Raw genomic sequence first — 53,619 nt, 5'->3', positions numbered from 1 at the left:
TCAATGAACGGCGCGAACAGTTGAAGGCGGGGATCACCGCGTCCACCGCGCGCCGCCGCGCCAAGCTGGTCAAGAAGAGCCAGACGACCGACCAGATGCGGTCCTTCTTGTCCAGCCTGAAGGTGTTGCAGGACGACCAGCTGAAGGAGGCCCAGCTGAAGCTGGCGCAGGCGGGCATCCGGTCGAAGGATTTGGCGGTCGCCGTCATCTTCGGCCGCATGGTGCTGCCGATCGTCATCGGCGGTCTGGCCGCGCTGCTGCTCTACGGTGTCGGCATTTATCCCGACTGGGGCGGCGCGAAGCGTTTCATGGCCTTCGCCGTGGCTCTGCTGCTGGCCTACAAGGCGCCCGACATCTTCATCGACAACAAGATCCAGAAGCGCTCCGCCGCGATCCGCAAGGGGTTGCCCGACGCGCTCGACCTGCTCGTCATCTGCGCCGAGGCTGGCCTGACCGTCGATGCCGCCTTCAGCCGCGTCGCCAAGGAATTGGGCAAGGCCTATCCGGAACTGGGCGACGAGTTCCAGCTGACAGCGATCGAACTCAGCTTCCTGACCGAACGGCGTATGGCCTTCGAAAATCTCGCCAACCGCGTGAAGCTGGATGCGATCAAGGGCGTGGTCACGACCATGATCCAGACCGAGAAATACGGCACACCGCTCGCTTCGGCCCTGCGCGTGCTGTCCGCTGAATTCCGCCATGAACGCATGATGCGCGCCGAGGAAAAGGCCGCGCGTCTGCCCGCCATCATGACGGTGCCGCTCATCCTTTTCATTCTGCCGACACTGTTCGTCGTGATCCTTGGCCCTGCGGCCTGCTCGATCAGCACGGCGTTCTGAGACAGGCTAAAAAGGGGAGGAAGGGGACGTCCGAGAGGGCGTCCCCTTTTCTTGTCCGGTCTATTCGTTTCTCGACAGCGCTCGAAACGAACGGAGTGCCGGACTAGTCGCCCAGGATAACATCGACCCCGGCCCGCGCGTGGATCGCCGTGCCGTCATAGATGGGCAGCACGTTCGCCTTCACATCCACGATCATTTCCAGTTCGGTGCAGGCAAGGATCGCCGCCTGCACATTCTCCTTGGCGATGTCCGTCAGTTCCGACCGCATATAGCGTTCGGATTCGCGGCTGACCTTGCCGATCGTCAGTTCCTCATAAACGATGCGGTCGATCCGCTCGGCGAGTTCCAGGTCCGCAGGCAGCAGCGAAATGCCGTGGCCGACCAGCCGTTGCCGGTAGAATTTCTCGGTCATGACGTTGCGGGTGCCTATCAGGGCAGCCCTTTGCACGCCGTCGGCCTTCATCTTGCGGCCCACCGCATCGGCGATGTGGATGATCGGCGTGTCCACCCCGCCCTGCACCTCTTCATAGACGCGGTGCATGCTGTTGGCACAGATCAGCAGCGCCTTTGCCCCCGCCTGCTCCAGCCGCCGGGCGGACGCGGTCAGCACCTGCGCGGCATGCGCCCACTCCTCCTCCGTGGTGGAGCGGCCGATGTCGGCGAAGTCGAGACTTTCGATCAGCAGGGGCGCGCTGTGCTGCCCGCCCTTCGCGCGGTACACCGCCTGATTGATGATCTGATAATAACGTGCCGTCGATGTCCAGCTGAGACCGCCGATCAGGCCGAGCTTCTGCATGGTGCGCCTTACCCCAATTGCCGTCCGGGAGTGCCCCGGCGTCTGTCCGCTTCAGCGTTACGGACGGGCCTCCGCGTCGGCAAGCCCCTTCCCGCGCGCGCCACCGCATAAGCGCAACGCGATTCCCGTTCCCGCCGCTCCGCCAAGCCCGCCGACAACGGCCAGGCCCATATTTTCCAGCAGGAAAGCGAAGGCTGCGGTGGCCCAACCAACCATTCCGATGCTGATAGCGAGCAATGCCATATTTCCGCCCCCACGCCTCAACAGCGCGAAGGCTGCGGCGGCACAGGCGCCACTTCCCGCCAGCGCCACCACGCCGAGAGCCAGCAAATGGCGCGTCGCGACATCGGCGCTCCCCTCATCAACCAGGCCGAAGGCGAAGGGATTGAGCCAGGCCGCGGCGGCGGCGGAAATCATTGCCGCTCCCGCAAACCCGGCGAAAATCGTCAGCAGCACCGTCAACCGGCTTTCCGGCCATTCCCGTCCGAGCAACAGGCCAAACGCCCCGCCGATCAGCAGCGCGCCGATAATCTCCGGCGCGTTGAGCACGTCCATGTCGTAGACGGCGGCTGCGGACAGGATCACCGTCCCTGCCAGAGCCGTCTGGCGCCGCCGCCTGCCAGCCACGGTGCCCAGCGGCCACAGCGCGAAAACGAACAGCGCCGCCGCTACGGTCTGAGCAAGGATGATCGCGTCAAAGCTCGGGCTCACGGGCGTTTCGCTGCCTGTTGCGATTTTTCAGCCCGGCGCGTCGCGACATAGCCGCCGCAAAAGGAAGCGCTGGCAAGAATGAGGGCAATCAGGCTCAGATAGCGCGCCCAACTGCTGCTCACTTCCGCCGCAACCACCAGCGTTCCGGCGATGCCAGCAGGGGTGAGCAGGAATAGCGGGACGACTCGGCTGCTCAGGTCGTCCATCGACAGGCGCCATGCGGCAATCGCACCAATCGTGCAGGCAAGAAGGAAATAGAAGAGGAGAAGCCCGCTCATTCCTGCCTTTTGAAGGTCATGTTGAGGCCGATCGAAACGGAGATTCGCACGGCGGGGCCGCCGCTACTGCTCGCCCCAAAACGAAGACCTCCTCCCCCGCGCAAGGCACGGGAGAGGAACAGTCCCTTACTGCAATCGGTCGCTGACGACCTTACCGCCCTGCGTCAGGCGGATGGCATTGCCTATTTCCTCGTCCAGCACCGGCGCGTTCTGGTCCTTGTTCCAGAAGGCGGAGAGGAAATTATAAAGGTTGCGCGCGAACAGGGCCGAAGCATCGGCGGCAAGCCGCGAAGGCACATTCTTGTGCCCGACGATCTTCACGCCATGGCGCTCGACCACCTGGCCCAGCACCGCGCCTTCGACATTGCCGCCCTGCTCGACGGCGAGGTCGACGATCACGCTGCCCGGCTTCATCGTCGCGATCTGCGCGTCGGTGATGAGGCGCGGCGCGGCCCGGCCCGGTATCAGCGCGGTGGTGATGACGATGTCCTGCTTGGCGATGTGGCTGGACACCAGTTCGGCCTGCGCTTTCTGGTAATCCTCGGACATTTCGGTGGCATAGCCGCCCTTGCCCTCGCCCTCGATGCCCGCAACGCTTTCGACGAAAACCGCCTTCGCGCCGAGGCTTTCGATCTGCTCCTTGGTAGCGGAGCGCACGTCGGTCGCCGACACCTGCGCGCCCAGCCGCTTGGCCGTCGCGATCGCCTGAAGCCCGGCAACGCCCACGCCCATGACGAACGCCTTGGCCGGGGAGATCGTGCCCGCCGCCGTCATCATCATCGGGAAAGCGCGGCCATATTCGGCCGCAGCGTCCAGCACCGCCTTGTAGCCAGCAAGGTTCGATTGCGAGGAAAGTATGTCCATCGACTGCGCGCGGGTGATGCGCGGCATGAATTCCATCGCCAGCGCTTCATAGCCCGCCGCTGCGTAGGCATCGACACGCGCGCGCTCGACGAAGGGATTGAGACCCGCGACTATCCACGCGCCGGGCTTCGCACCTGTAATGGTCGCGACGTCCGGCCCCTGAACGCCCAGGATAATGTCCGCGCCCGCCACCGTCGCGGCGCGATCGGCAATCGTTGCGCCCATCGCGGCATAGTCGGCGTCAGCGATGGCGGCGGTCAGGCCCGCGCCTGCTTCCACCGCGACATCGGCGCCCAGCGCCTTGAACTTCTTGACGGTTTCCGGCGTACCGGCCACGCGGCGCTCACCTTCGGCAAGCTCCTTGATGATTGCGATCTTCATCGACATCCCCCTCGCCGCTCCAGTCTTAGCTGGAGATCAGCAGGACGACGATCGCAGCCAGCACCACGCACGCGGTGGTGCCCCACTTCACGAGGGACACGAACCCCGAATAGGTCTGGGTCGCGCTCTCCATATTTCCTTCTGACGCCATTTCCATTCCCTTAGTCGCCTGTGTTTTTAAGCGCGCCCCTCTTATCGACAAGGTTCTCCCCCCTCAACCTCGAAACAACGCAAGAAAAACTTTCCGGTTAAGGGCGCCTTTACCCCCTTGGGCTAGGCTGCTGCCACGGAACAAGAAGAGGGGTAAGATGGCGCGCGACGGCGTTCCCATGCTGATGCTGATCGATGAAGAGCCTGCCCAGCGCAGGCTTGTGTCGGCGCTCGCCGCACGAGCCGGGTGGCGCACGATCTTCGCCAGCGACGGTGACATGGCGATCGCCATGCTCGGCACGCAGGACGGCATGCGGCTCGATGCGGTGCTGCTCGACCAGTGGATCCCGGGTCCGGAAGCCACCGGCCTCGTCCGCGAATTGCGCAGCCGCCGCCCTGCCCTGCCCATATTGATCCTGACCGCGCATAACAGTGTAGCGGTTGCCGTCGATGCAATGCGCGCTGGTGCGACAGACTATCTGGCCAAGCCGGTCGCGCCCGAAAGGTTGCTCGCCGCGCTCAACGCCACCCTGTCGCAGGAGCATGGCAAGGGCGAACTGCGCCCGCTCACCGAAAAAATCTCCGCCGCCCTGTCGTTCGAGGATGTGGTCGGCGCCGCGCCGCAATTCCGCGCTGCCCTCGCCATTGCGGCAAAGGCCGCGCGCGCCCGCGTGCCCGTCCTGATCGAAGGCGAAAGCGGCGTCGGCAAGGACGTCATCGCCCGCGCCATTCACGCGGCCTCGCCCCGCCACAAGCAGGCGATGATCACGGTCAATTGCGGGGCCATCCCGGCCAACCTGGTCGAATCCGACCTGTTCGGCCACGAACGCGGCGCCTTCACCGGCGCCTTCGAGCGTCAGGTCGGCAAGTTCGTCGCCGCCGACATGGGCACGATTTTCCTCGATGAAGTCAGCGAAATGCCGCTCGACGCGCAAGTGAAGCTGCTGCGCGTCCTTCAGGATGGTGAAGTGCAGCCCCTCGGCGCGCGGCGGCCGGTCCATGTCGATGTGCGAATCATCGCCGCCACCAACAAGCGGCTGGTCGATGAAATCGAAGCGGGCCGCTTCCGCGAGGACCTCTATTATCGTCTGAACGTCGTGCAGCTGACCATCCCGCCGCTGCGGGAGCGGATCGGCGACGTGCCCGCGCTCTGCCGTCATCTTCTGGCCCGCATCGCCACCCAGCCGGGGCTGCGTGGCCTGGGCCTGACCGACGATGCGCTCGCGCTGCTGATGCAGCATGAATGGCCGGGCAATGTGCGCCAGCTTCAGAACGCGCTCTTCCGCGCCGCCGTCCTGTGCGAAGGCGACGCCCTGACGCCGCAGGATTTTCCACAGATCGCCGCCCACATCCGGACGCGCGCCAGTGGCGAGCCGCTCCATCCCCGCCTGCGCACCGTGCCGCAGACGCACCGGGAAGCGGCCGGCATCACCCTGTTCGAAGGTGACGGCCATGTCCGCCAGCTTGCGGAAATCGAAGCGGACGTCATCCGCCTCGCCATCGGCCATTATCGCGGCCGCATGACGGAGGTCGCCCGCCGCCTCGGCATCGGCCGTTCGACCCTTTACCGCAAGCTTGCCGAACTCGGGATCGACAGCGCCGCCTGAACCGCGCCCGTCGCGGCGCAGCGCTCATCCGCCGCTGGGCATCGTTGCGACATTGAAATGTCGGGCCGCCTATGCTTTGGACAGGGCATGAAAAAGTTCAGCCAAGCCGCCCTCCTCTCCGTCCTCCTGCTGGCCGCCTGCGGACGCGCCGAGCCGGTGTCGGATATGCCGAGCCAGGAGGAACTGGCCGCCGCCGCCAATGCCGCCACGGCCAAGGCGCTGGCGGAGAGCAAGGCGGAGGCTGCCGAGAACCGCAATTATGTGAATGACGATCGCGGCTTTTCGGTCAGCTTCCCCGAAGGCTGGGAACAGGATGCCGCCGCAAGCACGCCCGATGGCACGGTCTTTCAAGACCCCGGCGCAGGCGCCGACGTCCGCGTCTTCTGGCAGCGCAACGGAGAGCAGCAGACGCTCCAACAGGTCGTCCAATCGATGAGCAGCGGTTCAGAAGGCGTCGATGGCGACTTTATCGGCGACAATGAATATCGCGGTACGGCCAATGATGGCGAAGGCAATAACGTCGCCGTCCGCCTGCTCCGCCAGCCGGACGGGGGGATCGTTACCGCCACCTTCGTTTACCCGGAGATGCTGAGCGAACAATATCAGCCGATCGCGAAGAAGGTGCTCGATAGCTTGCGTGTTTTTGCGGCGAAGGGGGCGGTGCCTTCAGAGGCGGGGAATGCGGCCAACGCTACGGAGCGATAGAGGCCATATCCGCCCTCCCGCAAGCGGGAGGGGTCGGGGGTGGGCCTGCGCAACGCTGGAGCTTATTCTTCACGGCCAGCCCCCAAGCTCGCTACGCTCGCGCCCACCCCTAACCCTTCAAACGAGTCGCGCGCCTCGTGTGAACGCCTGCGGGAGGGGAAAATGTTGAAGTTGCTCGCAAACTATTCCGTCATGCCAGCGCAGGCTGGCATCTCCCTCGATAGCCCTCAACCCAGCCTAACGAGATCCCAGCTTCCGCTGGGATGACGAGCCACGCGAGATAATCACACTCCACCCATCAACCCACCACCGCCTCAGCCCGAGCAACAAGCGCCCGTGCCTCCTCAACATGCATCCCCTCGATCATGCGCCCCTCAAACCGCTCAGCCCCGCCCGTCGCCGCCTCGATCAGCCGGCGGGCATCAGCCACCGCCTGCGCGTCCGGCCCGAACACCTGATTGGCGACCGGCACTTGGCTCGGGTGGATCAGCGTCTTCCCGTCAAAACCAAGGGCATGCCCGGCGGCGCATTCCGCTTCGAACCCCGCTTCATCGTCCAGCCGGTTGAACACGCCATCGAATACCGCAATCCGCGCCGCCCGCGCGCTCAGGATCACGGACTGCAAGGCGAAGTTCAGCCCTTCCCGACCCGCCGAAGGAGGAATGCCAAGGTCCTGTCGCAGGTCATTGGTGCCCATGAACAGCCCGGCCGTGCCCTCCTCCGCCGCGATCGACGTGGCGGCAAGAACGCCAGCCGCGCTTTCGATCATGGCGATGACCGGCTTTTGGCAGACGCTGAACACGTCGCGCACCTGCTTGCCGCTTTCGACCTTGGGCAGGATGACATAGTTGGCGGCGGAACGCTTAACCGCGATCATTTCCGGGCCGTGCCACGGCGTCCCTTCAGCATTGATCCGCACGGCGCAGAGCCGTTTGCCAAAGCCTTCAGCGGCGGCTTCGACCGCGTTGGCGCGCGCCTCTTCCTTACGGTCATCAGCCACCGCGTCTTCCAGGTCCAGCATGACCATGTCGCAGGAAAGCGTACGCACCTTGGCAATGGCGCGCTTGTTCGACGCCGGCAGGAACAGCAACGATCGGGCGTGGCGCAGCAACATGGCAGTCTCCTGTATGGCCCAACCGCCTTCGTGACGGTTTGACTTTCCCCGTTAACGAATCCGCGTCATAGTCAAGCGCTTCTTAAGGGGGAAAAAGATGCTGACGACCTTCGCGCTAACGGTGACTTTCCTGGTGCTCTTCTATCTGGCCGTCAGCGTCAAGGTGGTGCGCCAAGGCTATCAATATACCATAGAACGCTTCGGCCGTTTCACCGAAGTCGCGCGCCCTGGCCTCAATTTCTACCCCGCCTTCTTCTACGCCGTCGGGCGCAAGATCAACATGATGGAGCAGGTCGTCGATATTCCGGGGCAGGAGATCATCACCAAGGATAACGCCATGGTGTCGGTCGACGGCGTCGTCTTCTTCCAGGTGCTGGACGCCGCAAAGGCCGCCTATGAAGTCTCCGAACTGTATGTCGCGATCATGCAGCTGGCGACGACCAACCTGCGCACCGTGATGGGGTCGATGGACCTTGATGAAACCCTATCGAAGCGCGACGAAATCAACGCGCGCCTGCTGTCGGTCGTCGATCATGCCACCAACGCCTGGGGCATCAAGATCACGCGCGTGGAGCTGAAGGACATCCGCCCGCCAGCCGACATCGTCAACGCCATGGGCCGCCAGATGAAGGCGGAACGCGAAAAGCGCGCGCTGATTCTGGAATCCGAAGGCCTGCGGGCTTCTGAAATCCTGAAAGCCGAGGGCCAGAAGCAAAGCCAGATCCTGGAAGCCGAAGGCCGTCGCGAAGCTGCCTTCCGCGACGCCGAAGCCCGCGAGCGCGAGGCCGAGGCGGAGGCCAAGGCGACGCAGATGGTGTCGGAAGCGATCGCGAACGGCAACGCACAGGCGATCAACTATTTCGTCGCCCAGAAATATGTCGATGCGGTGAGCCAGTTCGCCACCTCGCCCAATGCCAAGACCATCCTGTTCCCGGTAGAGGCAACGCAGCTGATCGGCACGCTGGGCGGCATCGGCGCGCTCGCCAAGGAAGCGCTGGGCGGTGACGGCGCCCCGACCTCGCCCCCCGCCCCGCCCCGCCGCAGCCCCTTCGCGCAGGGTCAGAGCTGATGGACTGGCTCAGCATGCTGGACGATCATTGGGGCTGGCTGGCCTTCGCCGCCCTGCTCGGCGTCGCCGAAGTGATGATCCCCGGCGTGTTCCTGATCTGGGTCGCGCTGGCGGCGGCGGTGACGGGGCTGATCGCGCTACTGTTGCCGGTATCAGTGCCGGTGCAATTGCTGATCTTCGCCCTGCTTTGCCTGGTATCGGTCTGGGGCGGCCGCCGCTGGTATGTCGCCAATCCTGTGAACTCGCAGGACCCATTGCTCAATGACCGCACCGCCCGCCTGATTGGCGAGGTCGTGCTGGTGGTCGAACCGATCGAAGCAGGCCGTGGCCGCGTGAAGGTGGGCGACAGCGTCTGGTCCTGCCGAGGCCCCGACGCGCCGGTGGGTAGCCGCGTGCGCGTGGTGGGAGCCGACGCATCAGTGCTACAGGTGGAGTTGGCCTGAGGCTGGTGGCGGCCATTCCCCCTCCCGCAAGCGGGAGGGGGTTAGGGGGTGGGCTGGCGCAACATCTGCCTTGTTTTGTGGGATAACCCAGAAGCTCGCTCCGCTCGCGCCAACCCCTAGCCCTCCCATAATCGGGAGGGTGATGACTTGAACGGGTGGGAAGCGGACTGTCTGGTTGCGAGCAGGTTTTTCAATTATCAGACGCTGACCAGCCTTCAGAATGGAGGCTGCAAAATCGCCTTCTCGTATTCGGCAACCAAGCGGTCAAATTCCCGCTGCTGCTTCCGTATTTGATTTCTGCGTCGATAAACAGTCACAAGCAACACAACAGCGGATGCCGCGCAAATGAAGGCTAGCGCAGGTGCACCATCTCGAATGGCAAGCGCAGTGTAGCAGACCAAAATCACCGCGAAGATCCACGCGGATATCACGCAGAACGTGGTCAAACGCCAGTACATAGGCGCTTCAGGTCTACCGCTTCGGGGATCGAAAGTGACTTTCTGGGTGAGGCTCCACATAATTCAATCCTGCCACAGATTGCCAAGGTGATGCTAGCTAACTTCGTTTTGCAAAGTCCGCTAACGGGAGTGGAAATCAGAGGAAGGAACGACCACAAATGGTCGTTAGCCGACACTCCCATCCCGTCATGCCAGCGCAAGCTGGCATCTCAGTCGATGGCGCTCGGCCTAGCCTCACGAGATCCCAGCTTTCTCTGGGATGACGGAAGTGCAGTGATTACAAATGGTCCTGCGCAGAGGTTCGCCCATACCCCAACAAAAAGGGCCAGCGTCGCCGCCAGCCCCTCCCGTACCACTGACCTCCGCCCGTTTACCCGACGAAAGCACGCTCGATCACGAAAGCGCCCGGCGCCGCGTTGGAGCCCTCAACAAAACCTTCGCCCTCGAAGAACGCGGCGAACTGCTTGATCATCTCCATGCTGCCGCACATCATCACGCGGTCAGTCTCCGGGTTGAACTTCTTGTCGCCCGAGATGCCTTCGAACAGCGCCCCGCTTTCGACCAGCTTGTCGATGCGCACATTGTTGCGGAACGGCTCGCGCGTGACGGTCGGCACATAATGGAACTGGTTCGCGGCCTGTTCGGAGACAAGCGGGTCTTCCGCCAGCTTGCCGGTCATCTCGTCATGGAAGGCAAGGTCGCTGACCCGGCGGACGGAGTGGACCACGACGACCTCTTCATAAAAATCGTACACGTCCGGATCGCGCGCCAGGCTGAGGAAGGGTGCCAGGCCGGTGCCGGTCGACAGCATGAACAGCCGCTTGCCCGGCAGCAGCGCGTCGGTCACCAGCGTGCCGGTCGGCTTGCGGCCAAGATAGATCTGGTCGCCCGGCTGGATCAGCTGGAGCTTGGACGTCAGCGGCCCGTCCTGCACCTTGATCGACAGGAACTCCAATTCCTCGTCCCAAGCGGGGCTCGCCACGGAATAGGCGCGCAGCAGCGGCTTGCCATTGTCGCCCTGCAACCCGATCATCACGAACTCGCCCGAACGGAAGCGGAAGCTTGCCGGGCGGCTGATGCGGAAGCTGAACAAATGCTCGTTCCAATGCCGCACCGACAGCACGGTTTCGACAGTCAGGGCGCCGGTCGGCTCCAGTACCGGCTTTTCGATCGTCACGTCGCTCAAAACCTTGTCTCCTGCCAAATCCACTTCGCCAACGCCCGGTCAGGACGCCAGTTGCGTGGCTTTCGCAATAAGTGATGGCGGCGCGAATGCCTTTTCGGCCCCGCCAAAGCAAGGTGAAAAAACTTTCATGGCCGATAGCTGACGATCATGCCCGCCAGCTTCAGCCGCATTTTTCAGCCGAACAATCCCTTGGCCAGCCTGCTGAGTTCGCCGATCGGGCTGCCGTCGCCATCGCTGTCGAACAGGCCACCAAGCTTGCCTAGAATCGCCTCGGGGCCACCGAACTGCGCGAACAGTTCCTGCAACTTGTCCGCCGACACGCCATGTTCGGCCGCCGTGGTGGCGAGCGCCGCGACATCGGTTTCGCCAGACGCGATCTTGCCGCCAATCTCGGTCATCAGCGCCTGCATCTGCTCGGCCGAAAGCCCCAGCTTCGCCGCCACTGCTTCCAATCCGCCCACGCTGTTCATCAGTTGGTCAAACATCGCCATAATCCCGTTGAATTGGGCACCAGAATAGCACCGCAAGCCGCCGCCCGAAAGCAAAAGAGCCGGAAGCACTGCCCCCGGCTCTTTTTCAACCTTTGGAAGCGGGCCGCCCGCCGTGTCAGGCCGCCGTCAGCGCAGCCTGCCGCACCGAAGCATCGACATGCTCTTCAAACTGAGCGAAATTGTCCACGAACTGCTTGACCAGCTTGCCGGCCGTCTCATCATAGGCCGCCTGATCGGCCCAGGTCGCACGCGGATCAAGGATGGTCGCATCGACGCCCGGCACCGCGACCGGCACCTCAAACCCGAAATTGGGATCGATCCGGAACTCGACATCATTGAGGCTGCCGTCCAGTGCCGCGTTCAGTAGGGCGCGCGTCACCTTGATCGGCATGCGCTTGCCAACGCCATATTTGCCGCCGGTCCAGCCGGTGTTGACCAGCCAGCAGGTCACGCCGCCCTTGTTGATCCGGTCCTTGAGCAGGTTGCCGTAGATCGAAGGGTGACGCGGCATGAACGGCGCGCCAAAGCAGGTGGAGAAGGTCGCCGAAGGCTCGGTAACGCCGATTTCCGTACCCGCCACGCGCGCGGTGTAGCCCGACAGGAAGTGATACATCGCCTGATCCGGGGTCAACCGCGCGATCGGCGGCAGAACGCCATAGGCGTCCGCGGTCAGGAAGATGATGTTCTTGGGCACCGGCCCCAGATTCTTCTCCGACGCATTCGGGATGAAGTCGATCGGATAGGAGCCACGGCTGTTTTCGGCCAGGCTGTTGTCATCGAGATCGATTTCACGCGTATGCTCGTGGATCACGACATTTTCGAGCACCGTGCCGAAACGCTTGGTGGTCGCGAAGATCTCGGGCTCGGCCTCGGCCGACAGGTTGATCATCTTGGCATAGCAGCCGCCTTCGAAATTGAAGACCGCCGTGTCCGACCAGCCATGCTCGTCATCGCCGATCAGCGTGCGGCTGGCGTCGGCCGACAGCGTCGTCTTGCCGGTGCCCGACAGGCCGAAGAAGACCGCCGTGTCGCCGTTCGAGCCGATATTGGCCGAACAGTGCATGGGCATCACGCCCTTGGTGGGCAGCAGATAGTTGAGGATGCCGAAGACCGACTTCTTCATTTCGCCAGCATATTTGGTGCCGCCGATCAGGATCAGCTTTTCGGTGAAATTGACCGCGATCACCGTTTCGCTGCGCGATCCGTGACGCGCCGGGTCCGCCCGGAAGGAGGGCAGGTCGATGATCGTATATTCAGGCGCAAAGGCGCTCAGCTCTTCGTGGCCAGGGCGCACGAGCAGCGTGCGGATGAAAAGATTGTGCCAGGCGAGTTCGTTGATGACGCGGACGTTCACGCGATGCTCGGGCTGCGAACCGCCGAACAGATCGGCGACGTAGAGCTTGTTCTTCTCGCCCAGCGCCTTGAAAAAATCTTCCTTCAGCGCGGCGAAATGCTCCGGCGTCATGGGAACGTTGGTCTTGCCCCACCATACGGTCGATTCGGTCTCGGCGTCCTTGACGATGAACTTGTCGTTGGCCGAACGGCCGGTGTGCTTGCCGGTCTTCACGACCAGCGGGCCATCCTTCGACAGGATGCCCTCACCATTTGCGATGGCAGCTTCGACGAGCGGCGCAGTGCCGAGATTCCAATATTGTTCAGCGGTCGTTGAAATGCCCTGCTGATCCAGGGTAATTGAGGATTTGGCCTGCACGCCTTAGCTCCTGATGTGATTACTCCGGCTCGCCAACAACGAACGCTTGCGACCGATCCGCTCCCAGCGCCGCTCTCCCTTGTGGGCGGCGACATTCCTGCAGATGGGAGGCCCAATAAGCCTTTGCACCCCCAGCGTCAAATCCCGCCAGCAAGCCATTTGTCCCAGATTAAGGGACAAAAGCCGCATAATCGCCCGCCTACCCCTTTCTTGCGAGCGGGACGGGCATCGTCTAACGCTGGACAGGAAGGCCTGAGCAGGGCGGCCAAGATCATTGGGAAGAAGCATGACTCCAACCATCGCCCTTGTGGATGATGACAAGAATATCCTGACTTCCGTGTCCATCGCGCTACAGGCCGAGGGCTTCATGACGCGCCTCTATTCGGACCCGGAGGCGGCACTGAAGGCGCTGCTCGACAACCCGGCCGATCTTGCCGTGTTCGATATCAAGATGCCGGGCATGGACGGCCTGGAACTGCTCCGGCGCCTGCGCGAGAAAAGCCAGATGCCTGTGATCTTCCTCACATCCAAGACCGATGAGCTGGACGAAGCGCTGGGCCTTGCCATGGGTGCCGACGATTATATCGCCAAGCCCTTTTCCCAACGACTGCTGATCGCCCGCATCCGCGCCATCCTGCGCCGAGCGGAGGTGGGCCGGATGGCCGACGCCAGTGACGAGCCCGCAGCCGACCCGATCATACGCGGACGGCTTGAAATGGACCCCGCCCGCCATCGCGTCAAATGGATGGGCCAGGACGTCACGCTGACCGTTACCGAATTCCTGATCCTCGAAACACTTGCGGCGCGCCCCGGCGTCGTCAAGAATCGCAACCAGTTGATGGATGCGGCGTATCAGGATGACGTCTATGTCGATGACCGCACCATCGACAGCCACATCAAGCGGCTCCGCCGCAAATTCCGTGAGGCCGATCCTGAATTCAACGCAATCGATACGCTCTATGGCGCCGGATACCGATTCTCCGAAGAGTGATCCGCGGGACGGCGGGTTGCGTTGGTCGGGCCGGATCAGCCTGACGCCGCGCATCCTGGCGGTCAACGTGTTCGCGCTGGCCCTGCTGGCGGGCGGCTTCTTCTATCTGGACAGCTATCGCACCCGGATCGTGGACGCGCGCCTCGACCAGTCCGCGCGCGAGCTGAAGCTGCTGGCGATCGGCCTGGAGACGGCGCCGGCCGAACGGCACAATGCGCTGATCGCCGCCTATGCCCGGCAGACGCGTGATCGCGTTCGCCGCTATGGACCGGACGGACGGCTGATCGCCGACAGCTTTGCGATGGATGCTCCTCGTTATCGGCTTACCCTGCCGTCGGAAGAAGGATGGCGCCGCCATGTCGCGCGTTTTCTGGACAAGGCGGTGGACCGCGTCGTCTTTGCCGACCGGCCGCCCAATTTCGAAGAACCTGCGATCGATCGCGCCGATGCCTGGCCGGAGCTGCTGCTCGCGCGCAAGACAGGCCAGCCGCAGGCGATGAACCGCTATGCGCCCGACCGCACCTTCATGATCTCGGCCGCGACGGGCATGAAGGACGGGGGCAGCCTGCTCGCGACCGAAAATGCCCGTGACATCACCCGGACGGTGCGCGCCGAACGGCTGAGGCTGGGCATCGTGATCGCCACGGCCGTGCTGGCTTCGGTGCTGCTGTCGCTTTTCCTCGCCCGGACCATTGTACAGCCGCTGCAGCGCCTCGCCCGCGCAGCGGTACGCGTCCGCCTTGGCCGCGCGCGGGAGGTCACAGTGCCCCGCCTGCCGGAGCGGCGCGACGAAATCGGCATGCTCGCCCGCGCGCTGTCGGACATGAGCCACGCGCTGCGCCAGCGGATCGACGCCACCGACGCCTTTGCGGCCGATGTCAGCCATGAGCTTAAAAACCCCATCGCCTCGCTCCGCTCCGCCCTCGACGCGCTGGAACGGATCGACAAGCCGGAACTGCGCGATCAGCTGATGGCGATTGCCCAGGACGATGTGCGGCGGCTGGACCGGCTCGTCACCGACATTGCCGAAGCCTCCCGCATCGACGCGCAGCTCTCCCGCACGCGGTTCGAGCCGATCGACCTTGGCCTGCTGATCGAGCGCATGGTGGTGGCGCGCGAGGCACGGGGCGTTCCGCGCGGCGTCCGCCTTGCCTTCGCCCGCCCGCGCAAGGATGTCGCCGTCGTCCTTGGTGAAGAGCAGCGCCTGCTCCGCGTGCTCGACAATCTGATCGACAACGCCATCTCCTTCTCACCCGATGGCGGGCTGGTGCAGATCGTCGCGACCGTGGCCGATCATGAAGTCCTCGTCAGCGTCGAGGATGAAGGCCCCGGCGTACCCGAGTCCCAGCGCGAGCATGTCTTCCGCCGCTTTCATAGTGTCCGCCCGGAAATGGAGAGCTTCGGCAAGCATTCAGGTCTCGGCCTCGCCATCGCCCGGTCGATCGTCGAAGGGCATCAGGGCAAGATCAGCATTGCCGACCGTGAGGATAATCAGCAGGGCGCCTGTTTCATGCTGCGCCTTCCCATGGGGGTTGAACGCGACCCCGGTATTGTCTCGGAATAGGACGGCTGCTCGAAGTTTTTGACCTTTGCGTGAATTCTTTGCGTCAATTCGATTCACACGCACCGTCTCTAGGTCTAGGATGCGTTCAGGGACATGGCGGCGCAAGACTCAACCGAAACAATGCATGCGACAAGCGTCGCGATAGATGGGCGGGCCGTGCTGATCTGCGGCGCGAGCGGCGCGGGCAAATCGGATCTCGCCCTGCGCCTGATCGACCGCGGCGCCACGCTCATCAGCGACGATTACACCATCGTGCGATCCAGCGGGGGGCAGCTGGAGGCGTCCGCGCCAGCCACCATCGCCGGAAAGATGGAGGTGCGCGGCGTCGGAGTCGTAGACTTGCCGTCGATCGACGGGGCGCGGCTGGCGTTGATCATCGACCTTTCGCAGGACATTGATCGCATGCCGGGCGACCCAGAAGAATGGCTCGTCGCCGGTGCCCCCCTGCCGGTGGTCAAGGTTTCACCCTTTGAAGCATCGGCGCCGATCAAGGTCGAACTCGCGCTAAAAACGATGGGGCTGGCGTGACCGCACGGACGCCCAAGACCATCCTGCTGGTGTCCGGCCTTTCCGGCGCGGGCAAGACGACGGCGCTCAAGACGCTGGAGGATATGGGCTGGGAAGTCGTGGACAACCTTCCCCTCCTCCTGCTGGAGCGGCTGCTCGACACGCCCGTGCCAGCTGGTCACGAGGAACTGGATGACCGTCCGCTGGCGCTCGGCATCGACGCGCGCACCCGTGGGTTCGACGCGCAGACGATCGTTCAGCGGATAAAGGCCCTGCGAACGCGCCGGGGCCATGACGTCGAGACGCTCTTCCTCGATTGTTCCGACATGGAACTGGAGCGCCGCTTTGCCGAGACACGGCGCCGTCACCCGTTGGCATCGGATCGCCCCGCGACTCACGGGCTCGCACGCGAACGGGAACTGACCGACCCGCTGCGCCGCTGGGCGACGCATGTCATCGACACGACCAGCCTGACCAGCAACGCGCTGCAACAGGAAATCCGCAACCGCTTTTCGCGCGAGGGGCTGTCTGCCCCGGTGCTGACGGTCATATCTTTCGGCTTTTCGCGGGGCGTGCCCCTGAACGCGGATTTGGTCTTCGACATGCGCTTTCTGCGCAATCCGCATTGGGAAGCGGAACTGCGGCCCCGGACCGGACTGGACCCCGATGTCGCCGCCTATATCATCGAAGACCCCGCCTATGAGGAAGCAGTGCACCGGATCGAGGAACTGCTGGCCCTGCTCATTCCCCGCTATGAGGACAGCGGCAAATCCTATGTGACCGTCGCGTTCGGCTGCACCGGAGGACGGCACCGTTCGGTCCATGTCGCCGAACGGGTCGCCAAATACTTGCAAGAGGCGGGCTTTTCGCCCACGGTCTCGCACCGCAATATGGAATCAGCGCCCCAGGATAGTCTGGAGAAGCGCGAGCCGGGAGGCCCGAAAGCTTAAATCATGAAACAATGTGGGCCGGTAAGTAGATGATAGGACTTGTTCTCGTCACTCATGGGTCGCTGGCGACGGAATTCGTCGTCGCGATGGAGCATGTGGTCGGCCCGCAACAGCAGATCGCGACCATCTGCATCGGCCCGGAAGACGATATGGAGGTGCGCCGCGCCGACATTGCATCGGCGGTGGAGCGGGTGAATGACGGTTCGGGCGTCATCCTCCTCACCGACCTGTTCGGCGGCACCCCGTCCAACCTTGCCATATCGCTGCTGAAAGCGGGCGAGATCGAGGTTATCGCGGGCATCAACCTGCCCATGCTCATCCGCCTGGAAAGCGCGCGCAAGGTCATGGACGTGCGTCAAGCCGTCGCCGCCGCGCGCGAAGCAGGCCAAAAATATATCAGCGTCGCATCCGAATTGTTGGGCAGCACTACATGAGCGAAATCAGTCAGGAAGTCCTGATCAGCAACAAGCGCGGCCTCCACGCGCGCGCCAGCGCCAAGTTCGTGACGCTGGCCAGCGGCCTTCCCGCCCAGATCACCGTGCGCAAGGATGGCAGCGAAGTGACCGGCACATCGATCATGGGCCTCATGATGCTGGGCGCGGCGCTGGGCGATTCGATCATCATCAGCGCCACCGGCCCCAGCGCGGAAGAATCGCTGGGAAAGCTAGTCACGCTGGTCGAAGACAAGTTCGGCGAAGAATAGCTCTTCCGCGCTCCGCCCCGGCCCGATAGAGAGGCCGCCTCATTCCAAGGAGGAAAGCAGGCGCAGTGGCACGCGAGATCACCGGATTTTCCAACCCGCTGGTGAAGCGTGTCCGCAGCTTGCGTGAAAAGAAGTTCCGCAAGGCCGAAGGGCTGTTTCTAGCCGAGGGCCTTCGCATCCTCACCGAAGCGCGCGAGGAAGGCGTGCTGCCGGAAATGCTCTTCCACGCCGGGTCCACCCATCCCCTCGCCGCAGACCTGATCGCGGCGATGGAGGCGTCGGGTGGCGACGTCATCGAAACCACGCCGGACATTCTTTCCAAAATCTCGGGCAAGGATAATGCGCAAGCCGTCGTCGGCGTCTATCGCGACCGGCTGACCCCGCTGGAAAAGCTCGACCGGAGCAAGGCCGATATCTGGATCGTCGCCCAGTCGCTCCGCGATCCCGGCAATCTCGGCACCATATTGCGCACCGGCGACGCGGTGGGTGCTGGGGGTCTCATCCTGATCGACGATTGCGTCGACCCCTTCTCAGTCGAGTCCGTCCGCGCAAGCATGGGCGCGCTCTTCACCCAATCGATCACCCAAGCGCGCTGGGGCGAATTCATGCACTGGCTGCGGCAGGGGCCGGGCGAACTCATCGGCACCAGCCTCAAGGCCACGCAGGATTATCAGGAGCCGCGCTATGCCAGCCCCTCCTTCCTGCTCGTCGGCAACGAAGCGCAGGGCCTGCCCGAATCCTATGAGGCCGAGTGCGACCAGCTGGTAAAAATGCCGATGCTGGGCAAAGCGGACAGCCTGAACGCGGCCGTGGCCTGCGCGGTGATGGCCTATGAACTGCTGAACCAGAAACGAGCGAAGAAGACTTAAGACATGGCAAGGGGCGGGGAAGACATGGCTGCGGACGGAATAGGCGCAATGCTGCGCCACAAGCGGGTGCTGGCAGCCAGCCTGATCGGCACGGCGGTCGAGTTTTACGACTTCTACATCTACGCCACCGCCGCCAGCCTCGTGTTCGGCCCCCTCTTCTTTCCCGCCTCCTCCCCTTCGGCGCAGCTTCTCGCCGCCTACGGCTCCCTCGCCCTCGCCTTCTTCGCGCGGCCCCTGGGCGCGGCGGTGTTCGGCCATTATGGCGACCGCATCGGCCGCAAGGCGACGCTCGTCACCTCGCTCATGCTGATGGGCGGATCGACGCTCGCCATCGGCTTCCTGCCCACCTACCAGATGATCGGCTGGTGGGCGCCGCTGATCCTGTGCATCCTGCGCTTCGGTCAGGGCTTCGGCCTTGGCGGCGAATGGGGCGGCGCTGCGCTGCTGGCGGTAGAGAACGCCCCGCCCGGATGGCGCGCCCGCTTCGGCATGTTCCCCCAGCTCGGCGCGCCAGTCGGCTTCCTCGCCGCCAACGGCCTGTTCCTGATCCTGGGCATGTTCCTGACGGACAAGGATTTCTTCGCCTGGGGCTGGCGCCTTCCCTTCCTCGGTAGCGCCGTGCTGGTGTTCCTCGGCCTCTGGGTCCGCCTGAAACTCACCGAAACCCCCGAGTTCGCCGCCGCCCAAGCCGAAGCGCCGCCGCCCGCACTCCCCCTCGCGACGCTCCTCTCGAACCACTTGGGCGCAGCGATCGCGGGCACCTTCGCCGTCGTCGCCTGCTTCGCCGTCTATTATATCGCGACCGCCTTCGCCCTTGGCTATGGCACCACCACCCTCAAGATCGATCGCGAGACCTTCCTGGCGATCCAGCTCGGCGCGATCCTTTTCATGGCTCTCAGCATCATCATCGCCGGATGGTGGGCGGACAAGACCAGCCCCACCCGCGTGCTGGTCGCAGGCTGCATCGGCACCGTCCTGATGGGCATCATCTTCGGCCCCGCCATGGGCACGGGCCAACTGCTGCCGATCTTCCTGATCCTCAGCCTCGCCCTGTTCCTAATGGGCTTCGTCTATGGACCATTGGGGGCCTATCTGCCCCACCTCTTCCCGGTCCAACTGCGCTACACAGGCGCCTCCTTCTCCTTCAACCTCGGCGGCATCATCGGCGGTGCGCTCGCCCCTATCGTTGCAACATGGCTGATCCAGGTGCAGGGGGTGGCGCTCGTCGGCCTCTACATGTCAGCGGCAGCGGCGATCAGCTTGGGCGGGCTGTGGTTCACGAGCCGACAACCAGCCTAGCACTAGGTCGCCCGCCGGACTTGCGCCCCGCCCGCGAACCGGTTATTCCAATCTCTGCGGACCGGGCCCCTCTGGCGCTGCTTCTCCCTAGAAGCGACGTGATGTCGGACCGCATCGGGTGACACCGGTGCAGGTTCCTTATCCCTCCCTGTCATCCGATCGAGCGAAACGCACGAAAGAGGATGGCACATATGAAGCCTTTTACCTTTATTCTCATGCTTCTGGCGCAGCGCGTCGATGACCGGCTGCGGATGGAGCGACTGCGCTCAGCGCCTGATCCCCGCCGCATCGAAAGACTGTTGCAGCGCAGGGATCAACTGAACGCCCGCCTGCGCCGGTCGATAGCGCGCCCCGCGTGGAACGGGAGCTGACGCCATGGATTTCCTATCGCTTGTCTGGCTCGGCACGCCGCTCTGGATGTGGCTGGCCTTCCTTGGCATCGTGATCGCCCTGCTGGCGCTGGACCTCGGCGTCCTGCACCGGCGCGAACGCGAGATTGGCGTGCGCGAGAGTCTTACTCTTTCCGCCTTCTACATCCTTCTCGGCCTTGGGTTCGGTGCCTGGATATGGTGGCAGATAGGCGCGACGGCGGGCCTCAACTACGTCACCGGCTTTGTGGTCGAAAAAAGCCTGGCGATGGACAATGTCTTCGTCATCGCGATGATATTCACCTATTTCGGCATCCCGCGTCTCTATCAGCATCGGGTGCTCTTCTGGGGCATATTGGGCGTCATCCTGTTGCGCGCGGTGATGATCGGCTTCGGCGCGGCGGCGGTGCAGCAATGGGGTTGGCTGCTCTATTTCTTCGCCGCCTTCCTGATCGCGACCGGCATCAAGATGTGGATGACCGCAGAGAAGGACTATGACGTCGGCGCGTCGCCGGTGCTGCGCTGGGTCAAGCGCCGCATGAGGGTGACCGACACTCTGCATGGTCGGCATTTCTGGGTGAGGCAGACCGATCCCCGGACTGGACGGGGGGCTTTGTTCTTCACGCCGCTGTTCCTGGCGCTGGTCATGATCGAATTTGTCGATGTGGTGTTCGCGGTCGATTCGGTGCCGGCGATCTTCGCGATCACCACGGACCCGTTCATCGTCTATACGTCCAACATCTTCGCGATCCTTGGCCTGCGCGCGCTCTATTTCGCCCTGGCCGCGATGGTGGAGCGTTTCCACTATCTCAAATATGCGCTCAGCCTGCTGCTGATCTTCATTGGATCGAAGATATTTGTCGCCGACGCGTTGGGCCTGGCCAAAATCCCGCCGCCGGTCTCGCTGGCCGTCACCTTCGCTATCCTTGCTGGCGGCGTAGGCTGGTCATTGTGGAAGACGCGACCAGAAAAGGCGGCGCTTCCTGCCGAAGTCCAATAGGATCTGACCGGGTCAATCGGCCCCAAAAGCAAACAGGCGGCGCTCTTGCGAGCGCCGCCTGTTCAACTTAGCGACCGTAAAGCCGCGAGGAGGATCAATCCTCGGTGCGGACGTCGCGGCGCTCGGCGATGCGAGCGCGCTTGCCGGTACGGCCACGCAGATAATAGAGCTTCGCACGACGCACGACGCCACGGCGGACGACGGTGATCGAATCGAGGTTCGGCGAGTAGAGCGGGAACACGCGCTCCACGCCTTCACCGAACGAAATCTTGCGCACGGTGAAGTTGCTGCCCATGCCCTTGTTCGAGCGGGCGATGCACACGCCTTCATAATTCTGGACGCGGCTGCGGTCACCTTCGATGACCTTCACGCCGACGCGCAGCGTGTCGCCGGGGCGGAATTCCGGGATATCCTTGGCGAGAGCCGCGATATTTTCGGCCTCGATCTGCTGGATCAAGTTCATAACTCAAGTCCTACTTTTCGCGTTGCGCACCAGAGGGCGGCTGGTCCCGAACGCCGATATGACGTTCCCAAAGGTCCGGCCGCCTTAGCCGTGTATCTTCTTCCGCCCTTTGTTTCCGCCAGGCGGCGATTTTCGCATGATCCCCCGATCGCAACACTTCAGGGATCGCGCGCCCTTCCCACAGAGCGGGCCGGGTATAGTGCGGATATTCGAGAAGTCCGCTTTCGAAGCTCTCTTCATCCCCACTGGAAGCCGCGCCCATTACTCCGGGAAGCAGCCGAATGCAAGCATCGAGCAGCATCAGCGCGCCCATCTCGCCGCCGGACAAAATGATGTCGCCCATGCTGATCTGCTCCACGGCACGCGCCTCGAAAATGCGCTCGTCAAAGCCCTCGAACCGCCCGCACAATATCGTCGCGCCCGGACCCGCCGCCAGTTCGCGCACGCGGGTCTGGGTGATCGGCCTGCCGCGCGGCGTCATGGCGATCACCGGCAGGTCCGGCCCCTGCTCCAGCGCATGATCAACGGCCAGCCCCAATATGTCGGCGCGCAGCACCATCCCCGCGCCACCGCCCGCAGGCGTGTCATCAACGGTGCGATGCTTGTCGGTCGCAAAATCGCGGATGTGGATCGGATCGCACGACCATTTCCCTTCCGCCAGAGCGCGCCCAGCCAGCGAAACGCCCAGCGGCCCCGGAAACATCTCCGGATAAAGCGTCAATATCTGCGTCCGAAAACTCACGCCTTGCGCTTGCGCAGCCACGCCGCAGACATGCCCCCCAGCAATGACACGGCGCCGCCTGCCATCAGGGCTATGCCGATAGCACGCAGCAGATCGGCAAAGGGCCGCTCCGGGTTCATCAAAGCCGGCAGGAGAAACAGCAAGGGAATAGGGATGACCAGCGCCACCGCCGCGCCAATCTTCAACGCGCGCTTCCATGGCATGGTGAACAGGCGCCACCCTGCGGCGATCATCATCAGCAGATAGAGGGCGGTAAGGATTTGGGGCATCAGCGACCGCCGATCATATCGCAAATGCCGCTTCGATCACGGCCCGTCCGTCCGAGATCGTGACCGCATGCATCGGCGCCATGAAGCGTTTGCCGTTGGGCCGTTCGACCTCGATGATATCGCCAGCGCCGAAATTCTCGACCGCGACGATATTGCCCAGCCCCTCACTCTCGCTGGAGAAACAGGGCAGGCCGATGAGGTCGGCATGATAATATTCGCCCTCCTCCAATGCAGGCAGGGCAGAGCGGGGAACGGTGAGTTCCGTCCCGCGCAGGGCTTCGGCCGCGCTTCGGTCATTGACCTCGGCGAAACGCGCAACCGCGCCATTGGAACCGGCGCGCACCGACTTCAACGTCAGCGCGCCGCCCGCAGCGTCAAAGCTCTTGTAGGATTTGAGCGTTTCCACGCCTTCCCCAAAGAGCTTCAGACGAACCTCGCCCGCCACCCCATGCGCGCCAATGATGACGGCGAGAGTAAGGGCGCGCGAAGAGGCTAGCCCCTCCCCTTCAGGGGAGGGGTTGGGGTGGGGGGTTCCGGGCGCGGAGCCATGGCCAGCCCCCACCCCCGGCCCCTCCCCTGAAGGGGAGGGGTGATTACCCATTTAGCCTTCAGCCTGTTCTTCAGAAGCGGCTTCGGGAGCAGCTTCCTCAGCGGCAGGCGCTTCTTCGACGGCCGGAGCTTCTTCAACCGCAGGAGCCGCGGCGGCTTCAGCGGCGGCAGCCTTTGCGGCTTCGGCAGCTTCAGCGGCTTCCGCAGCCTTGGTCGCGCGATCTTCGGCGCGATCCTTGGCCTTCTGGCCCGGCTCAGCCTTCTTCGGGTTGTTGCGGACAGCGCGTTCCTTCACGCCAGCGGCATCCAGGAAGCGGGCAACGCGGTCGGTCGGCTGCGCGCCAGCGGCAACCCAGTGCTTCGCACGCTCAACGTCGATAACAACGCGCTTCTCGTCGCCCTTGGGCAGGACGGGGTTGTAGCTGCCGATGCGCTCGATGAACTTGCCGTCACGCGGGGCGCGGCTGTCGGCCACGACGATGCGGTAATAAGGACGCTTCTTGGAACCACCGCGCGAAAGACGAATGGACGTTGCCATGTTGTTTTTAACCTTTCCGTACTGAACTACTTGTTTCTCAATTCGCCATCCCAGCGGAAGCTGGGATCTCTCTGCCCTTGGAGAGAAGTGAGATCCCAGCTTGCGCTGGGATGACGCACTACTTCACTTCTTCATGAAATTCTGAAAGCCCGGCGGCAGGTTGGGCATATTGCCCCCGCCCCCAAGGCCACCCAATCCACCAAGACCGCCAAGGTCCGGCGCGCCACCCGCGCCGCCCATCAGCTTGTCCATGCCGCCGCCGGTGAACATCTTGGCCAGGCCCTTCAATCCGCCCATCTTGCGGATTTTCTTCATCGCCGTTTCCATCTCCTGATGCATTTTCAGGAGCTTGTTGACTTCCTGCACAGTGCGGCCGGAACCCTTGGCGATGCGAATCTTGCGCTTGGCGTTGATCAGGGCGGGCTTTTCCCGCTCCTTGAGCGTCATCGACCCGATCATCGCGTCCAGATGGATCAGCGTCTTGTCGTTGGCGCCGCTTGCCGCCATCGCCGCCTGCGCCTTCTTGAGGCCCGGCAGCATGCCCGCCAGCGCGCCAAGCCCGCCCATGCGGCGCATCTGGTTAAGCTGGCTGCGCAGGTCGTTCATGTCGAACTGACCCTTCGCCATCTTCTTGGCGAGCTTGTCGGCTTCCTCGGCGTCGATGCTCTCAGCCGCACGCTCGACCAGCGACACGACATCGCCCATGCCCAATATGCGCTGCGCCACGCGCGCAGGGTGGAAAGGCTCGATCGCGTCGAGCTTCTCGCCCGTGCCCGCAAACTTGATCGGACGGCCCGTGACCGCGCGCATCGACAGCGCGGCACCACCACGCGCATCGCCGTCCATACGGGTCAGCACCACGCCGGTCAGCGGCACCTGTTGGGTAAAGCTGGTCGCGACATTCACCGCGTCCTGCCCGGTCAGCGAGTCGACCACCAGAAGGATTTCCGCCGGGTTCGAGACTTCGGCCACCGCCTTCATCTCGTCCATCAGCGCCTGATCGACATGCAGACGGCCCGCCGTGTCGAGCATCACCACGTCGAAGCCCTGGAGCTTCGCGGCCTGCAACGCGCGCTTGGCGATATCGACCGGCTGCTGACCCGCCACGATCGGCAGGGTCGCGACATCGGTCTGCGTGCCCAGCACCGCCAGCTGTTCCTGCGCCGCCGGACGCTGGACGTCGAGCGACGCCATCAGCACCTTCTTGCGCTCTTTTTCCTTCAGGCGCTTGGCGATCTTGGCGGTGGAGGTGGTCTTGCCCGACCCCTGCAGGCCGACCATCATGATGACGGCGGGCGGACTGACATCGATCAGCAGATCGGACGTTTCGGAACCAAGCGTCTCGGTCAGCGTGTCGGAGACGATCTTGACGACCATCTGCCCCGGCGTAACCGACCGCAGCACGTCGCTGCCCACGGCCCGCTCGGTCGCCTGATCAACGAACTGGCGCACCACCGGCAGCGCAACGTCGGCTTCCAACAGCGCGATTCGCACCTCGCGCATCGCGGCGCGGACATCGTCCTCCGTAAGCGCACCGCGCCCACGCAGCTTGTCGAATACCCCGCTCAGACGATCGCTTAGCGAATCGAACATTGTCACCTCATTTGGGCCGAAAAGCCCGGAAAACAGCACCACCCCGCCAAACGACAAAACCGCCGGCGGGCGAAAACTCGCCGGCCAGCGTCCATCCGGTGCTCCCTTGTGAGCGCCATGGATCTGTCAGGGTATCGAACGGCGAACCGCCCAATTGCGATGTGGCCCTTAGCGGAATGGGGGGAGGGATGCAATGACGCGAACCACATTCTCTACCCGTCACCCCGGACTTGATCCGGGGTCCCGCTTGGTCCCGCGCAAGGAAGCGGGATCCCGGGTCACGCCCGGGATGACGTATGAAGGGCAACTCTGGCCTTTTCCCCCCACACCCCCTACATGCGCGACCATTATGGGCCGATTTTCCAAAATGCACGGGCTGGGCAATGACTTCGTCGTGATCGACGCGCGCAAGGGGGCGGTCGAAATGACCCCCACCCGCGCCCAAGCCATAGCCGACCGCCACGCAGGCATAGGCTGCGACCAGCTCATCCTCATCGGCCAGTCCGATCGCGCGGACGTATCCATGCGCATCTTCAACAGCGACGGCAGCGAAGTCGAAGCCTGCGGCAACGCTACCCGCTGCGTGCCACTGTTCGTCGGCCGGGACGTGCTGATCGAAACCAAGGCGGGACTGCTGGAAGCCAAGGCGATCGATGGCGGCGCAACCGTCGATATGGGCGCGCCCCGGCTCGACTGGGACGCCATCCCGCTCGCCTACGCTATGGACACGCTGACCATGCCGGTCAGCTGGGAAGACCTCCCCGCCCCAGCCGCCGTCAATGTCGGCAACCCGCATGTCGTCTTCTTCGTGGATGATCTGGACGGTGTGAACTTCGACCGATTAGGCCCGCTGATCGAGACCGATCCGCTCTTCCCAGCCCGCGTCAACGTCAACTTCGCGCAGGTCATCGACGACAATCATATCCGTCTTGTCGTCTGGGAACGCGGCGCTGGTCTCACCCGCGCCTGCGGCACCGGCGCCTGCGCCACGGCCGTTGCAGCCGTGCGGCGCAAGCTCGTCAGCGGCCTCACCCGCGTGACCCTGCCCGGCGGTGATCTCGTCATCGATTGGCAGCCCGGCGGCCACATCATGATGACCGGCCCCGCCACCCACGTCTTCGATGGCGAGGCCAACTGGACCCGCTTTTAGAGCATGAGCGGCCCGCAGATCATCACGCTCGGCTGCCGCCTCAACATCGCGGAAAGCGAAGCCATCCGCGAGATGGCAGGCGGGCAAGATGACCTCATCGTCGTCAACAGCTGCGCGGTAACCGCCGAAGCGGTGCGCCAAACCCGCCAGGCCATCCGCCGCGCCCGCCGCGAACGGCCAGAGGCAAGGATCATGGTCACCGGCTGCGCCGCACAGACCGAACCGGAAACCTTCGCGCAAATGGCGGAGGTCGATGCGGTAATAGGCAACCGCGAGAAACTCGACCCCTCCCACTACCCGTCATCCCAGCGGAAGCTGGGATCTCAGGCCATAGGGCGCGGCGTTGGGCAAGAGACCCCAGCTTCCGCTGGGGTGACGAGTTGGGTGGAGGGTGTCGGAAAAGTCCAAGTCTCCGACATCATGGCCGTCCGCGACACAGCTCCGCACATGGCCAGCGCCTTCGCCGAACATGCCCGCGCCTTCCTTGAAGTCCAGAATGGCTGCGACCATCGCTGCACCTTCTGCATCATCCCCTATGGCCGGGGGAACAGCCGCTCCGTCCCCGCAGGCGCCGTCATCGACAAGGCGCGCGAGCTTGTGGACGCAGGCTATCAGGAAATCGTGCTGACCGGCGTGGATGTCACCAGCTACGGCCCCGACCTTCCCGGATCGCCCTCGCTTGGCCTGCTGGTCGAACGCATATTGAAGGCCGTGCCCGCCCTGCCCCGCCTACGCCTCTCCTCCATCGACAGCGTGGAGATCGACGACCGCCTCTTCGACCTCATCGCGCATGAGCCGCGCATGATGCCGCACCTCCATCTCTCGCTCCAGGCTGGCGACGACATGATCCTCAAGCGCATGAAGCGCCGCCACAGTCACGCCGACGCCGTCCGCATCGTGGAGCGCCTCAAAACCGCCCGCCCCGCCATCAGTATCGGCGCGGACATAATCGCCGGTTTCCCGACCGAGGACGATGCGATGTTCGAAAACAGCCTGAAGCTGGTCGAGCAATGCTCGATCGTCCACGGCCACATCTTCCCCTACTCCCCGCGCGCAGGCACCCCCGCCGCCCGCATGCCGCAGGTCGATCGTGCCACTATCAAGGCCCGCGCCGCCCGCCTCCGCGCGGCCTGCGAAGCGCAGCGCCAGCAATGGCTGCAAAGCCTCATCGGCAGCACCCAGTCTGTGCTGGTCGAGCGCAACGGCCTCACCGGCCACGCGGAAAATTTCGCCCCGGTGCACTTCGAAACGCCTCAAGCCCCCTCCTCCATCACGCCCGCGACCATCACGGCCCTTGAGAATGGCGTGCTGATCGCGCAAGAGGCTCGGCAATGACTGAACCCGGCACCAGCTGGCGCGACCGCCTCTTCGGCGGCTTGAAGCGCACCTCCGACAAGCTCGGCGAAAACCTCACCGGCCTCTTCACCAAGGCCGCGCTGGACGACCAGACGCTCGACGAGATCGAGGAAGCGCTGATCGTCAGCGACCTTGGCCCCGCCATGGCCGCCCGCGTGCGCGACCGTCTGTCCGAAGGCCGCTACAACCGCGAACTCACCGAAGATTATCTGCGCGAAATCATCGCGGAGGAGATCGAGAAGGTCCTCGCCCCGGTCGCGCGTCCGCTGGAGATCGAAGCCTTCCCCCGACCGCAGGTGATCCTGGTCATCGGCGTCAATGGCTCCGGCAAGACCACCACCATCGCCAAGCTCGCCAATAATTTCCTGGAGCAGGATTATGGCGTGATGCTGGCGGCGGGCGACACGTTCCGCGCCGCCGCGATCGGGCAGCTCAGGGTCTGGGCCGACCGCCTCGGCATCCCCATCGTCGCGGGCAAGGAAGGCGGCGACGCGGCGGGCATCGTCTTCGACGCAGTCAAGCAGGCCACCGCCACCGGCATCGACGTGCTGATCGTCGATACGGCAGGCCGCCTCCAGAACAAGACCGAGCTGATGGACGAGCTGGCCAAGATTCGCCGCGTCCTCGGCCGGTTGAACCCGGCCGCACCCCATGACGTTGTGCTGGTGCTGGATGCGACCACGGGACAAAATGCATTGAACCAGATCGAGGTCTTCAAGGAAGTCGCGCAGGTGACCGGCCTCGTCATGACGAAGCTGGACGGCACCGCGCGCGGCGGCGTGCTGGTCGCGGCGGCGGAGAAATATCGCCTGCCCATCCACGCGATCGGCGTCGGTGAAAAGATCCAGGATCTGCGCCCCTTCGACGCAGGCGACATGGCGCGCGCGATCGCGGGAACAGCCTATGCGCGGTAAGCTCCCAACCTCCGTCATCCCAGCGAACGCTGGGATCTCGGGCCGCTACGGCCCAACCCAGCCTCATAAGATCCCAGTTGAAATGAGTCACGCGCCTCATTTCAACGCTGGGAGGACGGAAATGCACAATGACTGAAACAAAACCCACCCACGGCGGCAATCTGAGCCTTGCGCTCGACTTCGGCCCCCTGCTCGTCTTCTTCCTGAGCTACAAGGGCGCGGGCTGGATCTGGGGTCCCGGCAATCCGATTACCGCGATGACCCTCAGCACGGCCGCATTCATGGCCGCGATCGTCATCGCCGTGATCATTTCGAAGATAAAGCTCGGCCGCGTGTCGCCGATGCTGTGGTTGTCAGCGATGCTCGTCCTCTTTTTCGGCGGCCTCACCATCTATTTCCAGGATCAGAGCTTCATTCAGATCAAGCCGACGATCATCTACAGCTTCTTCGCCCTGATGCTGTTCGGCGGGCTGCTCCGCGGCAAGGCACTGCTCAAATATCTGCTGCAAGCCGCCTATGACGGCCTAACCGACGAAGGCTGGCGCAAGCTGTCGCGCAACTGGGGCTTCTTCTTTGTCGCCATGGCGGTCGCCAATGAAGTGATGCGCCACTCGATGAGCTTCGACGCATGGTTGTCGGTGAAGGTCTGGGGCGTCACCGTTGTCTCGCTGCTCTTCGCCCTCGCCAACATCCCGATGCTTACACGCCACGGACTGACGTTGGGTAATAATATCGACAGCGAGGAAATCGGCGAGACCACCCCGCCGCAGGGGTGATGTAGAACCCTTATACCGTGCTCCTACCTTCGCAGGAGCGCACCCTATAAAGCGCAAGGCGGAGCCAGCCTCAACCAGCCCCGCCCGCGCCATAAAATCAACCGCCGTTGAAGTTCACCATGCAGTAAAGCATCGGCAGCGAAAGCAAGGTGTTCATGCGCGAAAACATCATCGCCGTGGTCGCTGCCTTGGCCTTCACCGCATCCTCGGCAGGGACAATTCCCAGCGCCTTCTTCTGGTTCGGCCAGATAATGAACCACACATTGAACGCCATCACCAGCGCCAGCCACATGCCCACGCCGATCAGCACGAAGCCCTGCTGAAGCGTCAGCGCTTCCACCAGATAGGCGCTGCGCCAGGCGATGGTTGCCCCGGTCAGCACGGTCAGCGCCGCGCCCCAGCGGAAGAAGAACAGGGCCGAAGGCGCGATGAACTTCGAAACGCCCGGCTTCAGTTCGGCCGGAACCTTGGGCATGGTCGGGATCTGGACGAAGTTGAAATAATAAAGAAGGCCGATCCACACGATGCCGAAGAACAGGTGGAGCCAGCGCAGGATCGCTTGCTCTGGAATCGTGTTCGCCGGAACCGAGAAAATCACCACAAGCGCAAACGCCAGCCCCACGGCGAGCACCAGATGCAAATTACCGAAGAATTTTGCCATTGATCCGTCCCCTATTATCCGGCCGCTATTTGTGAACGGCCTGACCGATGATTCTATGTCATCGTTACGCTGCTGTCACATGGATATTTCCATGCAGCTAAACGAAAATATCCTGTTTTCCGCAGTGCAATAAGACTGCTACGGGGCCGGGACCCTTTCGGTGGCATGTCCGTTATGCCGCCATCCATCCCAAGAACCCGAGGAGTTCCGACATGGCCTTCGTGCTGCCCAACCTGCCTTATCCCAAGGATGCCTTTGGCGACATTCTTTCGGTTGAAACCTTCGACTACCACCATGGCAAGCATCACAATGCCTATGTCGTGAAGGCGAATGAACTGGTCGCCGCAGACCCCGCCCTGCAGGGCAAGTCGCTGGTCGAACTGATCAAGAGCAGCAAGGGCGCACTGTTCAACCAGGTCGGACAGATCTGGAACCACACATTCTATTGGCTGTCGCTGTCGCCAGAAAAGAAGCAGCCGACCGGCACGCTGCTCGCCCTTATCAACGAAGGCTTCGGCTCGGTCGATGCCTTGATCGAAAAGCTGAAGGCGGAGGCCGTGGGCCATTTCGCGAGCGGTTGGGCCGCGCTGATCCTGAAGGACGGCAAGCTGGAAGTCACCAGCTATCATGACGCCGACACCCCTGTCGCGCATGGCCACACGCCGCTGCTGATCCTCGATGTGTGGGAACATGCCTATTATATCGACTATCGCAACCTGCGCCCCAACTATGCCGAGCGACTGCTGAAGGACGCGATCGACTGGGATTTCGTCGCGCTGAATCTGGACGGCGAAGGCGCGAGCCGCGCCGATCAGCCGGGCTGATGCTTTTCACGCCGTCCGCCGCCCGAAAGGCGCGGCGGACGGCGCCTCCCTCGGTCAATATCCGCCGAAAAGAACGGATTATTAACGGCGCCGTGCGAAAAGCATCTTATCCTATGTTTGGAAACGGCCGATGGACCTGCAGCAATTACAAAGCCAGCATGACGCGCTTGACGTAGCCGCCGATGGATTTTTGCAGCTGATTTCCGACAACGCCACGCCCCGCCAGCTTGGCACCTTCCGCTGGCAGTTTGCCCGGCAATTAATGTCCCATCTCGCCCTGGAAGACCATATCTTCTATCCCGCGATGCAGCGGCAGGCACATGCACCCCTGCGGGAAACAGCGGCGAAGCTGCAAGCGGAAATGGCGCCGCTGGCGCTAGACTTCACCCACTATATGTCCCGATGGAGCGATGATCGCATTGCGCGCGAATGGCCCGAATTTTGCCGCGAAAGCCGCCAGATCATCGATGCCTTGCTCAATCGGATGCGCAAGGAAGAGAAACTGCTGATGCCCCTGCTCGCCCAAGCAGGGCTGGAGCCGCCGCTCAAACAGGCTAGCTGACCCCGCCATCGGTCGGGGCAAGACCCAAGCTTCGCGCGACTTCGTCCAGATCAGCGCCCGGCCGGACCAGCAGCCAGTCCCGCGCCTGCGCGCCATTGACCACGGTCACCGCCCCCTTGGGACAAACTCCGAGGCAATTCACCTCGATAATCCCCGCCGCCGCCTTGCGTCCTTTCTTCAGCGACAACCACTTCCGTAGCGCCTTGGCGAGCCGCTCGTCCCCATCGGGACCAAAGCCCCCATCCAGCTTCTTCGAACATTTGCGGCAGACCAAGACCGCATTCTGCCAGTTGGACCGGACCTGATCCTTCAATCCACGGTCTCCCGCGGCTTCCACGTCCGCCGTTCCTCCGCCGACCGCAGCACTTCATAGGCGGCCTGGATCGTCTGGAAACGGACGGCGGCGTCCGCGTCGCCCGGCTTCACGTCGGGGTGATATTCCTTGGCCAAACGCCGCCAGCTCTTTTTCACCGCCTCGAAATCGGCATCGTCCTCCAGCTCCAGCGCCTTCAAAGCGTGAAGCTCGTCCCGCGACCGGCTGCCGTCACCCGGCCCGCCCCAGCCATGATAGGCGCTGCCCTGATAGCCGCCAGCATCGCGACGCTCGGCGCGCTCGCGCTGCTCCCGCTCTTCCTTGTCCAGCCCCTGAAAATAGTCCCAGTTGCGGTTATATTCGCCCGCATGATCGGAACAGAAATACCAACGTTCCGGGCTGTTGGGCGATTTGGGCGCGGGGCAGTTGCCCGGCTGGTCACAGCCATACCGGTCGCACATGCGCACCTGTTGCGCCTCACGCGATGCGCCGTAGCTGCGCCAGCGGGGAAAGCCCCAGTCATTTGATCGGCTGCTTCGTGCCATCGGTCCCAATTAGGTAAGCCGCAGGCAGAACGCCACCCCGGCGGTTCATGAAATTACTGCCATCTCATCCTCCCCGCGCGAAGCGGGGGGAGGGGGACCGTTCGCAAAGCGAATGGTGGAGGGGAGCGGCGGTGCAACCGTCGCTAACGCGACGGCCCCTCCACCAGCCTCCGGCTGGTCCCCCTCCCCATCTATCGATGGGGAGGATCTTAAATGCCAGAGGGCCTATAAGCCGGGTCCTGTCCACCATGTTGCCATGGATGGGCGGCCATTCCTCTAGGAGACGGATTGCTCCGTCCCTCAAGCAACCAACCCGGGCGGTCTCAGCCGAAACTGGCCTAGCAGTCGAAGCTGCGCGCCGCCCCTATTCGGTCTTGCTCCCGGTGGGGTTTACCGTGCCGCCTTCCGTTGCCGGAGACGCGGTGCGCTCTTACCGCACCCTTTCAATTTCGCTGCGCCGAAGCGTTAGCGACCTGCTTTCTGTTGCACTGTCCCTTGGATCACTCCAGCCGGCCGTTAGCCGGCACCGTCATTTCGTGGAGCCCGGACTTTCCTCGCCGTGGAAGTTACCCGCCACGCCGCGGCCGCCCGGCCCTCTGGCAGAGCGCGCTATACACGCACTGCGCGCGCCCGTCATCCCTGCTTATTCATCGCCCCTCGGTTTTGGCAGCAACAAGGCGAGCAGGATCGCGCGGCATTCGCCATCGATCACCCCGTCGATCAGTTCCGGCCGGAAGCGCCGCTGGAATGCGATCACCGCCGCATCAGGCTCGGCAATGTCATAGCCAAAGCGCTCCAGCGCCAGCAGGAAAGCACTGTCCGACCAAAGCGGATCCATCAGATTACGGGTGGGACGCGGCAGCGCCAGACGCAGCCGGGCCAGTCGCCACCAGGGGAAAAGCTCGCCCGGGTCCTGCTTGCGCGCCGGGGCGACGTCGCTATGCCCGACGATATTGCCACGCTTGATGCCGTGACGTTGCACAATGTCATGCATCAGCGGGATGAGCGCCTCAATCTGCGCGTCGGGAAAGGGGCGATAACCCCATTCATGGCCAGGATTGACGATTTCGATCCCGATACTCGCCGAATTGACGTCATCCGTGCCGCGCCAGTGGGACCGGCCCGCATGCCAGGCCCGTCTGGCTTCATCGACCATGCGGACGATCTTCCCCTCCTCGGTCACGACATAATGGGCGGAAACCTTGGATTCCGGGCTGGCCATCCAGTTGATCGCGCTCTGGGCGTCCGGCATGCCGGTATAATGCAGCACCAGCATGGATATGGGCAGCTTGCGGTCGTCAAAATTGGGCGACGGCGTTTCGATCATTGGAATGTCGCTCATCGGAAACCCGTGACCATCATCTGTCCTCGCCCCGCCGCATCAGGACGGGCAACTGCCGCAGACAATGACCGAGAGCGATTGGCCGATCAAGCGCAAGCATTTCCCTTTGACCCCGCGTCAGGGACAGGATGTGCGCAAAAACCTGGTCAGATGGCGCGGCGAAGCGCCTCGTCGCTGTTCCGCGCCGTTTCCAGCCGCCGCGCATATCCGCCGCGAAATTCCGGATGGGGAATGAAATCCTCGCTATGTCCGATCACGGTCTCGCCCGCCCCCAGCAACAGCACCGACTTTTCCTGGCTATGCCGCTTCAGAAGGCGGAATACCTCCTGCCGCCGTTCCGGCGTGAAATAAAGCAGCACATTGCGGCAAAGAAGCAGATCATATTCACCCGATGGGGCCTTCGGATCGAACAGATTGTCCGTCCGGAAATCGATCATCCGGCGCAGTTCTGGACTGGCGCGCCAATTGTCTCCAGCGGGTTCGAACCATTTGATCAGGTCGCCAACGGCAAGACCGCGCTGAACGTCCATCTGCGAAAAGACGCCGCTGCGCGCCTGATCTATGGCGGCGGTCGAAATGTCCGTCGCCAGTATTTCGATGCGCCAGCCACGCCAGCGCGCGATGTCGTTGCGCAATTGAATCGCCAAGGAATAGACTTCCTGACCCGTGGAACAGCCCGCGCTCCAGATCCGCAGCACCCGGTCCCGCCGATCCGCATAAAAGGAGGGCAGAATATGCCGGTGGATCATGTCGAAGATCTGGAGATCGCGGAAAAAGCTGCTTTCGTTGTTGAGCAGCGCGTTGATCACCTCATCTTCCAGACGCGGATCACGATTGCCCAGGAGGCGGGCGGCCAGTTCATCCATGTCGGCAAGGCCATGGGTGCGCATGACCGGCTTCAGCGCCGTTTCCATCCGCCATGCGCGGCTTTCCGACAATATCTGCCCGGTGCGCGCCTCCAGCAGAGCCGAAAAGATGCGGGCGGCGCCGCTCGAGGATGAATCGGTCGAAAGGGTCAATGTGTCAAACCTCTGCTCTTTCCGCGCCGCGCGACGAAATCCATGATGGCATAGGGGTCCAGCAACGCACAGCTGAGCCCAGCCGCTGTCACCGATCCCGGCATGCCCCAAACGACGCTGCTCGTTTCATTCTGCGCCACGATCCAACCGCCTGCGTCAACGATGTCATGTCCGCCGACCGTGCCGTCACGGCCCATCCCGGTCAGGACGACGCCTGCTGCGCCTGGCCCATAGGCTTCGGCCATGGTGGTGAACATCGGATCGACGCCGGGCAGGTTTCCCGCAGGCGTGCGCTGGGGATTCAGCGTGACCATCACCCGCCCATATAGCCCCCGGCGGACCTGCAAATTGGCGTCGCCGGGCGCGACATAGATGGTATCGGGCACCAGCATTTCGCCTTGCTCGCCAACCTTCACGCGCAGGCTGGTCATCCGGGCGAGTTGCTGGACGAAATAGGATGTGAAGCTGACCGGCAGATGCTGGGTCAGCAGGATCGGCACGCCCAGTGGCTCGGTCATACCGGCGAACAACTGGCCCAGCGCGTGGATACCGCCTGTCGAAGCACCGATGCCGAGGCAGGCGAGCGGAGCGGTGGGCTTGCTCGCCGCCATGACGACCGGCTGCGCCTCAGCCGCCTGTGCCAGATTGGCGCCGAACAGGCGCGACAGCCGATCGATCAGCACCTGGGGAAACTGTTCGCCGAAGCAACCGCTGCCGGGCTTCGTGAAAATGTCGCTCGCTCCCAGCGCCAGTGCCTCGATCGCGGCTCCGCTGCCTTCCTCGCAATTTCCGGAAAGGATGACCACCTTGCCGCCGGGATTCGCGCGAAGAAGGGCGGGAAGCGCCGACAATCCGCTCTGCCCCGGCAACTCGATGTCCAACAGGACCAGATCGACCTCATGCGCGGCCAGATAGCCCAATGCATGTTCGGCGCTGTTGGTCTTGTGAACCACCGAAAACGCAGGATCGCTATCCAGGATACGCGCGATCATTGTCCGCACGACGACGGAATCGTCGACAACCATCGCGCGGACTTGCGGTCTGCTCTGGCTGGCCAGGATAGGCGTGACGGCGGACATTGATGGGCTTTCTGGCGTCAGGAATGGACTGGGGCGAATGAACGGTTCAGATGACGCCCACGATCGACAGCTTGCTTTCAAGCGTTTCGCGATCGAACGGCTTCATCACATATTCGTCGGCGCCTGCCTCCACGGCTGCCTTGATATGACTGATGCCGTTTTCAGTGGTGCAGAAGATGATCTTCGGCCGAGCGGTTACCTTCGCGGTAGAAAGCGCCTGAAGAAACTCCATGCCGCTCATGACCGGCATGTTCCAGTCCAGCAGGACCACATCCGGCGCTGCGGCTTCGCATTGGGTCAGCGCATCCTGCCCATCCACCGCTTCACTTACCGACAAATCAAGTGATTCCAGTATATGCCGTGCAACTTTGCGGATGACTTTCGAATCATCGACTACCAGACAGTTTTTCATGAAGCGTCCCTTGGATTTTTCCCCGTGAAGGAAGATTAGCCCCCAAAGCCGAGTAATTCGTAAACGAGCCAGGAATTTATGCGGCCTGTGCCAGCAGCCCGGTCTCGATGAAGCTCGCCAGCGAAACCAACAGGTGCGGATGCCCATCCTGTTCGACGATCGCCCGCGCATACGGTGCCCAGGCACTGTGCAACTGCCCACGCAGCGGCAGATCGCCTTCGGGCACCTGGCAAATATCATGCACCGCATCCACCATCAGGCCATAGCTGTGCCCACTGATGTCGGCGATGATTGCCAGGCCCCGCCGATCCGGCGGCGTGGGCGCGCCATGGATCAGGGCGGGCACGTCGATGATCGTGAGTACACGGCTGCGCAGGGCGGACAGTCCCGCGACATGCCCCAGCATGCCCGGAACCGGTGAGATGTCGGCCAGCTTGACGACCGCCTCGACCTCATTCGCCTCCACGGCGACGCGGGTGTCGGCCAATGTCGCCAGAAGGTAAAGCTGCTCCATAAATCCCTCCTTAGCGCCGGGTGCCGGTGATGGCCGCCATCAGGGCGTCCTGATCATAGCGGTAGATGCTGCCATCCTCTGGCCCCGCCGGTTTTGGTGACGCGCGCAGTTGAACGATGCGGCATCCCAATATCTCGGCCGCCTGCGTCAGGTCACGGTCAGAACAAAGAACCACGTCCGCCGGATCGACGGTCTCATCCTGGGGCAGGCCCAAAAGGACTTCATGGCCCGCCTGACGCAGCAAGGGCGCCAATATTTCACGCGTCCAGCCATCCTCACTGTCAGCAAGGACGCACCGTCCCCGAACGCGTCTTGCGAAGCTACTATCTGGCAGAGAGGCAAACAGCGCGAAGGGATTAAGGACCTCAAGATGTTCGCCATCGACCATGGCGACGCCGCTCAGCACGCCTTGCAGGGCGACCATGTCGGGCACGGCAGGCATTTCCACGATGTCGAGAACAGCGGCGACCGGATAGCAGGCTTCCTGATTGCCATCCCGAAGCCGCAGCGCCGAAACATGATCGGCAGTAAATTTATGCGCGCCGTTGGCCACCGGCACCAGCCGTCCATCCAGCCGCACAAAGGCATGAGCGCCCGAACGACCAAAGAGCGACGCGTCAACGTCCTCCACCCGCTCAACCAGCGACAGCTTGATCAGCCGTCGTTCGCCCGACAGCTCCTCAAAACGCAGGGCCGACACCATCTCGACCCGGACAGCGCCATCGTCATTGTCATCTGCCTGATCATTGGCCCGTTCATCCGCAACATTCGGCAGGCGCGCGGCATTGGCGAGGCCCGCCGCGTCGAGCAGCAGCATCGGCTTGCCATTGTCGGGCAGCGTCATGCCCGCATAGACGCCGGTCGCCATGACCAGCGGAGAGGCAGGACGAATAACCAGTTCCTCATGGTTATCGACAGCGGCGACACCCAGAGCGAAGGGAACGCCGGTCGCGGATCGCACCACCATGATCGCGCGCGGACCCGGCTGAGCGGACTTCTCCATTCCCAGAACATCTTCCAGATCGATCATCGAATGACGCACCGAACGGATCGTCGCGATCTTCGCGCCACCGACTTCGGCGACGTGCAGCGTCTCGTTATTATCGTGCAGTATCTCGACCACCGCCGCGCGCGGAATGGCGAAGTGCAGCCCCCCAGATCGAATGATGAGGCCCGGAATGATCGTCAGCGTCAACGGAACGCGCAGCACGATCCGCAATCCCCGCCCCAGCTCATTGTGCAGCGCGATGACGCCGCCGATACGCTCCACATTGGCGCGCACCACATCCATTCCGACCCCCCGGCCCGATATCGCGGTCACATGGCTGGCGGTCGACAGCCCGGCCTGGAAGATCAGCTCCAGCTTTTCAGCCTCGCTCATTCTGGCGGCGGCATCGCGGGTCAGCTTGCCTGCTGAGACTGCCTTTTCCACCAGCCGCCGGGTGTCGATACCCTGCCCGTCGTCGCTGACCTCGATCACGATCTGGTTGCCCGACTGGCGTGCCTGCAACTTCAGCGTCCCGGCTTCTGGCTTGCCCAGCGCCTTGCGCTGCTCGGGCATTTCGATGCCATGATCGATGCTGTTGCGCACAATGTGGGTCAGCGGATCGACCACCATCTCCACCATCTCGCGGTCCATTTCGACGTCGCCGCCCTCAAGGACCAGGTCGATCCTCTTGCCCAGTTCGCGGCCCAGATCACGCACCATGCGCGGAATGGCGGTAAACAGCCGCTCCACGCGCTGCATCCGTGTCTTGGAAATGGCGTCCCGCATGTCGGCAACGCATGTGGAAAGCCGTTCGAAGCTGCTTTCCAGCTCAGGGTCGCTCGACCGTTCGCGCAGCTTGCGGGACAGTTCGTTGCGCGCCAGCACCATGTCCGACACGCCGTTCATCAACTGATCGATCAGCGATAGCGGCAAGCGGATGGTCCGGGGCACCGCCTGCGCGCCGCCCTGACGCACAGCCTCGATCGCGGGAGCAACGTCCGTCGCCGCCACCGGTCCTTCCTCGCGTGCGGCGAGGGCGCCAATCAGATAGTCGTCATTTTCATCCGGCAGCGCAGCGCCGATCGCCACCGCCTCGGCAAGTTCGGCGATCCGGTCCATAATGCCCAGCACGGCGCTCACCGTCGCCGGATCGGCGGTACGGTTTCCAGCGCGGATTTCCGACAGCACGTCCTCGGCCGCATGGCTCAGCCGTTCAAAACGCGGCAGGTTGAGGAAGCCGCAGCTGCCCTTTACCGTATGGAAGAAGCGGAAAATGGCGTCCAGCCGGTCGCGATCGCTGGGATCGGCCTCCCAGGCAACGACCTCGCCCGCCAGGGCTTCCAGCGTTTCCTGTGTCTCGGCAATGAATTCCTGAAGTAGTTCGTCCATTCCCTTGGCCTTCACGGATGCGCGCGACGGCACCATGGAGAAGGCGTGGTTAAAGGCTCGTTAAAGACGTTGAACAGCCAGCAAAAAGGGCGCCGCGATCATCATCGCGACGCCCTTTCCGGCTTGGGAAAGCGAAAGCTTAGCGCTCCGTCTTCTCTTCGACGGCATCGGCAGCGCGTTCACCCGCTTCGCGAGTGGCCTCGGCCTTGTTCTCCAAAGCGTCGGCGGCGTTCTCAGCGGCTCTCTCGGCATTGCCGGACAGGTTATCGGCCATCGCTTCCATGTTGCTGGCCTGGTTGTCGATGGCGTCCGCCTGATTCTCGTATGCGTTCTCGACCTTGTTTTCCTGCTTGGAATCGCACGCAGCAAGCGCGATCAAGCTGGCAAGGCCGAGGACTGAGACGATGGTTTTCACGGCGTGTTCTCCTGTTGCGCCCCCCTGGGGCTGACGTCATTCGGCAAGAATTCCGGCCGCGCAAAGCACCCAGAACTCTGACCGCGATCAACTGGTCGCACGGCAGATGGTTCCCGCCGCAGGCTCCTTTCGTCGCAGAAACGAATTATTTTTTGAGGTTATCGCGAATTTCACGGAGCAGCAGCACCTCCTCCGGGGTTGCAGCAGGCGCCTCATCGGGCTTGGGCATCAGCCTGTTCACTGCCCTCACCAGCAGGAAGATGATGAAGGCGAGGATGAGGAAATTGACCAGCACGGTCAGGAATTCGCCCCACCCCAACATGGCGACCCCTGCGCCCTTGAGGTCGGCATAGCTTTCCGGATTGCCCTTGAACCCGGCCGGTATGTCGCCGAGCCGGATGAAATAGCGGGAAAAGTCCGCCCCACCGAACAGATAGCCCACCACCGGCATGATCAGGTCATCGGTCAACGACTTGGTGATGGTGGCGAAGGCGCCGCCAATGATGACACCCACAGCCAGGTCGATCACGCTGCCCCGGTTGATGAATGTCTTGAATTCGGAAATCAGTCCCATGTGAGAACCCCTTGCACTGATTGCGTGTTTAACAGGATGAGCCGTTGCACCCGCTTCGACAACCACCTATTTCCGACATCGTAACAATGCCGAGGATGTTCCATGACGATCCTGCGCCGATTTTCCCCTGCTTTCCTCCTGCCTTTGCTGACAGCTTTTGCGCTGTCCGCCTGTGGCATCAACAGCGTCCCCACTGCGGAGGAAGCGGCCAAAGCCAAATGGGCCGACGTTCAGGCGCAATATCAGCGCCGCTCCAACCTGATCGGCAATCTGGTCGCCACCGTGAAGGCGGCCGGCAAGCAGGAACAGGACACGCTGGTGAAGGTCACGGAGGCGCGCGCCAAGGCGACATCGGTACAGGTCAACGCCGAGGATCTCTCCGACCCCGCCAAGGTCCAACAATTCCAGCAAGCGCAGGCGCAACTGAGCCAGGGCCTCGGGCGGCTTCTTGCATCGGTGGAGGCTTACCCCGACCTCAAGACCAACCAGAATTTCCTCGACCTCCAGTCACAGCTGGAAGGCACCGAGAACCGCATCGCCGTCGCCATTCGGGACTATAATGAAGCAGTGCGAGCCTATAATACGCGCATCCGCACCTTCCCTGACGCGATCGGTGCCAAGATCATCTATGGCGCCAAGCCGATGACCCCCTTCCAGGCAACCACGCCGGGAGCCGAAGAAGCGCCCAAGGTCGACTTCAGCAAGTAAGCGCCAGCGATGCTCCGCCGCCTGCTCCTGATCTTCGCGCTCCTGTCAGCGATGCTTGGCATGGCTCCGTCCGCCGGAGCCCAGAGCTTTCCGAAGTTCGACGACAAGGGCGTGGTGGATGCCGCGAACATCCTCGACCCCGCGCAGGAACAGGCGCTCAGCCAGAAGCTGATCGCGCAGAAGCAGGCGAGCGGGCGGTCGCTGGTGGTGGCCACCATTCCAGACCTGCAAGGCTATGACATATCGGACTATGGCTACCGCCTCGGCCGCGCCTGGGGGATTGGCGACAAGAATAACCAGGGCGTTTTGCTGATCATCGCACCCAATGAACGCAAGGTGCGGATCGAGGTCGGCTATGGCGTCGAAGGCATACTGACGGACGCGCTGTCGTCGCAGATTATCCGCAACGCGATCACGCCCCGCTTCAAGGCTGGCGACATGGCGGGCGGGATCGACGCGGGCGTCGATCAGATCACGTCGCTGCTCGCCCTGCCCCCGGACCAGGCGCGAGCACGTGCCGTGCAGGCGGAGGCCGAAGCCCGCCAGCAGGATAGCGGAGGCGGCGGCATCCTCGGCTTCTGGATCATCATGTTCTTTATCTTCTTCGTCCTGCTGCCACTGCTGTCACGAGCGCGCGGCGGCAAGCGCTATCGCCGTGGTGGCGGCGCGCCTGTCATCCTCTGGGGGCCGGGCATGGGCTCTGGATGGGGCTCTGGCGGCGGGGGGGGATCAAGCTGGGGTGGCGGCGGCGGTTTTTCCGGCGGCGGGAGCTTCGGGGGCGGTGGCGCCTCGGGGGGCTGGTGATGCAGGTCCTTCTTAGTCAAACCGATCACGACCTTGTCACCACCGCCGTCAAGGAAGCAGAGGCACAAACATCCGGCGAGATCGTGACGATCGTCACGCGCCGTTCCGACAGCTATCATGATGTCGGCCTCAGCTGGGCGGTGGTGGCCATATTCCTCGCTTTGTCTTCCATGGCCGCGTTCCCGGCGCAGCTGCGCGCCTTTCTGTCCACGCTGCTGCTGGATTGGGAACATGAGCTTGCCGACTGGAAGCTCATCCTCGGTCTGACCGGCCTTCTCATCTTGAAGTTTCTCGTGGTGCGCTATCTGCTCGCCATCATGCCGCTGCGGATGCTGATGACGCCACGTGCTACCAAGGCCCGCCGGGTGCGCCGCCGCGCGATCCTTCTCTTCCGCACCGCCGCCGAAGCCCGCACGCGCGGGCGCACCGGCGTCCTCATCTATCTCTCGCTTGACGAGCATCGAGCCGAGATCGTCGCCGACCGCGCGATTAACGAAAAAGTCGCGCCCGAAGCGTGGGGCGATGCGATGGCGGCGCTGATCGATGCGATCCGGGCAGGCCAGCCAGGTGAAGGGCTAACACAGGCCGTGCGTCAGGTCGGCGCCGTCCTCGCGACGCATTTCCCGCGCGAGCATGATGACATCAATGAACTGCCCGACAGGCTGATCGAATTATGAGTGAACAGGATATGGCCGCCCCGGAAGAAATCATGTGGGCTGGCCGTTTCATCACCGCCAAGCGTCGCGGCAGGTGGGAATATGTCGGCCGGGCGCGCGGCATCCATGCTGCCGTTATTCTGGCCATCGACGAGGACGAGGACGGGCGGCGGCATGTGCTGCTCGTCGACCAATTCCGGGTGCCGCTCGGCCGCCGCTGCATCGAACTGCCCGCCGGCCTTGTCGGCGATGATGAGGAAGGCGAGGCATCCGAACGCGCGGCCATCCGCGAACTGGAAGAGGAAACCGGATACCGCGCAGGTCACATGGAGGCCGCTGGCGACTTCTACAGTTCGCCCGGCATGGTGTCGGAAAGCTTCTGCCTTTTCCGCGCCCATGACCTGCAAAAGACGGGCGATGGTGGAGGCGTGGACGGGGAAGATATCCGCGTCCACCGCGTTCCACTGGATCAATTGGCGGGGCAGATCGCCGCCTGGCGGGCCGAGGGCTTTGCCATCGACGTCAAACTGCTGCTGCTCCTCGGTGCCGAGCTGAGCCGCTAAACGTCACGGCACGCGATACCAGGCCGCCACCCTCTCCAGCGCCAGCGTCAGGACCAGTTTGCCCGCCCTGCTCGGCCATCCGAGCGCCCGCTCCGCCGCGACCAGCCCCTCGCCAGCGCAGGCGACTCGCCATAATATGTCGCTAAGTCCCGGCCCGGCGGCGGCAATGGCGGCGTGGAAACGCTCCCGCGCGGACAGCTGGGCCATGCTGGGATCAGGCGCTGCCGAGCCACTCCTTGGGCCACCGATCGAAGGCGCTGCGTCCCATCGCATGGTGACACGCGGACCAAGCCCCGCCTTCTCCCAGTCAGCGCGCAACAGCTCCCCCGCCCTGAAATAGCGCTCGCTCAGGTGACCACGTGCATGCAGCCATGCCAGCGGGGATTCGCCCATATTCACCGCCACTGTCTGGACATGTCCTGCGGGGTCCTCGATCTTCTGCTCCACATATTGGCTTCGCATCGGCTTCCTCCCTTGTGCATGAATGATGCGAAGGGGCTTGCCACGACGAACCATTTGTAGGAAAGACGAAAAACCAAATAGGTGAAAAATCGGGAATAGGCATGATCACCCGGATTAGAGAAGTTCGAAAAGCCAAGGGTTTGACGCTGGAGCAAGTCGCGACGCTCTGCCGCCCTGCAACCACGGCGCAGACGATAGGCAGGCTGGAAACCGGCACGCGAACCGTATCGGTCAACTGGTTGAATCGCATTGCCGACGCTCTGGGCGTTGGCTCGTCCGAGCTGGTAGCGCTGCCGGGCCAAAGCGTGGTGCCGGTCGCGGCGCTGCTGGGTCCCGAAGGCGCCCGCGCGCCCACGCGGAGCCTGTCCTTCCCCCCACCCGTACCCGCCGACGCGATGATCGGCGTTCAGGTATCCGCCAGCATCGGTGATTATCGCAGCGGGGATGAAATCTGGTGCCGCCGCATCGGCCCGGACGAATTTGCAAGCGCGCTGAACCGCGACATATTGCTGCCACGCCATGCCGGACGCTTCGTCTTCGGCAGACTGATCGGGCGAGAGGGTGACAAGTTGCAAATATTGCCGCTCGGCAGTGGCAGCCGTCAGCAGGTGATCAGCGACCCACCCTGGGGCGCCGTGGCGGTTCAATTGGTGAGACAATTGTAGCCAAAGCCGCGCTTCAGCCCTAACTCTCGATTAACCGCGATGCCTTAAGGGGGACAGCATGACGCTGAATGTCCTTACGCTCTCGACCCTGTTCCCGGACATGAGCCGTCCGAATTTCGGGGTGTTCGTCGAACGGCAGGCGCGGGAACTCGCCAGCCGCCCCGATGTCAATGTCACGGTGATCGCGCCGCTCGGGGTTCCGATCTGGCCGATTGGCCTTGGCAATCAATATGCGCCGCTCCGCGCCCTGCCGCGCAAGGAACGGTGGCAGAACCTCACCGTCTACCGCCCGATTTTTTCGACGATCCCGAAGATCGGCGCGCGCTACAATGTCGGCAGCATGACGCGCGCGATCCTGCCGCTGGTACGCCACCTGCATGAACAGCAGCCCTTCGACGTCATCGACGCCAGCTTCTTCTTCCCCGACGGCCCGGTGGCGCAGCGCCTGTCACGCGCCCTCGGCATCCCCTATTCCGTCAAGGCACGCGGCGCTGACATCCATTATTGGGGCAAACGGCGCGACACGCGCGGTCTGGTGAAACGCGCCGGGGCGGAAGCGGCGGGCCTGCTCGCCGTGTCTAGCGCAATGCGCCGGTCGATGGTCAAGCTGGGCATGGACGCGGAAAAGATCCGCGTTCACTATACCGGCGTCGATCTTGATCGCTTTGAATTGGCCGATCGCGCCGCCGCCAAGGAAGCATTGGGCTTTGAAGGGCCGGTAGTCCTGTGCGTCGGCGCGCTCATTCCGCGCAAGGGACAGGAACTGCTGGTGCAGGCGCTTCCGCGTCTGCCCGGTATTACCCTGCTCTTCGCTGGCCAAGGTCAGTATCGCCGGGCGCTGGAAAAGCAGGCGGAGGAACTGGCCGTTGACCGACGCATCGGCTTCCTCGGCTCGGTCCCGCATGACCGTCTGCCGCGCATCTATGCCGCGGCCGATGTGATGGCGCTGCCCTCCTCATCCGAGGGGCTCGCCAACGCCTGGGTCGAATCGCTCGCCTGCGGCACGCCGATCGTCATCACCGATGTCGGCGGAGCGCGCGAACTGCTCAACCGTCCGGAAGCGGGCCAGATCGTTGACCGCGACCCTGAAGCGATCGCGGCCGCCATCGGAGAGATTCTCTACAACCCGCCCGAGCGCGAAGCGGTGCGCGATGCAGCACTGCGCTTCACCTGGGAAGCCAATGCCGATCTTCTGCTCCATCATCTGAAGGGCATCGCCCGCAACGGTTAGGCCGGGTGGAGGGGTTTGCCTGTGAAGCACACCCCCGCCCCTCTCAGATCATGGGCCGCACGCCGCAACCGACGGCGCTCGGCATCAGTGCAAATCGGTCACTTCTGGCAGGAAACGATTGCCGCGATCACGGACAGCGTTTCTTCAGGGTCACGCACGCGCACCGTGTCCAGCCCCAGTTCCTTGGCCGGATAGTCATTGCCGCCCGGGAAGATCGCGTCGCCGATAAACATCATCGCATCCAGCGCAATGCCGCTCGCGTCGCGCAACTTCTTGAGGCCATAGGCCTTGTCCACACCCTCGCGCGTGATGTCGATCGATGTCGCGCCGCCCATGTTGATCGACAGGCCAGGCAGCCGCTCCCGCAGATCGGCCTGAATGATACGGCGCTTGGCAAAGTCGGGGTCCCATCCCTCCTTCGCGTGGATAGGAGCCTGCTGCCCCAGCGCGGAGAAGGTGATCTGGCTACCGCGATCCTCGATCCGTTCGCCCCATGTTTCTTCCGGTACGAAACCGGTCGCTTCCAGCGCCTGATCGAAGGCGGCGAAGATGTTCTGCTTCTGCGCCTCGTCAAATAATTCGGCATAGACTGGCGTCCATGCGCCTGCCTGATGCGTGAAAAGCTTGGTGCCGGTCGTCGGCATCAGCCACAGGCGCGACAGGTCCGCGCGGCCGGGCAGGCGGCTCGCCACCTGCTTGTTGAATTGCGGCCAGTCACCCCCGGAAATCACGGCAACATGCGCGACTGTCATCAGGTCAGCCATCGCCTCCCCCATCTCTTCGCCCAAAGGTTGCTTGCTTTCCGCCAGCGTTCCGTCGAGATCAAAGGCGATCAACTCTTTCATTTGGGCAAGCTCCTGGACTCCATGTCGGCGCAGCTATCATCAATTGAGCGATCGGCAAATGCACGGAAGTGAGGAAATGATGCAGCACATGTCGTTGGAAATGGGAAGCGATTGGCTGCTGCTCGACCGTGGCCAGAGCTCGGAGGTTTTTCATATTGGCGACGGAAAAGTCATCAAGATCTTCCATCCCGCCGTGTCCGAAGACATGATCGAGCGCGAAAGGGCGGCTGCCACACTGGCCGATTCCCTCGGCCTCCCCACCGCCGCACCCCGCGCGCGCGTCGAGGTCGATGACAAACGCGCCCTCATCTATCCAAAGATAGACGGCCCATCCGTCGCCAGAGCCATTCGCAAGAAGCCCTTCTCGGCGGCCTCCCTCCTCCGGGACATGGCTCGCCTCTTCCATAAGATGCACGGTCGCTCGGCATCCGGACTGCGCACGGTGAAGTCCGTGCTTCAAACCGATATCGAATATGGCCCGGCGCCCGATCGGCTCAAGCGCGCCGCCACCGATTATCTCGCGCGCCTCCCAGAGGGCAATCAACTCCTCCACGGCGACTTCCACATCGACAATATTCTGGTCAACGATGGCGGGCTGGTGATCCTCGACTGGGCGAAGGCCGCGATCGGCGTGCCCGCCGCCGATGCCGTCAGGAGCGAGATGTTGATGCGGTTCGGCGAAGGCCCTGCCGACCCCATCACCAACATCTGGCGCGACTGGGCCGCCCGTCAGCTTGGCCTCGCCTATCAAAGACAAAGCGGCGTCACGCCCGATCAGCTTTCCCGATGGCGTCCCATCGTCGCGCTAGCATGGCTCCGCGCGCGGCCTCCCGTCCGCAATGCAGCCTTCACCCGCTATCTGAACAACGCCCTACGCGGCGCGCGAATCCGGTCCTCAGCTGACCCGCGCAAGATTGATCCGCCGCACTGGTCCATCCGAACGGCGCTCCCCCTGCTGCCTCTCGTCGCAAAGCCGCTCCACGGCATTGTTCACCAGCATATCGAGGCCCTGATCGCTTAGCAGGCCGCCCCGGATCAGGCATCGATCGATCAGCACCCGGCGGAACGCCGCATAGAGAGTCTGGTCCGGCGCGCCCGGATCGAGCCAGAATTCGTCCAGCGTCCCCCTATAAACAACGCCGGGCACCTTGTAGACAGCATGTCCCAGCACCAGCACCGGCTTGCCCTTGTTCAGCGCCAGCGTGCCGACCGTGCTGTTGACCGTCACCACGCCCAGCGACCGGCCCACCACCTGCGCGATGTCGAGGTCGGCGAGATAGTAGACGCGATCCGTCACCCCATAGCGAGCCGCCAACCGCCGCGTCAACCGCTCCCAGGCGACCAATCCCGAATCCAGCGGATGCCGCTTCACCAACAGGTTAGTGCCCTCGGGCGCATAGCGGGCAAAGCTCTTGATCACGAACCGCAAGGCCGCGCGCATATTGCCGAAGGGCGAATGCACGCGAATCTGATAGTCCGAATCCAGCTGTAGCGGCAGGGCGAAATAGGGCTTGTCCTTAATCTCGTCCCACTGGGTCCGCGACAAACGCAAGTCACGCTTTCGCAGCATCAGCTTCTTGAACCATCCCGCCGCCTCCAGCAGGAAGCTTTGCGGCCGATGCGTCCGGTAAAAGGGAAAGACCGGCCACATCATCGCCGACGCCAGCCCATTGCGCGTCGTATTCACCGCGCGCCTGCGGAAGGTCGAAGGAATTTGCGGCTCCCGCCCGCCCTCCGGCGGCAGGCCCAGCGCCTCGTCCAGATACCATTGCGGGTCAAGCGGCAGCGTCGAATTGCCGTTCACCCCGTCCTCTTGCAACGTCATGAAATCCGGCCGGATATAGCCTTCCTCCAGCACATGGACGCGCAAACCCCTCAGCCGCGCCATCTTGTGCGCCGACGCATGGTAAGGGCGGCAATCGCCATAGAGGATCAGGTCGGTGACGCCATGCTGGACGATGAAATCATCGAAGAAAAGCGGCCAGTTGCGGAAGGACCCGCGATAGTCCGTCGCCTCCCCCGGCCAGTCGACCTTATCCCCGCCATTGATGTTGATCCGCAGCGCGCCATGCCCGCGCGCGCGCAACGCGTCCGCCAGCATCGCGAAAAAGGGTCCATGCGGTCCCTGAAGGAAAAGGAAGGTCTTGGCTTGGTCGTCAGCCATGGAGATGCTCGGCAGACAAAGTCATAAATCTTCTAATTTTCCCCTGTAGCGTCCGCATTCGGATCAGCCATGAAATTGATGACGTCGATCCACTACCCAAACGCTCCACCATGATTTCGGGGCCGCAGGGCAGACCTGTTACCGGGTCGAGGTAACGTGGATAGAGAATCAGGGCGGCCGCCACAAGCTGGTCGATCGTCAGCTTGCGCCCTCGACGCGGATTGGGCTCGGCCAGGTCTCGCGTCAGGCCCCATCCGGCGTAGAATGGCATGCCATGCACCGTGACAGGCCGGTCTCGCAGCAGTGCCTCGAACCCGGTGAGCGATGACAGCACATGCACTTCGTCCACCGCCTGCACCAATGTCATCAGCGGTGCGCCACAATCGAGCGCGTCGGCATGTTCATGCACGACGGCGTCGCTCAAATGCCCGCGCCGCAGCCCGGCTTGCACATCGGGATGGGGCCGGTAGATGATATGGGCATCCGGCTCAGCCCGCCGCGCCCGCTTCAACAGGCCCAGATTGCCCTCGACCCCAGCGCCGCCAAGCTGGACCGACAGGTCATCCTCCACCTGCCCGACGACCAATACCGTGCGCTTGGCGCTAGGGAGGCTGGGCATCTGGCCACCATCCTGCCCATATTTGGTGACGCCCGTCGCCCGGATCGTCGCGCGAAGTCGACCGGCGCGCTCCACTAGCGCCGGTGAAAAAGCATGTGTTGCAAGCAACGTCTCAAGATCGCTCGGCCCGCCCGCATCATAATAGATACCAGACCGGTCGATGACGACCGACCCCGGCGGCGTCAGCGCGGCCCCCAGCCCCTTCGACCGCAAGAAGCCATCCTCCACCCGCGCAACCGCAACGTCCGGCGCGTCCGCCTGCAAGGACGATGGCACCCGCGATGGCCAGACCGCCAGCGCTCCGCCCTCGCGCCTTGCCCGCCGCACCCCGGCGCGTGGGGAAAGGAAGGGCGGCGAACGCACCCCATCCCATAGGAACCGCCGCATCGCTTCGCGCTTCCAAAAGGCTATGCCGCTGGCGGCGGTGATATGCCGGTTGCCTTGCAGATGGCGGCCCCACTCCGCCAGTTGCGCGACGGCTTGCTCGACGCCCACCACCTGGCCGCTGAAACAATCCCGGTAGCTGGCCGCCGCGACCGCTCGCTTTGCCGCCAGCCGAAGCCGTTCAGGCGCGATCACTTCCCCATCAGGTCCATGCACAGCAACGCCCAGCATCCCCGCAATGATCGCCAGCTCATCGTCGGCCGCCGCGTGGACGGAGCGCGCCTGCGCCACCAGCGCCCAGGGATCATACGCCTTGGCTGACTGCCGCAGCGGAAGAATCACAATCTCATCCAGCCTCAAGCCCTCGCGGGGAAAACGACACCCCGCTCGCGCGACGAGCCTCACGCCCTCGCGCTGGCGACCCCAAAAGGCCCCGCCAACCCGCGCCGCCGCGATCTGGTCGATAACGCTGTCTGGAACCTCATCCGGCTCACTCGCCCGCTCGCGCAGAATGCTCACCGCCGCCACGCGCGGGGCAATTCCGGGAAAGGGCGGCGATCGCAGGAAGGGCAGCGGCGTCACTTCGTCAAATCCCGTCCGCACCCAGCAGAAAAGCAATTGTCCACAAAACTTTCATGCGCACCCCCGGCAGGGACGTCAAGCGGGCGCGCTAGCCGTCACATTCTCCAGCAATTGCATGATGATATCGAAATAGTCTCGCCATTGCGGCGCGCGCCACGCCTTGATACGCGCCATCTGCGCCTCGCGCTCGGGTGCATCCGGCAGCGCATAGGCTTCGATCAAACGCATCCATCCGAGCCCGTCCAATGGATCGAGATAGTCCGGAGCCTCTCCCCCAACTTCCCGATGCGCGACGATGTCGCTGCAAATCACCGGCACACCCACCGACAGCGCCTCGATCACCGGAATGCCGAACCCCTCCTCAAACGAAGGCATCAGCATCGCCCGCGCCCCCGCGACCAGCGCGTGCATTTCCGTGTCCGGCACGCTGCCCGCTTCGATGACATGGCCGCGCAGGATTTCCGCGCGCTCCAGCATGTCGACGACATTCTCATTTTCCCAGCCACGACGGCCGATCAGCACCAGCACCGGAGCCCGATCGCCCAAACGCTCCACCAGACGCCGCCACAGATTGAGCAGCAGCAGGTGGTTCTTTCGCGGCTCGATGGTCGAGATGTAAACGAAATAAGGCCGCGACGGCACCTCATGCCTATCGCCCCCAAAAATATCGGGCGGGTCAGAGCCGAAATGAGCGACGCACAGGCTGCGCCCTTCCATGCTCCGCGTCATGAAGGGGCCAAGCGCATCGATCGTCGCCTGGCTGTTGCCGATGATGCCATCGGCATAGCGGTCGATCGTGCGAATCCGCCGCCGATGTTCCTCCGCCCCCTGCGGCCGCGCGAACTCCGGATGGGTGAGCGGGATGACATCATGCACCAGCGTCACGAAACGCGCGCCTTCCGCCCGCAGGATCGCGCCCACCTGAGCCGGGTCGTCCAGATGATGGGGCGACACTTGCAGATAGACGCGCGGGCTGCGGGCACGGGGAACCGGGCGGGGACGCAGCGCGATCAGGTGACGGATCACCGCGGCCCGGCTCGCCGCCTCATCCTTGGCGCTGCTGTTGCGCCAACGCGCCGCCGTGAAGGCCAGAAACTGCCGCACCGCCGCACTGTTCAGCCGCCCATAATAGCCGCCCGCCGGATGCACGGCGGCAAAGGCCAGCCGCTCCGGTATCCGCTCCAGCAATTCACGCGCATAGACATACTCGACCCGGTCGATGCCCGTCGGCGCCGCATGGAAGCTGCGCGACAATAGGCGCGAGATGTCGAGGATGATCTCCGCCTTGCCATCGGCCGCCGAGACATAGCTTCTCGCCGGTTTCGACCGCAGCGCCAGCCGGGCGCCCGGCGCCTTGAACGGTTTCAGCGCCATGTCAGCGCTTCTCTATCGGCTTTGTCATGAAATTCGCGCGGCTCAGAACTGGGCACGTATCTCTTCCGCCAGCGCTTCGAGGGCAGCGGGATCAGCGAAATTGCCTTGGGCATGGGCGGAAAAGCCCATCGGCCCACCCTGCCAGCGCGGCACGATATGAAAATGCAGGTGAAACACGGTCTGCCCGGCAGGCGCGCCGTTGAACTGGGCGACATGGATGCCGTCGGGATCGAGCGCCTTGGCCGTCGCCTTGGCGACTTTCCTCACCGTCGCCATCACCTGCGCCAGTGCCTCATCCTCAATCTCAAGGATGTTGCGCGCCTTCGACCATTTGGAAATGACCAGGCTGTGCCCCTTCGACTGCGGCTGGATGTCGAGGAAGGCATATGTATGCGCATCCTCATACAGCTTGGTCGACGGGATTTTGCCCTGAAGGATCAATGCAAAGACATTGCCTTCGTCATAGGTGCCCTCAAGGCTCATGCCACAATCCTCAGCTCAGATAATGAGCCGTGGTCTTAGCGGCGACTTCCTCCGCCGTCACGCCCGGCGCGAGTTCAACCAGCTTGAACGGGCTGTCATGGTCTGCGCGCATGAACACACACAGGTCGGTGACGATCATATCGACCACATTCTTGCCGGTCAGCGGCAGGGTGCAGGCCGGGATGAACTTCGGGCTGCCGTCCTTGGACGTATGTTCCATGACGACAATGATCTTCTTGACGCCCGCGACCAAATCCATCGCGCCGCCCATGCCCTTGATCATCTTGCCGGGGATCATCCAGTTCGCGATATCGCCATTTTCCGCGACTTCCATCGCACCCAGCACGGTCAGGTCAATATGCCCGCCCCGGATCATGGCAAAGCTGTCAGCGCTGGAGAAATAGACGCTGTTCGGCAGTTCGCTGATCGTCTGCTTGCCCGCATTGATCAGGTCGGCGTCTTCGTCACCCTCATAGGGAAAGGGACCGATACCCAGCATGCCATTTTCCGACTGGAGCGTCACTTCCACGCCCGCCGGAATATGGTTCGCCACCAGCGTCGGAATGCCAATGCCAAGGTTCACATAGAAGCCGTCCTTCAGTTCCTTGGCCGCCCGCGCAGCCATCTCGTCACGAGTCCAAGGCATCAGGCGGTCTCCCTCTGGCGAACGGTGCGGAATTCGATCTTCTTCTCGTAAGGCGAACCGACAATCATGCGCTTCACATAAATGCCGGGCAGGTGGATCGCGTCGGGATCAAGGCTGCCGACCGGCACCACTTCCTCGACTTCGGCGACGCAGATCTTCGCGGCGGTCGCCATCGGCGCGTTGAAGTTGCGCGCAGTCTTGCGGAAGATCAGGTTGCCGCTTTCGTCAGCCTTCCATCCCTTGATGATCGCCACGTCAGCGAAGATGCCACGTTCCAGGATATAGTCCTGCCCGTCGAAGCTCTTCACTTCCTTACCCTCGGCAACCGCCGTGCCGACGCCCGTCTTGGTGTAGAAGCCCGGAATGCCCGCGCCGCCCGCGCGGCAGCGCTCAGCCAGCGTCCCTTGCGGACAGAACTCCACCTCCAGCTCGCCTGCCAAATATTGCCGCTCGAACTCCTTGTTCTCGCCGACATAGGAGGAGATCATCTTCTTGACCTGCCGGGTGCGTAGCAGCTTGCCGAGCCCCTCGCCGTCAATTCCGGCGTTGTTGGAGGCGATGGTGAGGTCCTTGACCCCCGAATCACGGATCGCGTCGATCAGACGCTCGGGAATTCCGCAAAGTCCAAAGCCACCTGCACAAAGATGCATGCCATCGAAGAGAAGGCCCTCCAACGCAGACGCAGCATCGGGGTATAGCTTCTTGACCATCGCTTTTCCTCCTCCTGAATGGCTTCAGCCCATAGGGGGAAGCAGCCGGAGGGTCAATTTGCTGCAATGGCGAAAGTAGCGCTCCGGTGTTCCTGCGAAGGCAGGAACCCAGTCCCGCCCTAACCTGGTCACTCCTGCCTGCGCAGGAGCACAAAGCGCTTAAATCAACCCGGCAAGCGGGCTCGACGGATCGGCATACATGCGCTTCCCCATCCGCCCGGCGCGATAGGCCATGCGCCCGGCTTCCACCCCGGCCTTCATAGCCGCCGCCATCAGCACCGGGTCCTTCGCTTCAGCAATCGCCGTGTTCATCAGAACGCCGGTGCAGCCCAACTCCATCGCCTCTGCCGCTTCCGACGCCGTGCCCACGCCCGCATCCACCAGCACCGGCAGCTTCGTGCCCTCCACGATCAGGCGGATCGTCACCCGGTTCTGGATACCCAGTCCCGACCCGATCGGCGCGCCCAGCGGCATGATCGCCACCGCGCCCGCATCCTCCAGCCGCTTGGCCGCGATCGGATCGTCAACGCAATAGACCATCGGCTTGAAGCCTTCCTTGGCCAGCACCTCGGTCGCGCGCAAAGTCTCCACCATGTCGGGATAGAGCGTCCGCGCCTCGCCCAGCACCTCCAGCTTGACGAGGTCCCAACCGCCCGCCTCACGCGCCAGCCGCAGCGTGCGA

The 53,619-nt window shown here is 63.3% G+C and carries 63 protein-coding genes, 1 other RNA gene and 1 pseudogene (2 of these 65 only partly in view); 28 read left to right on the top strand and 37 right to left on the bottom strand.

Annotated elements, in window-relative coordinates; all coding sequences use genetic code 11:
• Positions 1–839, top strand: the 3' portion of a protein-coding gene (locus ACZ5ZH_RS01200) for a type II secretion system F family protein (protein ID WP_196225418.1). 151 nt of this gene lie to the left of the window's left edge; the window shows 839 of its 990 coding nt (coding positions 152–990); its start codon lies beyond the left edge, outside the window; it ends in the stop codon at positions 837–839.
• Between the two features lie 103 nt (positions 840–942).
• On the opposite strand, the gene ACZ5ZH_RS01195 is transcribed toward ACZ5ZH_RS01200, so the two are convergent.
• The 5 genes from ACZ5ZH_RS01195 to ACZ5ZH_RS01175 all read right to left on the bottom strand — a co-directional run bounded on the left by ACZ5ZH_RS01195 (position 943) and on the right by ACZ5ZH_RS01175 (position 4,020).
• The gene (locus ACZ5ZH_RS01195) at positions 943–1,635 is read right to left on the bottom strand and encodes an aspartate/glutamate racemase family protein (protein WP_196225417.1); all 693 of its coding nucleotides are present in this window, start codon (positions 1,633–1,635) and stop codon (positions 943–945) included.
• Between the two features lie 57 nt (positions 1,636–1,692).
• Positions 1,693–2,346: a hypothetical protein gene (locus ACZ5ZH_RS01190; protein ID WP_196225416.1), complete on the bottom strand. Its 654-nt coding sequence runs from the start codon at positions 2,344–2,346 to the stop codon at positions 1,693–1,695.
• The gene (locus ACZ5ZH_RS01185; protein ID WP_464771911.1) at positions 2,343–2,624 is read right to left on the bottom strand and encodes an NAD(P) transhydrogenase subunit alpha part 2; all 282 of its coding nucleotides are present in this window, start codon (positions 2,622–2,624) and stop codon (positions 2,343–2,345) included. The genes ACZ5ZH_RS01190 and ACZ5ZH_RS01185 overlap by 4 nt, the downstream gene beginning before the upstream one ends.
• Positions 2,625–2,750: 126 nt before the next feature.
• Positions 2,751–3,869 (bottom strand): NAD(P) transhydrogenase subunit alpha, encoded by a 1,119-nt coding sequence (locus ACZ5ZH_RS01180; RefSeq protein WP_464771910.1) that lies wholly within the window; start codon positions 3,867–3,869, stop codon positions 2,751–2,753.
• A 25-nt stretch (positions 3,870–3,894) separates the two neighbouring features.
• Positions 3,895–4,020, bottom strand: a complete 126-nt coding sequence (locus tag ACZ5ZH_RS01175) for an aa3-type cytochrome c oxidase subunit IV (protein WP_449471288.1) — start codon at positions 4,018–4,020, stop codon at positions 3,895–3,897.
• 157 nt (positions 4,021–4,177) lie between these two features.
• On the opposite strand from ACZ5ZH_RS01175, the gene ACZ5ZH_RS01170 reads away from it, so the two are divergent.
• Positions 4,178–5,626 carry a sigma-54-dependent transcriptional regulator gene (locus tag ACZ5ZH_RS01170; RefSeq protein WP_449471287.1) on the top strand — a complete coding sequence of 483 codons (1,449 nt, stop codon included), beginning with the start codon at positions 4,178–4,180 and terminating at the stop codon, positions 5,624–5,626.
• Positions 5,627–5,713: 87 nt separating this feature from the next.
• Complete coding sequence (locus tag ACZ5ZH_RS01165; protein ID WP_464771909.1) at positions 5,714–6,331, top strand: hypothetical protein; 618 nt, start codon at positions 5,714–5,716, stop codon at positions 6,329–6,331.
• 298 nt (positions 6,332–6,629) lie between these two features.
• On the opposite strand, the gene ACZ5ZH_RS01160 is transcribed toward ACZ5ZH_RS01165, so the two are convergent.
• A complete protein-coding gene (locus tag ACZ5ZH_RS01160) occupies positions 6,630–7,445 on the bottom strand; it encodes an HpcH/HpaI aldolase/citrate lyase family protein (protein WP_464771908.1) in 816 nt (271 codons plus the stop codon).
• A 97-nt stretch (positions 7,446–7,542) separates the two neighbouring features.
• Here ACZ5ZH_RS01160 and ACZ5ZH_RS01155 point away from each other — a divergent pair, with 97 nt between their 5' ends.
• Together ACZ5ZH_RS01155 and ACZ5ZH_RS01150 are read left to right on the top strand one after the other, a co-directional pair.
• Positions 7,543–8,514 carry an SPFH domain-containing protein gene (locus tag ACZ5ZH_RS01155; protein WP_449471282.1) on the top strand — a complete coding sequence of 324 codons (972 nt, stop codon included), beginning with the start codon at positions 7,543–7,545 and terminating at the stop codon, positions 8,512–8,514.
• A complete protein-coding gene (locus tag ACZ5ZH_RS01150) occupies positions 8,514–8,957 on the top strand; it encodes an NfeD family protein (protein WP_464771907.1) in 444 nt (147 codons plus the stop codon). Before ACZ5ZH_RS01155 ends, ACZ5ZH_RS01150 begins: the two co-directional genes overlap by 1 nt.
• Positions 8,958–9,172: 215 nt before the next feature.
• Here ACZ5ZH_RS01150 and ACZ5ZH_RS01145 read toward each other — a convergent pair whose 3' ends face one another.
• From ACZ5ZH_RS01145 to ACZ5ZH_RS01130, 4 genes are all read right to left on the bottom strand, one after another.
• Entirely contained in the window at positions 9,173–9,475 is a 303-nt protein-coding gene (locus ACZ5ZH_RS01145) for a hypothetical protein (RefSeq protein WP_464771906.1), read from the bottom strand.
• A gap of 310 nt (positions 9,476–9,785) precedes the next feature.
• Positions 9,786–10,601 (bottom strand): ferredoxin--NADP reductase, encoded by an 816-nt coding sequence (locus ACZ5ZH_RS01140; RefSeq protein ID WP_449471277.1) that lies wholly within the window; start codon positions 10,599–10,601, stop codon positions 9,786–9,788.
• 173 nt (positions 10,602–10,774) lie between these two features.
• Positions 10,775–11,092 (bottom strand): hypothetical protein, encoded by a 318-nt coding sequence (locus ACZ5ZH_RS01135; protein WP_464771905.1) that lies wholly within the window; start codon positions 11,090–11,092, stop codon positions 10,775–10,777.
• Positions 11,093–11,207: 115 nt separating this feature from the next.
• On the bottom strand, positions 11,208–12,803 hold the full coding sequence (locus ACZ5ZH_RS01130) for a phosphoenolpyruvate carboxykinase (protein ID WP_464771904.1): 1,596 nt from the start codon (positions 12,801–12,803) through the stop codon (positions 11,208–11,210).
• A gap of 286 nt (positions 12,804–13,089) precedes the next feature.
• On the opposite strand from ACZ5ZH_RS01130, the gene ACZ5ZH_RS01125 reads away from it, so the two are divergent.
• From ACZ5ZH_RS01125 to ACZ5ZH_RS01080, 10 genes are all read left to right on the top strand, one after another.
• The gene (locus tag ACZ5ZH_RS01125) at positions 13,090–13,794 is read left to right on the top strand and encodes a response regulator (RefSeq protein WP_449471273.1); all 705 of its coding nucleotides are present in this window, start codon (positions 13,090–13,092) and stop codon (positions 13,792–13,794) included.
• Positions 13,763–15,358: a sensor histidine kinase gene (locus ACZ5ZH_RS01120; protein ID WP_464771903.1), complete on the top strand. Its 1,596-nt coding sequence runs from the start codon at positions 13,763–13,765 to the stop codon at positions 15,356–15,358. Before ACZ5ZH_RS01125 ends, ACZ5ZH_RS01120 begins: the two co-directional genes overlap by 32 nt.
• A 93-nt stretch (positions 15,359–15,451) precedes the next feature.
• Complete coding sequence (locus tag ACZ5ZH_RS01115; protein ID WP_449471270.1) at positions 15,452–15,886, top strand: HPr kinase/phosphorylase; 435 nt, start codon at positions 15,452–15,454, stop codon at positions 15,884–15,886.
• On the top strand, positions 15,883–16,815 hold the full coding sequence (gene rapZ, locus ACZ5ZH_RS01110) for an RNase adapter RapZ (RefSeq protein ID WP_464771902.1): 933 nt from the start codon (positions 15,883–15,885) through the stop codon (positions 16,813–16,815). Before ACZ5ZH_RS01115 ends, rapZ begins: the two co-directional genes overlap by 4 nt.
• A 29-nt stretch (positions 16,816–16,844) precedes the next feature.
• Positions 16,845–17,249: a PTS sugar transporter subunit IIA gene (locus tag ACZ5ZH_RS01105; RefSeq protein ID WP_097091003.1), complete on the top strand. Its 405-nt coding sequence runs from the start codon at positions 16,845–16,847 to the stop codon at positions 17,247–17,249.
• Positions 17,246–17,518, top strand: a complete 273-nt coding sequence (locus ACZ5ZH_RS01100; protein ID WP_464771901.1) for an HPr family phosphocarrier protein — start codon at positions 17,246–17,248, stop codon at positions 17,516–17,518. Before ACZ5ZH_RS01105 ends, ACZ5ZH_RS01100 begins: the two co-directional genes overlap by 4 nt.
• A gap of 65 nt (positions 17,519–17,583) precedes the next feature.
• Positions 17,584–18,387: a TrmH family RNA methyltransferase gene (locus ACZ5ZH_RS01095; RefSeq protein ID WP_464771900.1), complete on the top strand. Its 804-nt coding sequence runs from the start codon at positions 17,584–17,586 to the stop codon at positions 18,385–18,387.
• Positions 18,388–18,411: 24 nt separating this feature from the next.
• Positions 18,412–19,686 (top strand): MFS transporter, encoded by a 1,275-nt coding sequence (locus ACZ5ZH_RS01090; protein WP_460987524.1) that lies wholly within the window; start codon positions 18,412–18,414, stop codon positions 19,684–19,686.
• A 191-nt stretch (positions 19,687–19,877) separates the two neighbouring features.
• A complete protein-coding gene (locus ACZ5ZH_RS01085; protein WP_464771899.1) occupies positions 19,878–20,057 on the top strand; it encodes a hypothetical protein in 180 nt (59 codons plus the stop codon).
• Between the two features lie 4 nt (positions 20,058–20,061).
• Positions 20,062–21,054: a TerC family protein gene (locus ACZ5ZH_RS01080; protein ID WP_464771898.1), complete on the top strand. Its 993-nt coding sequence runs from the start codon at positions 20,062–20,064 to the stop codon at positions 21,052–21,054.
• A 94-nt stretch (positions 21,055–21,148) separates the two neighbouring features.
• On the opposite strand, the gene rplS is transcribed toward ACZ5ZH_RS01080, so the two are convergent.
• The 6 genes from rplS to ffh form a co-directional block, all read right to left on the bottom strand.
• On the bottom strand, positions 21,149–21,517 hold the full coding sequence (gene rplS, locus ACZ5ZH_RS01075) for a 50S ribosomal protein L19 (protein WP_449471260.1): 369 nt from the start codon (positions 21,515–21,517) through the stop codon (positions 21,149–21,151).
• Between the two features lie 10 nt (positions 21,518–21,527).
• The gene (trmD, locus tag ACZ5ZH_RS01070) at positions 21,528–22,259 is read right to left on the bottom strand and encodes a tRNA (guanosine(37)-N1)-methyltransferase TrmD (RefSeq protein ID WP_464771897.1); all 732 of its coding nucleotides are present in this window, start codon (positions 22,257–22,259) and stop codon (positions 21,528–21,530) included.
• Entirely contained in the window at positions 22,256–22,528 is a 273-nt protein-coding gene (locus tag ACZ5ZH_RS01065) for a hypothetical protein (RefSeq protein WP_464771896.1), read from the bottom strand. The genes trmD and ACZ5ZH_RS01065 overlap by 4 nt, the downstream gene beginning before the upstream one ends.
• 13 nt (positions 22,529–22,541) lie before the next feature.
• Positions 22,542–23,129 carry a ribosome maturation factor RimM gene (gene rimM / locus ACZ5ZH_RS01060; protein ID WP_464771895.1) on the bottom strand — a complete coding sequence of 196 codons (588 nt, stop codon included), beginning with the start codon at positions 23,127–23,129 and terminating at the stop codon, positions 22,542–22,544.
• Positions 23,130–23,615, bottom strand: coding sequence for a 30S ribosomal protein S16 (rpsP, locus tag ACZ5ZH_RS01055; RefSeq protein ID WP_464771894.1), 486 nt, complete (start codon positions 23,613–23,615; stop codon positions 23,130–23,132).
• A 123-nt stretch (positions 23,616–23,738) separates the two neighbouring features.
• On the bottom strand, positions 23,739–25,208 hold the full coding sequence (gene ffh / locus ACZ5ZH_RS01050; protein ID WP_464771893.1) for a signal recognition particle protein: 1,470 nt from the start codon (positions 25,206–25,208) through the stop codon (positions 23,739–23,741).
• A gap of 346 nt (positions 25,209–25,554) precedes the next feature.
• On the opposite strand from ffh, the gene dapF reads away from it, so the two are divergent.
• From dapF to ispZ, 4 genes are all read left to right on the top strand, one after another.
• Entirely contained in the window at positions 25,555–26,358 is an 804-nt protein-coding gene (gene dapF, locus ACZ5ZH_RS01045) for a diaminopimelate epimerase (protein ID WP_464772566.1), read from the top strand.
• A gap of 3 nt (positions 26,359–26,361) precedes the next feature.
• Positions 26,362–27,693: a tRNA (N(6)-L-threonylcarbamoyladenosine(37)-C(2))-methylthiotransferase MtaB gene (gene mtaB / locus ACZ5ZH_RS01040; RefSeq protein WP_464771892.1), complete on the top strand. Its 1,332-nt coding sequence runs from the start codon at positions 26,362–26,364 to the stop codon at positions 27,691–27,693.
• On the top strand, positions 27,690–28,628 hold the full coding sequence (gene ftsY, locus ACZ5ZH_RS01035; RefSeq protein WP_464771891.1) for a signal recognition particle-docking protein FtsY: 939 nt from the start codon (positions 27,690–27,692) through the stop codon (positions 28,626–28,628). Before mtaB ends, ftsY begins: the two co-directional genes overlap by 4 nt.
• 128 nt (positions 28,629–28,756) lie before the next feature.
• Positions 28,757–29,404, top strand: coding sequence for a septation protein IspZ (gene ispZ, locus ACZ5ZH_RS01030; RefSeq protein ID WP_464771890.1), 648 nt, complete (start codon positions 28,757–28,759; stop codon positions 29,402–29,404).
• 97 nt (positions 29,405–29,501) lie between these two features.
• Here the strand turns inward: ispZ and ACZ5ZH_RS01025 are convergent, their stop codons facing one another.
• Positions 29,502–30,065, bottom strand: coding sequence for a urate hydroxylase PuuD (locus ACZ5ZH_RS01025; RefSeq protein ID WP_460987515.1), 564 nt, complete (start codon positions 30,063–30,065; stop codon positions 29,502–29,504).
• Positions 30,066–30,277: 212 nt separating this feature from the next.
• On the opposite strand from ACZ5ZH_RS01025, the gene ACZ5ZH_RS01020 reads away from it, so the two are divergent.
• Complete coding sequence (locus tag ACZ5ZH_RS01020) at positions 30,278–30,889, top strand: superoxide dismutase (RefSeq protein ID WP_449471240.1); 612 nt, start codon at positions 30,278–30,280, stop codon at positions 30,887–30,889.
• 130 nt (positions 30,890–31,019) lie between these two features.
• Positions 31,020–31,451 (top strand): hemerythrin domain-containing protein, encoded by a 432-nt coding sequence (locus tag ACZ5ZH_RS01015; RefSeq protein ID WP_449471239.1) that lies wholly within the window; start codon positions 31,020–31,022, stop codon positions 31,449–31,451.
• Here ACZ5ZH_RS01015 and ACZ5ZH_RS01010 read toward each other — a convergent pair.
• The 11 genes from ACZ5ZH_RS01010 to mscL form a co-directional block, all read right to left on the bottom strand.
• On the bottom strand, positions 31,444–31,788 hold the full coding sequence (locus tag ACZ5ZH_RS01010; RefSeq protein ID WP_464771889.1) for a (2Fe-2S) ferredoxin domain-containing protein: 345 nt from the start codon (positions 31,786–31,788) through the stop codon (positions 31,444–31,446). The two genes, ACZ5ZH_RS01015 and ACZ5ZH_RS01010, sit on opposite strands and share 8 nt — an antisense overlap.
• Positions 31,761–32,309: a J domain-containing protein gene (locus ACZ5ZH_RS01005; RefSeq protein ID WP_460987511.1), complete on the bottom strand. Its 549-nt coding sequence runs from the start codon at positions 32,307–32,309 to the stop codon at positions 31,761–31,763. The genes ACZ5ZH_RS01010 and ACZ5ZH_RS01005 overlap by 28 nt, the downstream gene beginning before the upstream one ends.
• Positions 32,310–32,521: 212 nt before the next feature.
• An RNA gene (gene rnpB, locus ACZ5ZH_RS01000) (RNase P RNA component class A) lies at positions 32,522–32,909 on the bottom strand.
• 43 nt (positions 32,910–32,952) lie between these two features.
• Entirely contained in the window at positions 32,953–33,651 is a 699-nt protein-coding gene (locus ACZ5ZH_RS00995; RefSeq protein WP_464771888.1) for an N-acetylmuramoyl-L-alanine amidase, read from the bottom strand.
• Between the two features lie 146 nt (positions 33,652–33,797).
• Positions 33,798–34,670, bottom strand: coding sequence for a CheR family methyltransferase (locus tag ACZ5ZH_RS00990; RefSeq protein ID WP_464771887.1), 873 nt, complete (start codon positions 34,668–34,670; stop codon positions 33,798–33,800).
• On the bottom strand, positions 34,667–35,749 hold the full coding sequence (locus ACZ5ZH_RS00985; protein ID WP_464771886.1) for a chemotaxis protein CheB: 1,083 nt from the start codon (positions 35,747–35,749) through the stop codon (positions 34,667–34,669). The genes ACZ5ZH_RS00990 and ACZ5ZH_RS00985 overlap by 4 nt, the downstream gene beginning before the upstream one ends.
• Positions 35,750–35,795: 46 nt before the next feature.
• A complete protein-coding gene (locus ACZ5ZH_RS00980) occupies positions 35,796–36,161 on the bottom strand; it encodes a response regulator (RefSeq protein ID WP_196225378.1) in 366 nt (121 codons plus the stop codon).
• 76 nt (positions 36,162–36,237) lie between these two features.
• Complete coding sequence (locus ACZ5ZH_RS00975; RefSeq protein WP_460987507.1) at positions 36,238–36,675, bottom strand: chemotaxis protein CheW; 438 nt, start codon at positions 36,673–36,675, stop codon at positions 36,238–36,240.
• Positions 36,676–36,685: 10 nt separating this feature from the next.
• Entirely contained in the window at positions 36,686–39,052 is a 2,367-nt protein-coding gene (locus ACZ5ZH_RS00970) for a chemotaxis protein CheA (RefSeq protein ID WP_464771885.1), read from the bottom strand.
• 139 nt (positions 39,053–39,191) lie between these two features.
• Positions 39,192–39,467 carry a hypothetical protein gene (locus tag ACZ5ZH_RS00965; protein WP_449471228.1) on the bottom strand — a complete coding sequence of 92 codons (276 nt, stop codon included), beginning with the start codon at positions 39,465–39,467 and terminating at the stop codon, positions 39,192–39,194.
• Positions 39,468–39,612: 145 nt separating this feature from the next.
• Complete coding sequence (gene mscL / locus ACZ5ZH_RS00960; RefSeq protein ID WP_196225374.1) at positions 39,613–40,041, bottom strand: large conductance mechanosensitive channel protein MscL; 429 nt, start codon at positions 40,039–40,041, stop codon at positions 39,613–39,615.
• Positions 40,042–40,143: 102 nt separating this feature from the next.
• On the opposite strand from mscL, the gene ACZ5ZH_RS00955 reads away from it, so the two are divergent.
• The 4 genes from ACZ5ZH_RS00955 to ACZ5ZH_RS00940 are packed head-to-tail and all read left to right on the top strand — an operon-like array spanning position 40,144 to position 42,772.
• On the top strand, positions 40,144–40,749 hold the full coding sequence (locus ACZ5ZH_RS00955; protein WP_449471225.1) for a LemA family protein: 606 nt from the start codon (positions 40,144–40,146) through the stop codon (positions 40,747–40,749).
• Positions 40,750–40,758: 9 nt separating this feature from the next.
• Positions 40,759–41,553, top strand: coding sequence for a TPM domain-containing protein (locus tag ACZ5ZH_RS00950; RefSeq protein WP_464771884.1), 795 nt, complete (start codon positions 40,759–40,761; stop codon positions 41,551–41,553).
• The gene (locus tag ACZ5ZH_RS00945) at positions 41,553–42,230 is read left to right on the top strand and encodes a TPM domain-containing protein (RefSeq protein WP_464771883.1); all 678 of its coding nucleotides are present in this window, start codon (positions 41,553–41,555) and stop codon (positions 42,228–42,230) included. Before ACZ5ZH_RS00950 ends, ACZ5ZH_RS00945 begins: the two co-directional genes overlap by 1 nt.
• On the top strand, positions 42,227–42,772 hold the full coding sequence (locus tag ACZ5ZH_RS00940; RefSeq protein WP_464771882.1) for an NUDIX hydrolase: 546 nt from the start codon (positions 42,227–42,229) through the stop codon (positions 42,770–42,772). The genes ACZ5ZH_RS00945 and ACZ5ZH_RS00940 overlap by 4 nt, the downstream gene beginning before the upstream one ends.
• Positions 42,773–42,775: 3 nt before the next feature.
• Here the strand turns inward: ACZ5ZH_RS00940 and ACZ5ZH_RS00935 are convergent, their stop codons facing one another.
• A complete protein-coding gene (locus ACZ5ZH_RS00935; RefSeq protein ID WP_464771881.1) occupies positions 42,776–43,234 on the bottom strand; it encodes a DUF6456 domain-containing protein in 459 nt (152 codons plus the stop codon).
• A 101-nt stretch (positions 43,235–43,335) separates the two neighbouring features.
• Here ACZ5ZH_RS00935 and ACZ5ZH_RS00930 point away from each other — a divergent pair, with 101 nt between their 5' ends.
• Both ACZ5ZH_RS00930 and ACZ5ZH_RS00925 read left to right on the top strand, forming a co-directional pair.
• Complete coding sequence (locus tag ACZ5ZH_RS00930; RefSeq protein ID WP_464771880.1) at positions 43,336–43,899, top strand: helix-turn-helix domain-containing protein; 564 nt, start codon at positions 43,336–43,338, stop codon at positions 43,897–43,899.
• A 58-nt stretch (positions 43,900–43,957) separates the two neighbouring features.
• Complete coding sequence (locus ACZ5ZH_RS00925) at positions 43,958–45,130, top strand: glycosyltransferase (RefSeq protein ID WP_464771879.1); 1,173 nt, start codon at positions 43,958–43,960, stop codon at positions 45,128–45,130.
• A 98-nt stretch (positions 45,131–45,228) separates the two neighbouring features.
• Here the strand turns inward: ACZ5ZH_RS00925 and ACZ5ZH_RS00920 are convergent, their stop codons facing one another.
• Positions 45,229–45,975: an HAD-IIB family hydrolase gene (locus ACZ5ZH_RS00920; protein WP_460987501.1), complete on the bottom strand. Its 747-nt coding sequence runs from the start codon at positions 45,973–45,975 to the stop codon at positions 45,229–45,231.
• A 58-nt stretch (positions 45,976–46,033) separates the two neighbouring features.
• On the opposite strand from ACZ5ZH_RS00920, the pseudogene ACZ5ZH_RS00915 reads away from it, so the two are divergent.
• Positions 46,034–46,627 (top strand): annotated as a pseudogene (locus tag ACZ5ZH_RS00915) (phosphotransferase family protein); the annotation flags it as partial.
• A gap of 243 nt (positions 46,628–46,870) precedes the next feature.
• Here ACZ5ZH_RS00915 and ACZ5ZH_RS00910 read toward each other — a convergent pair.
• The 7 genes from ACZ5ZH_RS00910 to thiS all read right to left on the bottom strand — a co-directional run.
• Entirely contained in the window at positions 46,871–48,139 is a 1,269-nt protein-coding gene (locus ACZ5ZH_RS00910) for a capsule biosynthesis protein (protein ID WP_464771878.1), read from the bottom strand.
• The gene (locus ACZ5ZH_RS00905) at positions 48,132–49,724 is read right to left on the bottom strand and encodes a capsular polysaccharide export protein, LipB/KpsS family (protein WP_464772565.1); all 1,593 of its coding nucleotides are present in this window, start codon (positions 49,722–49,724) and stop codon (positions 48,132–48,134) included. Before ACZ5ZH_RS00905 ends, ACZ5ZH_RS00910 begins: the two co-directional genes overlap by 8 nt.
• A 75-nt stretch (positions 49,725–49,799) precedes the next feature.
• A complete protein-coding gene (locus ACZ5ZH_RS00900; protein WP_464771877.1) occupies positions 49,800–51,098 on the bottom strand; it encodes a glycosyltransferase family 4 protein in 1,299 nt (432 codons plus the stop codon).
• Positions 51,099–51,140: 42 nt separating this feature from the next.
• Positions 51,141–51,581, bottom strand: coding sequence for an HIT family protein (locus ACZ5ZH_RS00895; RefSeq protein WP_464771876.1), 441 nt, complete (start codon positions 51,579–51,581; stop codon positions 51,141–51,143).
• Positions 51,582–51,591: 10 nt separating this feature from the next.
• Entirely contained in the window at positions 51,592–52,227 is a 636-nt protein-coding gene (locus ACZ5ZH_RS00890; protein ID WP_464771875.1) for a CoA transferase subunit B, read from the bottom strand.
• Positions 52,227–52,937, bottom strand: coding sequence for a CoA transferase subunit A (locus tag ACZ5ZH_RS00885; RefSeq protein WP_464771874.1), 711 nt, complete (start codon positions 52,935–52,937; stop codon positions 52,227–52,229). Before ACZ5ZH_RS00885 ends, ACZ5ZH_RS00890 begins: the two co-directional genes overlap by 1 nt.
• 159 nt (positions 52,938–53,096) lie before the next feature.
• Positions 53,097–53,619 carry the 3' portion of a sulfur carrier protein ThiS gene (gene thiS / locus ACZ5ZH_RS00880; RefSeq protein ID WP_460987494.1) on the bottom strand. 479 nt of this gene lie beyond the right edge of the window, so the window shows 523 of its 1,002 coding nt (coding positions 480–1,002); the start codon falls outside the window, past its right edge; its stop codon occupies positions 53,097–53,099.

This window comes from Sphingobium sp. TomMM7A, assembly GCF_055397305.1.
Note: the sequence above shows the minus strand (reverse complement) of the source record. Positions and strands in the feature narration are given on the sequence as shown.

Excerpts from the sequence above, each read along its gene's own strand:
- ACZ5ZH_RS01195 (WP_196225417.1), bottom strand. The coding sequence starts at position 1,635 with ATGCAGAAGCTCGGCCTGATCGGCGGTCTCAGCTGGACATCGACGGCA.
- ACZ5ZH_RS01185 (WP_464771911.1), bottom strand. The coding sequence starts at position 2,624 with ATGAGCGGGCTTCTCCTCTTCTATTTCCTTCTTGCCTGCACGATTGGT.
- ACZ5ZH_RS01180 (WP_464771910.1), bottom strand. The coding sequence starts at position 3,869 with ATGAAGATCGCAATCATCAAGGAGCTTGCCGAAGGTGAGCGCCGCGTG.
- ACZ5ZH_RS01175 (WP_449471288.1), bottom strand. The coding sequence starts at position 4,020 with ATGGCGTCAGAAGGAAATATGGAGAGCGCGACCCAGACCTATTCGGGG.
- ACZ5ZH_RS01170 (WP_449471287.1), top strand. The coding sequence starts at position 4,178 with ATGGCGCGCGACGGCGTTCCCATGCTGATGCTGATCGATGAAGAGCCT.
- ACZ5ZH_RS01165 (WP_464771909.1), top strand. The coding sequence starts at position 5,714 with ATGAAAAAGTTCAGCCAAGCCGCCCTCCTCTCCGTCCTCCTGCTGGCC.
- ACZ5ZH_RS01160 (WP_464771908.1), bottom strand. The coding sequence starts at position 7,445 with ATGTTGCTGCGCCACGCCCGATCGTTGCTGTTCCTGCCGGCGTCGAAC.
- ACZ5ZH_RS01155 (WP_449471282.1), top strand. The coding sequence starts at position 7,543 with ATGCTGACGACCTTCGCGCTAACGGTGACTTTCCTGGTGCTCTTCTAT.
- ACZ5ZH_RS01150 (WP_464771907.1), top strand. The coding sequence starts at position 8,514 with ATGGACTGGCTCAGCATGCTGGACGATCATTGGGGCTGGCTGGCCTTC.
- ACZ5ZH_RS01145 (WP_464771906.1), bottom strand. The coding sequence starts at position 9,475 with ATGTGGAGCCTCACCCAGAAAGTCACTTTCGATCCCCGAAGCGGTAGA.
- ACZ5ZH_RS01135 (WP_464771905.1), bottom strand. The coding sequence starts at position 11,092 with ATGGCGATGTTTGACCAACTGATGAACAGCGTGGGCGGATTGGAAGCA.
- ACZ5ZH_RS01125 (WP_449471273.1), top strand. The coding sequence starts at position 13,090 with ATGACTCCAACCATCGCCCTTGTGGATGATGACAAGAATATCCTGACT.
- ACZ5ZH_RS01120 (WP_464771903.1), top strand. The coding sequence starts at position 13,763 with ATGGCGCCGGATACCGATTCTCCGAAGAGTGATCCGCGGGACGGCGGG.
- ACZ5ZH_RS01115 (WP_449471270.1), top strand. The coding sequence starts at position 15,452 with ATGGCGGCGCAAGACTCAACCGAAACAATGCATGCGACAAGCGTCGCG.
- ACZ5ZH_RS01105 (WP_097091003.1), top strand. The coding sequence starts at position 16,845 with ATGATAGGACTTGTTCTCGTCACTCATGGGTCGCTGGCGACGGAATTC.
- ACZ5ZH_RS01100 (WP_464771901.1), top strand. The coding sequence starts at position 17,246 with ATGAGCGAAATCAGTCAGGAAGTCCTGATCAGCAACAAGCGCGGCCTC.
- ACZ5ZH_RS01090 (WP_460987524.1), top strand. The coding sequence starts at position 18,412 with ATGGCTGCGGACGGAATAGGCGCAATGCTGCGCCACAAGCGGGTGCTG.
- ACZ5ZH_RS01085 (WP_464771899.1), top strand. The coding sequence starts at position 19,878 with ATGAAGCCTTTTACCTTTATTCTCATGCTTCTGGCGCAGCGCGTCGAT.
- ACZ5ZH_RS01080 (WP_464771898.1), top strand. The coding sequence starts at position 20,062 with ATGGATTTCCTATCGCTTGTCTGGCTCGGCACGCCGCTCTGGATGTGG.
- rplS (WP_449471260.1), bottom strand. The coding sequence starts at position 21,517 with ATGAACTTGATCCAGCAGATCGAGGCCGAAAATATCGCGGCTCTCGCC.
- ACZ5ZH_RS01065 (WP_464771896.1), bottom strand. The coding sequence starts at position 22,528 with ATGCCCCAAATCCTTACCGCCCTCTATCTGCTGATGATGATCGCCGCA.
- rimM (WP_464771895.1), bottom strand. The coding sequence starts at position 23,129 with ATGGGTAATCACCCCTCCCCTTCAGGGGAGGGGCCGGGGGTGGGGGCT.
- rpsP (WP_464771894.1), bottom strand. The coding sequence starts at position 23,615 with ATGGCAACGTCCATTCGTCTTTCGCGCGGTGGTTCCAAGAAGCGTCCT.
- ffh (WP_464771893.1), bottom strand. The coding sequence starts at position 25,208 with ATGTTCGATTCGCTAAGCGATCGTCTGAGCGGGGTATTCGACAAGCTG.
- mtaB (WP_464771892.1), top strand. The coding sequence starts at position 26,362 with ATGAGCGGCCCGCAGATCATCACGCTCGGCTGCCGCCTCAACATCGCG.
- ftsY (WP_464771891.1), top strand. The coding sequence starts at position 27,690 with ATGACTGAACCCGGCACCAGCTGGCGCGACCGCCTCTTCGGCGGCTTG.
- ispZ (WP_464771890.1), top strand. The coding sequence starts at position 28,757 with ATGACTGAAACAAAACCCACCCACGGCGGCAATCTGAGCCTTGCGCTC.
- ACZ5ZH_RS01025 (WP_460987515.1), bottom strand. The coding sequence starts at position 30,065 with ATGGCAAAATTCTTCGGTAATTTGCATCTGGTGCTCGCCGTGGGGCTG.
- ACZ5ZH_RS01020 (WP_449471240.1), top strand. The coding sequence starts at position 30,278 with ATGGCCTTCGTGCTGCCCAACCTGCCTTATCCCAAGGATGCCTTTGGC.
- ACZ5ZH_RS01015 (WP_449471239.1), top strand. The coding sequence starts at position 31,020 with ATGGACCTGCAGCAATTACAAAGCCAGCATGACGCGCTTGACGTAGCC.
- ACZ5ZH_RS01005 (WP_460987511.1), bottom strand. The coding sequence starts at position 32,309 with ATGGCACGAAGCAGCCGATCAAATGACTGGGGCTTTCCCCGCTGGCGC.
- ACZ5ZH_RS00995 (WP_464771888.1), bottom strand. The coding sequence starts at position 33,651 with ATGAGCGACATTCCAATGATCGAAACGCCGTCGCCCAATTTTGACGAC.
- ACZ5ZH_RS00985 (WP_464771886.1), bottom strand. The coding sequence starts at position 35,749 with ATGTCCGCCGTCACGCCTATCCTGGCCAGCCAGAGCAGACCGCAAGTC.
- ACZ5ZH_RS00980 (WP_196225378.1), bottom strand. The coding sequence starts at position 36,161 with ATGAAAAACTGTCTGGTAGTCGATGATTCGAAAGTCATCCGCAAAGTT.
- ACZ5ZH_RS00975 (WP_460987507.1), bottom strand. The coding sequence starts at position 36,675 with ATGGAGCAGCTTTACCTTCTGGCGACATTGGCCGACACCCGCGTCGCC.
- ACZ5ZH_RS00970 (WP_464771885.1), bottom strand. The coding sequence starts at position 39,052 with ATGGACGAACTACTTCAGGAATTCATTGCCGAGACACAGGAAACGCTG.
- mscL (WP_196225374.1), bottom strand. The coding sequence starts at position 40,041 with ATGGGACTGATTTCCGAATTCAAGACATTCATCAACCGGGGCAGCGTG.
- ACZ5ZH_RS00955 (WP_449471225.1), top strand. The coding sequence starts at position 40,144 with ATGACGATCCTGCGCCGATTTTCCCCTGCTTTCCTCCTGCCTTTGCTG.
- ACZ5ZH_RS00950 (WP_464771884.1), top strand. The coding sequence starts at position 40,759 with ATGCTCCGCCGCCTGCTCCTGATCTTCGCGCTCCTGTCAGCGATGCTT.
- ACZ5ZH_RS00945 (WP_464771883.1), top strand. The coding sequence starts at position 41,553 with ATGCAGGTCCTTCTTAGTCAAACCGATCACGACCTTGTCACCACCGCC.
- ACZ5ZH_RS00940 (WP_464771882.1), top strand. The coding sequence starts at position 42,227 with ATGAGTGAACAGGATATGGCCGCCCCGGAAGAAATCATGTGGGCTGGC.
- ACZ5ZH_RS00935 (WP_464771881.1), bottom strand. The coding sequence starts at position 43,234 with ATGCGAAGCCAATATGTGGAGCAGAAGATCGAGGACCCCGCAGGACAT.
- ACZ5ZH_RS00930 (WP_464771880.1), top strand. The coding sequence starts at position 43,336 with ATGATCACCCGGATTAGAGAAGTTCGAAAAGCCAAGGGTTTGACGCTG.
- ACZ5ZH_RS00925 (WP_464771879.1), top strand. The coding sequence starts at position 43,958 with ATGACGCTGAATGTCCTTACGCTCTCGACCCTGTTCCCGGACATGAGC.
- ACZ5ZH_RS00920 (WP_460987501.1), bottom strand. The coding sequence starts at position 45,975 with ATGAAAGAGTTGATCGCCTTTGATCTCGACGGAACGCTGGCGGAAAGC.
- ACZ5ZH_RS00910 (WP_464771878.1), bottom strand. The coding sequence starts at position 48,139 with ATGGCTGACGACCAAGCCAAGACCTTCCTTTTCCTTCAGGGACCGCAT.
- ACZ5ZH_RS00900 (WP_464771877.1), bottom strand. The coding sequence starts at position 51,098 with ATGGCGCTGAAACCGTTCAAGGCGCCGGGCGCCCGGCTGGCGCTGCGG.
- ACZ5ZH_RS00895 (WP_464771876.1), bottom strand. The coding sequence starts at position 51,581 with ATGAGCCTTGAGGGCACCTATGACGAAGGCAATGTCTTTGCATTGATC.
- ACZ5ZH_RS00890 (WP_464771875.1), bottom strand. The coding sequence starts at position 52,227 with ATGCCTTGGACTCGTGACGAGATGGCTGCGCGGGCGGCCAAGGAACTG.
- ACZ5ZH_RS00885 (WP_464771874.1), bottom strand. The coding sequence starts at position 52,937 with ATGGTCAAGAAGCTATACCCCGATGCTGCGTCTGCGTTGGAGGGCCTT.